At 58.3% G+C, this 57,671-nt stretch carries 34 protein-coding genes (1 of these 34 running past the window's edge); 22 read left to right on the top strand and 12 right to left on the bottom strand.

Features of this window, described 5'->3' with window-relative positions; all coding sequences use genetic code 11:
* Nucleotides 1-1,496, top strand: a 1,496-nt coding sequence (locus LAP85_19780; protein MBZ5498642.1) for a fused MFS/spermidine synthase, incomplete at its 5' end; no start/stop codon positions are given.
* A gap of 32 nt (nucleotides 1,497-1,528) precedes the next feature.
* Here LAP85_19780 and LAP85_19785 read toward each other — a convergent pair.
* Nucleotides 1,529-2,248 (bottom strand): hypothetical protein, encoded by a 720-nt coding sequence (locus LAP85_19785; protein ID MBZ5498643.1) that lies wholly within the window; start codon nucleotides 2,246-2,248, stop codon nucleotides 1,529-1,531.
* A 198-nt stretch (nucleotides 2,249-2,446) separates the two neighbouring features.
* Here LAP85_19785 and LAP85_19790 point away from each other — a divergent pair, with 198 nt between their 5' ends.
* Nucleotides 2,447-2,941 carry a hypothetical protein gene (locus tag LAP85_19790; protein ID MBZ5498644.1) on the top strand — a complete coding sequence of 165 codons (495 nt, stop codon included), beginning with the start codon at nucleotides 2,447-2,449 and terminating at the stop codon, nucleotides 2,939-2,941.
* A 184-nt stretch (nucleotides 2,942-3,125) separates the two neighbouring features.
* On the opposite strand, the gene LAP85_19795 is transcribed toward LAP85_19790, so the two are convergent.
* Complete coding sequence (locus LAP85_19795; protein ID MBZ5498645.1) at nucleotides 3,126-4,157, bottom strand: glycosyltransferase; 1,032 nt, start codon at nucleotides 4,155-4,157, stop codon at nucleotides 3,126-3,128.
* 295 nt (nucleotides 4,158-4,452) lie between these two features.
* Between LAP85_19795 and LAP85_19800 the strand changes: the two genes are divergently transcribed.
* Nucleotides 4,453-5,277: a class I SAM-dependent methyltransferase gene (locus tag LAP85_19800; protein MBZ5498646.1), complete on the top strand. Its 825-nt coding sequence runs from the start codon at nucleotides 4,453-4,455 to the stop codon at nucleotides 5,275-5,277.
* Between the two features lie 45 nt (nucleotides 5,278-5,322).
* Nucleotides 5,323-7,506, top strand: a complete 2,184-nt coding sequence (locus LAP85_19805) for a glycosyltransferase family 39 protein (GenBank protein MBZ5498647.1) — start codon at nucleotides 5,323-5,325, stop codon at nucleotides 7,504-7,506.
* Between the two features lie 4 nt (nucleotides 7,507-7,510).
* On the opposite strand, the gene LAP85_19810 is transcribed toward LAP85_19805, so the two are convergent.
* The gene (locus tag LAP85_19810; GenBank protein MBZ5498648.1) at nucleotides 7,511-8,674 is read right to left on the bottom strand and encodes a DegT/DnrJ/EryC1/StrS family aminotransferase; all 1,164 of its coding nucleotides are present in this window, start codon (nucleotides 8,672-8,674) and stop codon (nucleotides 7,511-7,513) included.
* Nucleotides 8,675-8,759: 85 nt separating this feature from the next.
* Nucleotides 8,760-9,998 carry a hypothetical protein gene (locus LAP85_19815; protein MBZ5498649.1) on the bottom strand — a complete coding sequence of 413 codons (1,239 nt, stop codon included), beginning with the start codon at nucleotides 9,996-9,998 and terminating at the stop codon, nucleotides 8,760-8,762.
* An 884-nt stretch (nucleotides 9,999-10,882) separates the two neighbouring features.
* On the opposite strand from LAP85_19815, the gene LAP85_19820 reads away from it, so the two are divergent.
* A complete protein-coding gene (locus tag LAP85_19820) occupies nucleotides 10,883-11,791 on the top strand; it encodes a radical SAM protein (GenBank protein ID MBZ5498650.1) in 909 nt (302 codons plus the stop codon).
* Between the two features lie 130 nt (nucleotides 11,792-11,921).
* On the opposite strand, the gene LAP85_19825 is transcribed toward LAP85_19820, so the two are convergent.
* The gene (locus LAP85_19825; protein MBZ5498651.1) at nucleotides 11,922-14,345 is read right to left on the bottom strand and encodes a hypothetical protein; all 2,424 of its coding nucleotides are present in this window, start codon (nucleotides 14,343-14,345) and stop codon (nucleotides 11,922-11,924) included.
* Between the two features lie 57 nt (nucleotides 14,346-14,402).
* The gene (locus LAP85_19830) at nucleotides 14,403-15,965 is read right to left on the bottom strand and encodes a hypothetical protein (GenBank protein ID MBZ5498652.1); all 1,563 of its coding nucleotides are present in this window, start codon (nucleotides 15,963-15,965) and stop codon (nucleotides 14,403-14,405) included.
* A 606-nt stretch (nucleotides 15,966-16,571) separates the two neighbouring features.
* Here LAP85_19830 and LAP85_19835 point away from each other — a divergent pair.
* Nucleotides 16,572-18,929, top strand: a complete 2,358-nt coding sequence (locus LAP85_19835) for a hypothetical protein (protein ID MBZ5498653.1) — start codon at nucleotides 16,572-16,574, stop codon at nucleotides 18,927-18,929.
* 646 nt (nucleotides 18,930-19,575) lie between these two features.
* Here the strand turns inward: LAP85_19835 and LAP85_19840 are convergent.
* Nucleotides 19,576-20,637: a sugar phosphate isomerase/epimerase gene (locus LAP85_19840; GenBank protein ID MBZ5498654.1), complete on the bottom strand. Its 1,062-nt coding sequence runs from the start codon at nucleotides 20,635-20,637 to the stop codon at nucleotides 19,576-19,578.
* Nucleotides 20,638-21,036: 399 nt separating this feature from the next.
* Here LAP85_19840 and LAP85_19845 point away from each other — a divergent pair, with 399 nt between their 5' ends.
* The 5 genes from LAP85_19845 to LAP85_19865 all read left to right on the top strand — a co-directional run bounded on the left by LAP85_19845 (nucleotide 21,037) and on the right by LAP85_19865 (nucleotide 29,732).
* Nucleotides 21,037-23,775 (top strand): hypothetical protein, encoded by a 2,739-nt coding sequence (locus LAP85_19845; GenBank protein ID MBZ5498655.1) that lies wholly within the window; start codon nucleotides 21,037-21,039, stop codon nucleotides 23,773-23,775.
* A gap of 101 nt (nucleotides 23,776-23,876) precedes the next feature.
* On the top strand, nucleotides 23,877-25,925 hold the full coding sequence (locus LAP85_19850) for a dynamin family protein (GenBank protein ID MBZ5498656.1): 2,049 nt from the start codon (nucleotides 23,877-23,879) through the stop codon (nucleotides 25,923-25,925).
* 52 nt (nucleotides 25,926-25,977) lie between these two features.
* Nucleotides 25,978-27,711 carry a hypothetical protein gene (locus tag LAP85_19855; protein MBZ5498657.1) on the top strand — a complete coding sequence of 578 codons (1,734 nt, stop codon included), beginning with the start codon at nucleotides 25,978-25,980 and terminating at the stop codon, nucleotides 27,709-27,711.
* A 330-nt stretch (nucleotides 27,712-28,041) separates the two neighbouring features.
* Nucleotides 28,042-28,776, top strand: coding sequence for a hypothetical protein (locus LAP85_19860; protein MBZ5498658.1), 735 nt, complete (start codon nucleotides 28,042-28,044; stop codon nucleotides 28,774-28,776).
* Nucleotides 28,776-29,732, top strand: coding sequence for an SAM-dependent methyltransferase (locus LAP85_19865; GenBank protein ID MBZ5498659.1), 957 nt, complete (start codon nucleotides 28,776-28,778; stop codon nucleotides 29,730-29,732). Before LAP85_19860 ends, LAP85_19865 begins: the two co-directional genes overlap by 1 nt.
* A 28-nt stretch (nucleotides 29,733-29,760) precedes the next feature.
* Here LAP85_19865 and LAP85_19870 read toward each other — a convergent pair whose 3' ends face one another.
* The 4 genes from LAP85_19870 to LAP85_19885 all read right to left on the bottom strand — a co-directional run bounded on the left by LAP85_19870 (nucleotide 29,761) and on the right by LAP85_19885 (nucleotide 37,100).
* Nucleotides 29,761-32,115, bottom strand: a complete 2,355-nt coding sequence (locus tag LAP85_19870; protein MBZ5498660.1) for a S9 family peptidase — start codon at nucleotides 32,113-32,115, stop codon at nucleotides 29,761-29,763.
* 172 nt (nucleotides 32,116-32,287) lie between these two features.
* Nucleotides 32,288-34,648, bottom strand: a complete 2,361-nt coding sequence (locus LAP85_19875; GenBank protein MBZ5498661.1) for a glycyl radical protein — start codon at nucleotides 34,646-34,648, stop codon at nucleotides 32,288-32,290.
* On the bottom strand, nucleotides 34,608-35,558 hold the full coding sequence (locus LAP85_19880; GenBank protein ID MBZ5498662.1) for a glycyl-radical enzyme activating protein: 951 nt from the start codon (nucleotides 35,556-35,558) through the stop codon (nucleotides 34,608-34,610). The genes LAP85_19875 and LAP85_19880 overlap by 41 nt, the downstream gene beginning before the upstream one ends.
* 447 nt (nucleotides 35,559-36,005) lie before the next feature.
* Nucleotides 36,006-37,100 (bottom strand): peptidylprolyl isomerase, encoded by a 1,095-nt coding sequence (locus LAP85_19885; protein ID MBZ5498663.1) that lies wholly within the window; start codon nucleotides 37,098-37,100, stop codon nucleotides 36,006-36,008.
* A gap of 115 nt (nucleotides 37,101-37,215) precedes the next feature.
* Between LAP85_19885 and LAP85_19890 the strand changes: the two genes are divergently transcribed.
* Together LAP85_19890 and LAP85_19895 are read left to right on the top strand one after the other, a co-directional pair.
* Nucleotides 37,216-37,533, top strand: a complete 318-nt coding sequence (locus tag LAP85_19890; protein ID MBZ5498664.1) for a hypothetical protein — start codon at nucleotides 37,216-37,218, stop codon at nucleotides 37,531-37,533.
* 117 nt (nucleotides 37,534-37,650) lie between these two features.
* A complete protein-coding gene (locus tag LAP85_19895) occupies nucleotides 37,651-40,035 on the top strand; it encodes a glycoside hydrolase family 127 protein (GenBank protein ID MBZ5498665.1) in 2,385 nt (794 codons plus the stop codon).
* 45 nt (nucleotides 40,036-40,080) lie between these two features.
* Here LAP85_19895 and LAP85_19900 read toward each other — a convergent pair whose 3' ends face one another.
* Nucleotides 40,081-40,332, bottom strand: a complete 252-nt coding sequence (locus tag LAP85_19900) for a hypothetical protein (protein MBZ5498666.1) — start codon at nucleotides 40,330-40,332, stop codon at nucleotides 40,081-40,083.
* A gap of 214 nt (nucleotides 40,333-40,546) precedes the next feature.
* On the opposite strand from LAP85_19900, the gene aroF reads away from it, so the two are divergent.
* The 9 genes from aroF to LAP85_19945 form a co-directional block, all read left to right on the top strand.
* On the top strand, nucleotides 40,547-41,476 hold the full coding sequence (aroF, locus tag LAP85_19905; protein MBZ5498667.1) for a 3-deoxy-7-phosphoheptulonate synthase: 930 nt from the start codon (nucleotides 40,547-40,549) through the stop codon (nucleotides 41,474-41,476).
* 571 nt (nucleotides 41,477-42,047) lie between these two features.
* Nucleotides 42,048-43,679: a CRTAC1 family protein gene (locus LAP85_19910; protein MBZ5498668.1), complete on the top strand. Its 1,632-nt coding sequence runs from the start codon at nucleotides 42,048-42,050 to the stop codon at nucleotides 43,677-43,679.
* A complete protein-coding gene (locus LAP85_19915) occupies nucleotides 43,676-45,181 on the top strand; it encodes a hypothetical protein (protein MBZ5498669.1) in 1,506 nt (501 codons plus the stop codon). Before LAP85_19910 ends, LAP85_19915 begins: the two co-directional genes overlap by 4 nt.
* A gap of 328 nt (nucleotides 45,182-45,509) precedes the next feature.
* Nucleotides 45,510-48,017, top strand: a complete 2,508-nt coding sequence (locus tag LAP85_19920) for a beta-propeller fold lactonase family protein (protein MBZ5498670.1) — start codon at nucleotides 45,510-45,512, stop codon at nucleotides 48,015-48,017.
* Nucleotides 48,018-48,237: 220 nt separating this feature from the next.
* Nucleotides 48,238-49,383 carry a regulator gene (locus tag LAP85_19925; GenBank protein ID MBZ5498671.1) on the top strand — a complete coding sequence of 382 codons (1,146 nt, stop codon included), beginning with the start codon at nucleotides 48,238-48,240 and terminating at the stop codon, nucleotides 49,381-49,383.
* Nucleotides 49,376-50,728 (top strand): ABC transporter substrate-binding protein, encoded by a 1,353-nt coding sequence (locus LAP85_19930; GenBank protein ID MBZ5498672.1) that lies wholly within the window; start codon nucleotides 49,376-49,378, stop codon nucleotides 50,726-50,728. The genes LAP85_19925 and LAP85_19930 overlap by 8 nt, the downstream gene beginning before the upstream one ends.
* Nucleotides 50,729-50,781: 53 nt before the next feature.
* Entirely contained in the window at nucleotides 50,782-51,933 is a 1,152-nt protein-coding gene (locus LAP85_19935) for an ABC transporter substrate-binding protein (protein MBZ5498673.1), read from the top strand.
* Nucleotides 51,934-52,159: 226 nt separating this feature from the next.
* Nucleotides 52,160-55,645 carry an FG-GAP-like repeat-containing protein gene (locus tag LAP85_19940; GenBank protein MBZ5498674.1) on the top strand — a complete coding sequence of 1,162 codons (3,486 nt, stop codon included), beginning with the start codon at nucleotides 52,160-52,162 and terminating at the stop codon, nucleotides 55,643-55,645.
* 249 nt (nucleotides 55,646-55,894) lie between these two features.
* A protein-coding gene (locus LAP85_19945; GenBank protein ID MBZ5498675.1) for a protein kinase crosses the window boundary here: on the top strand, nucleotides 55,895-57,671 show its 5' portion. 1,748 nt of this gene lie beyond the right edge of the window; 1,777 of the gene's 3,525 nt are visible here — the first part of the coding sequence; its start codon is at nucleotides 55,895-55,897; its stop codon lies off the right edge, out of view.

Genomic DNA, 57,671 nt, shown 5'->3' on the forward strand with positions numbered 1-57,671 from the left:
TTCAGCACGAGCGGCTCTATTGGCGGCCGTTGTTCATCGGCGGCCTGGCGGCATCCATCGCCTGGACATGCTTCGTCCTGTTCGGCGGCGTTTTCGTGGCCCTGCGCTGGCAGATCCTCAGCTATTCCCTCACACTCTTCGCCTCTTGCATGGTATGTCATGGGGAGCTGGTGCGGCTCCGGCCGCGAGCGCGCCATCTCACCTCGTTCTACCTGATGGTCGCGGGTGGCGGCACTCTGGGAGGGCTCCTGGTCACCGTGGCAGCGCCCCACCTGTTCAAGGGATTCTGGGAGTATCACTTCGGGCTGCTCGCTACGGTCCTGCTGGCGCTGATCGTCCTCTTCCGCGATCGCAAGAGCCCCCTGTATCAGGGGCGCCCGCTTATCATATGGGCCATATGGGCCGTGATCTGCGTCTCATGGGCGGTTCTGGGATTCATGCTCGACCACCAGATCTGGCGGTCGTGGAGATTCCAACTCGGGCTGCTCGCCGTTGCGCTGGCGACCCTGGGCGTTCTCCTGCACGAACGCAACGGGCGGCACTACCAGGGCCGTCCGGCGCGGGTGTGGGCGGTGTGGGCCGCGCTGTGCGTCTCATGGCTCGCCCTTGGGCTTGTGCTCCGCATCCACATCCGGCAGTCGCTGGAGAGCAGCGTGGAGACGAGGCGCAACTTTTTCGGCGTTCTGCGTGTGCTGGAGCTGAACAAGGTCGATCCCGCAGAACACCGCCTCACCTTGATGCATGGCCGGATCGAGCACGGCTTCCAGTATCAAGAGGTGGGAAAGCGTTACTGGCCCACTTCCTATTACGGCGCCGACAGCGGCATCGGTCTGGCGCTACGCCTCCATCCGCGCCGGCTTGAGCGGCAAGATCTGCGCATCGGCGTAGTAGGTCTCGGCACGGGCACACTGGCTGCCTACGGTCAGCCGGGGGACTATATCCGCTTTTATGAGATCAACCCGGAGGTGCTGCAGCTTTCGGACAAGTACTTCACCTACCGCAGAGACAGCCTGGCCCGCATCGAAGTGGTGCTCGGGGACGCGCGCGTCACGATGGAAAGGGAGCGCCAGCGGGGAGAACCTCAGCGGTTCGACGTGCTGGCAGTCGATGCCTTCAGCAGCGATGCCATTCCGGTGCACCTGCTAACGCGCGAATGCTTCCAGACCTACCGGTACCATCTGAAAGAGGATGGCATCCTGGCCATACATATAAGCAACCGATATTTCGATCTCAGCCCGGTGGTGCGCAACCTGATCAGGCCTGGGCCGCAACAAGACATGCAGGCCCTCTATATCGACGGCCTGGGCAACGCAAGCCGGGGGACGGACGCCACCGACTGGGTCCTGCTGACCGCCAACCAGCAATTCCTTGCGAATCCCGACTTCCAGAAGGAAGTCTCGCCCTGGAAAGATCCGGCCCCCCCCCAGCAATTATGGACCGACGATTACAGCAACCTTTTCAGTCTCCTGCGCGAAAGAAAAAGCAGCAGCCAATAGCGCGGCAGGAATTTCGTGCCGCATCGCACTCCTCAAGCGATTGCCACCGAGTGATTTTCGCTGTCCACCCATCCCTCCGAGACAGCGGCCCCGGTCAGGTTGCGCAGTGCAGTCGCCAGTTCTGCCCGAGCCTCCAGAATCCGCGTCTCGTTGGCGCCGCGGAAGCCGTCGATCGGGAAGAAGAGGTTTGTGCTGTCGGCGGTCGCTTTAGAGTATTCACCCTGGCGCCAGATCCATCTCCTGGTCCGCACTTCAGTCCCATCGGCATAGACCACCTCACCGGGGTCTACGGGCTCCGAAACCGTGGTGCCAAACGGAGTGAAGATGTCTCCCAGTCTGGCCAGCCTCACGTCGATGGAGCCAGTGCAGCGATCAAGGTCATGCACCCCAAGGGGCACAGCATGCCGAAGCCCAACCGCGTTGGCAAGATCAACAACCGGATTGATCGAAGGCACCGTGCCCCCCTTCGCGATACGACCCGCCATCGCCTCGATCGAGCTCGGAAACCGGTTGGGGTTGATCCCCAGACGCTGGAACGCCTCACGATAGGGCAGCAGGTCAGGGTGCGACTTCACGCCGGCTGCACCAAATCTGGCTCGGGCCAGTCCAATCGCGTCGGCCAGGCGTTTGACAATGGCTTCCGCCTCGGGAGAATCCGGCGCCGGCTGCTTCACACCCCTGGCGACGACCACCCCGAAGCAAGCGGCCGGCAGCCTGGTGAAAATCTCACCATCAACTCTGAAAAACGTCATGCTCTCTCCTCTGACTGCACCTCAGACACTGCGGGCTAAAGGAACTCGGAACGACACGGTGCGGCATATCCGCATCGAAAAAATCCGGACGCAGAGCAGGCTGAGATCACGGCTCCTCTGATCCACTTTATACGATAATCGCCTTGGCGGCCGATAAGAACAGATGTTAATTCGGCCGTTCGTACCGACGGTGACTGCATGAAATATATAAAGGATCTGCTGCTGACCGATACCTTCCTCATCAAGGGGCACCTTAACACGGGGGGCCAAAGGCTGTCGACTTACCTGAACAGCACTCCGAGAAGTTTCCTGGAAGTGGAGAAGGCAATCCTCGTCAACCATGTTCAGCGCGAGGATGCTGAGACTGCCCGGATTCTGGTGCGCGTCGACGAAATCATGCTCGCTCATGAAATGGAAACCACCGGCGACGAGAGCTTGAGACTCCTGGCGGAGCCCGAAAAGGACTTGCTGGCGATAGCCGCCCATACCGGGGGCATGACCCCGTTAAAGCTCTCGGGAAAGGTGAGCAGGCGGGCCATCGAACGCGACACCCCCACGTGCCACGACTTTGTCATAGTGATCGAACCCAAGCTCCGAGGGCTGACCGACAAGGCGGCTCAAATTTGTGCCGTTTTCGATGGTCTGCCCTTTGTGATCGCAAACCGGAACCGCCTGGCGATCATCTTCAGGTGACCTTCGCTCGAGCCCAGTCATCGATCTGCTCCTTGCCGATCCCCGATGATCTTGCTGGGGCTGCAACCGTCCGCCGCCCAACGGAGCGAGCCGCGTGCGGGCCAAGGCGATCAAACACGAATTGAAGATCGCCGCCTGCGATGGGCGAAGCGCGGCCCGAAGCGTCAGCATGGGGGGTGCAGGGTTAATCTCGGGACGTCAACTCGCGGAGATCAATCTGAAAATGGCGGAGCAAATCAATGACCTCTTTAGTGGAAAGCCGTCTCGTGCGTTGAACATGGGCACGTCGGCGCAGCACCTCCGGCAGCAGTTTCGCGGCGCTGAGATAGGACCAGCCTAGATTGAGCGGCAGGCTGCTCCAGCCATTCTTGCTCACGAATCGAGCTGCCGCCCCATGTCGGTGCAACGCTGCATAGGCGTGCCAGCCAAAACGACGTAGAGTCCAGTAAGGATTCACGAGAAGGAGGCGCAAAGGAAAGTTCTTGATCGCCAATAACAGTCGATTGCGCTCGACCAACATCACCTTCAGGCGGGAATACGCGCCCGCGGTTGCCGAATGGCGGTGATAGACCAGCGCTGTCGGCACATACCACGCTTTCCAGCCCAACAGACGTGCTCTCATTCCCAGGTCCGCGTCGTCGCCAAAAGCGAAAAAAGTGTCATCAAAGCCGCCCGTTTCTTCGAAGACTCGTCGGTGATAGAGAGCGGCACAGGCATCAGGCCAGAGTATTTCCTCGTCGCGGTCGTATTGGCCGACATCGGGTTCCATGGTGCCGCGGCCGCGGTTCTGTCCATCCCAGTAGATCAGGTGGCCTACCTTGTCGATCACCCCTTGAGGTTCTGCGAACAGTATCTTGCTGCCCAGCATGCCAATTCGGCGAGACACGTCGCCGTGGCGTATCAATTCTTCGAGCCATGTGGGTACTGCCACGGCATCGTTGTTGAAGGGTGCAATCCATTCGCCCCGGGCCTTGGCAAAAGCCAGGTTATTGGCCCGGCAGAACCCCGTGTTTTCCGGCAGATACATGGCCTGGGCATTCGGAAGCCGTCCTGCCCAGGCGCGAATTCGCTCAGTGGAACCATCCTTGGAGGCGTTGTCTACAAGGATAAATTCGCGGTTCTCCCAGGTCTGTTTCTCCAGCGAGGCGAGGCAGTCATCGAGAAACTTCAAACCGTTCCAATTCACAACAATGATGCTGGCTAACGGCCCATCCATGTTATTGGTTCCACCCCCGGACTACCAGGCGGGCATCCATATTGCGGTTTTCCATAGAGCCCCATACGAAACCGTCATAATATGCTTCAGGAACGCGCCCTGCAATCTTTTGACGCGAAGGCTGAGACTCGCGAATTCGGGTGACGCAATGAGAGCGCACCAATACTGCAACGGCTGGCCGGGCTTTGCTCCGCTTCAGCGATTCATTGGATTGGCCGAGAGCACACGGTAGAGGTAGACAAATCTCCTCAAGCGCGGGCAGGCTTGAGATCCAGCAGGCCCTGGACGTGGTTCGATGATCGGAAGTCATAGAATTGAGGACCAGAAACGCCGTCAAGTCGAATATCACGAAAAAGAACACTATTGTGCCTGCCAGCCCCGGCTGGTCGACAACAGAAACCCATACATCGAATGGCTGAACAATTACCGGCTCCGCAAAGCAATCCAGATGATGCGGGTGCCATTGTCCGGGAAGACCGTGCTCTCGGTTTGCGGCGGAGACGGGCAGGAGGCCGATTTCTTCCAGCAATATGGGGCGAGAGTCACTTTGGTTGATCTGTCGACGGTCGCCTTAACGGCGGCACGAATACGCAACCACGATCTGCAGTGTGCCTGCATGGATACGGAATCGTTGACATTTGCGGACCGCTCTTTCGATTGGGCCATTGTACGAGACGGGTTACATCACCTTGCCCGGCCGATCAAAGGACTGTACGAGTTAGAGCGCGTGGCGCGCGAGGGCTTTGTGATCCTTGAAGGCCAGGACTCGCTGCCTGTCCGATTGCTTTGCGCATTTGGGATTGCGGACAACTGGGATCCCGCAGGCGGATACGTGTATCGCTTCAGCCGCCGCGAACTTCTGAAGGTTTTTTCCAGCATGCAAACCCTCTCCGAGTGGCGCATTCACACGGCCTGGCTGCCATTTGGCAGCGATATTGTAAGATGCTTCCCGGCATTCAATCGATTTGCCTATCCGCTGATGAATCAACCGTCCGTCAGTCGAATCATGAATGTCAAGTCCGTGCGATATGCATGCAAGACCCTCTTTCACACGATCAATTCCATGGCAGGCCATTGGGGAAACTCTCTCATTGTCGTCGCCTGGAAGAAAATTCACTGACAAAGTGAGAGGCTTAGCGTCTTGATCCTTGGAAAAGAGACATCCATGGAACGGATTCCCGTGCGTCAGGTTTCGGCCCTATGGCCGCTTCTTGGGATCTTAACGCTCACCTTCGCCGTAAATGTGCCTTTTCTCAATCAAGCCTTCCACATGGACGACGGAATCTACCTGCTGCTCTCACAGAACGTCCGTCAATCACCCTGGTTTCCGGAAGATGAGCCCGCCTATTTTGAGGGGCTTTGCACCAAGGACCTTGCATCTACCGAACACCCGTGGCCGTTCACCATCTATCTGTTGGCATTGAGCTCATTCATCAGCGGAGACGTTTCGGAAATGAGGCTGCATTTTCCATTCCTCGTGTTTCCGCTGGCTATCTCATGTTCCATGTATTTTCTTGGACGCCGCTTCACGGGACATCCGATCTTTGCAACACTGCTGGTGGTCACCATGCCAGTCTTGTATGTGATGTCACACACCTTGATGACCGATGTGCCCTTGCTGGCTCTTTGGCTGTCCGCGACCGCAGTCTTCTGCAGCGGCGTCGATAGGAACCGCATGACCCTGGACGTGGCTGGTACGGTCCTCGTTACTATCGCATGCTTTTTATCCTATTCCGGGTTCTGTCTTATTCCGCTGTTGGGTTTGTATGGCATCCTGAAGAAAGACCGCGGAGGTGTCGTAACGATCCTGATCTGTCCGATCCTGGCATTCTCGATCCGGCTTGCCGCCGGATATATACATTACCGCCGTTTCATTCCCGGCATGCTGTTGAACTCCTATTTCCTTTTTGAGCGTGTACTTTCTCCTGCGTCGGTATTTCAGAAGAGCATCTTCACGATCCTGGTTCTAGGCATGGTGGCTGCGGTTCCTTGCCTGGTTCTCGCGATCCATCGGAAAAGACTCCTCCTGATTTGCTGTCTCCTCGCCGTTCCTATCGCGTTGATCCTCAAGGTACCCGGTTATGATCCCTTCCAGAAGGTCCTGTTCGCAATGCTCTTCTGTCCTGGCATCGCAGCCCTGTGCCTCGGGATACAGGACCTCTGGAAAGCGCTCCGTTTTCTGCGCACGAAAAACACATCGCACGCCGACGACTTCTTTCTTGGTGCCTGGTTTCTTGGGTTCTTCGTGTTCTGCAGCGCTGCATATATGAACGGCTCGGCCCGTTATGTGCTTCCGGCGGTCCCGGCGGTGGTCCTGATCCTGCTCCGACACATGGAGCGTGTTCTGACAAAGAAGGCTGTTTTGTGGTCATGCTGGGGCGGTGTGATCCTTTCCTCAACTTTGGCGATCGCAATGGCAGTCGCGGATTTTCAATTTGCCGCGATATACCGCAATTTCACGGCTGAGTTCAAGAAAGTGATGGGTGGTCGAAAAAGCCAAGTATGGTTTACCGGTGAATGGGGACTGCGCGCATATCTCGAGCGGCTCGGAGGTCAGGAACTTGGGAGATGCGATGCAAGGCCGCTGCCTGGCGACCTGCTGGTTGTCCCTACTTTGGCCACCCCATATGAGACGCTGTACAGTGACAAGCTGAGATTGCAGTCCACCATCCTTATTGCGCCGTCACGTGTTGCGTTTGATATTCCGGTGGTTCATGCCGAAAGCGAGCTCATCTTTACCGCGGGCATGCCATTTCACGAGACGAGTGATGGCCTGGAGTATAGTGTCCGATTCGTTTCGCGGCATTTGGACCGGGTTCTCGTCCGGGAGGTTCTGATGCCTGCGCAGGGGCGGCAATGGAAGATGCAGAGACTGTCCCTGCGTGATGTGGCAGGTGAGAATGGGAGCATCATTTTTTCCGCCGATGTAGGCAGCTCCGGAAATGCCGATGCCGACTGGCTTGCGATTGCGCAAGCGCGCATTTCCAACCGGGGGGAGAACAATGAAATCGTCTTGTATGATTTTGCAGGCCACTTGGCCGACGCACGCATCGAGCGTGTTCCGGGATTCCAATATCAGACCGACCAAAACAACCCGGTTTTTCCTATGACGGTACGGCTTGCGCAGGTTCCTGCGGTGAAGCGGCTGGCCCACTATAATTACAGCCCCGATTTTCCCCTCCGCTTGTTGGGTGCGGGACCGGCGGCCGGATTTTGGTCTTCCGGCTGGGGTCTGCTCCCATTTTCATTCGCGCCACCAGGGTCGGTGCTGGAGTCCATTTCAGTGTATGAGGCCACCCGCGCCGCGGATGGCTTTGGCCAGACAAACCTTTCATGGTACCTTCAGTAATTCTTTACCTCTTCCAAGTCCGGAGAAACGCTTGTATGACTTCGATGTTGCGCCTGATCTCGGTTTCCGGATAGCGCGGATAGGTGGGCAAAAGAATCAGTTCGCGCGCTACGGCACGAGCATTCGGACAATCACGGTGGAACTCCCTGAATTCCGGCAAGTCGGCACAGTTACGCAAATGTTGGGCGGCAAAGTCGCGCCGGCGCTGCTGTGCGTAACGTAGCAGCGCATCCCGATGGGAACACTGGATCGGATAGTAGCTGTAAATATGCGACCGTCCGGTGTGTTTCCTTGGCGTGATCAACCCTTCCATTCCTGCAAGAGCATCATGATACAGAACCGCATGCGCGACCCGCATCGCCATATCATCATCCAGGCTGCCGATGTTGTGTAACGCGATCTCCGCCTGCGCATCGGACATGCGATGGAGGTAGCGCGCGGGCATTCGAAGAATCCTTCGTGCCCGGTCTTCCGGATCCAATCGTCGGTTGACTTGCTTAATATTATGCAGACAACAATAGCGAACTACAGGATGCAGGAACATGGCAAAGACCGGCGGGGAGGTGGCAATGTCGGTCATCAGGCCACGCAGGCTCAACATCAATAACTGCAGGCTGGACAGGGTCCGCCAGGGGCTGATGCGCTCGCGGATCCTGGCAATAATGGCCGGATTCTGCGAAACCAGCATGCCGCCCTGCCAGGTGCTCAGGTTTTTATAGAAGCCGAAGCTATAGATTCCTACATCTCCGATGGCGCCCAAGCGGCGCTCGTTCTCCTCTCCACCGAAAGCCTGTGCAGCATCCTCAATAAGCGGTACGCCACGGCGACGGCTTATTTCCCGAAATATGTAAGCGCCGGCGGTTTCGCCGTGCAAATGGGTGATAAGGATTGCTCCGGTTCGGTTATCGATCAGCGATTCGGCTTCATCCGGATCTATTGCGCATGAGGATTTCAGAACATCGGCAAACACCGGGATGCCGCCTGCCAGCAGGACCATGTTAACCACGTCGATTATGGTCAGGGGCGACATCACCACTCTTTGTCCCGGCTGGATTAGCTCCTTCAGGGCGAGATATAGCCCCGTCCTGGCCATGGGCACACATACGGCCGCGGCCACATCGAAGCGCCGGCAGATGTCAGATTCCAGCTGAGAAATGCAATTGCCCATGCCAGGCTTAAAGCCAAGTCGACGTAGCGGCACGCCATAACTGGCCGAACTCGCGTAAAGATGATATCGAGGATAGGGAGACCAGCTATAACCCATGAAGCAAGTCAATCTCCGAAGCAACGCGGTGCGCATTGGCCATAACCGTAAAAGCAGTCGTGCCGGACGGTACAGCAGGCAGGACGCTGGCGTCGATCAGATGCACGCCGGGGAGAGAGGCCAATCTTCCCAGTCGGTCGGTTTGCAGCATTTCAGGCTGTGACTGCATGGGAAAGCTGCCACCGCTATGGTATCCGCCGCCCGGCAAATCCAGATTCACTTGGAAGGGGATCGGGATGGCTCGAAAATACTTTCGATATTGTAAGATCTTGTGGGCTATAGCCTGGCAGGTTTTCCCCGCCTTCGGATTAGGGAGGCCTTCTACAAAGAGCTTTTGATAACCATTGCCCCGCAGCGTCAGCCTGAGACTTGACGACACGCTGGAATGCAGATATCCGAAGACTAGAAAAAGGCGGGATGCCAACCCTTTCAGTGCCGGATTCAGTAGGGTGGCTAGCGGCCCCAATTTTTGTCTGAGCAGGGAAAGATACAGGTCATTGTAACCGTAGAATTGGAGATGCACAGGATGTTCGGAAACATCGGCAGCTTCAACCTCTACCACCAGCTGACATAAGGTGTGTAGTCTTTCGCTGAATACCGACTTGGCAGATCGGTATCGCACAACAGGCAAGGTAAAGATGTCGCTGTGACTTACATATAACGGCGTGTCGTAAAGGCCGAGCGAGGCAAGAATGATGCGCGTGGTTTCGAGCAGTCCGGCGCCCACCAGCACGCGACGAGCCGATAAAACCACGGGTGGGCCGCCTGCCAGCGAACGGACTTCCAGCTTAACCAACCCATTTTCGTGGGATAGTTTCTCTGCCACCATCCCGCGTACATAGCGAACTTTCTCCTCATCGATGAGGCGATTAAGAGTGATGGTTGCGGAGTACCTGCAATCATACGGGCAGCCATAGAGACACAGCCCGCAGTATCGGCAGCCTTTATCCCCGTTCCGATCGGCAGAACGGATCGCGAGTGAAGCATATTGGAACCGGATTCCCTGACGCGCCAACACTTCGCGGCCCGCGGCAAGATCTGAATAAAGCGACTGTGCCTGTGAACTTGGGTTGATTCCCTGGCCGTCCGGTTCCCCATCAGGAGGAGATTGTGAGGAGCCGGTAGATGGGAGATCAAATACGATCCGGCGCACGGCGGCATAGTGCGGAGCGAATTCGCTCCAAGTTATGGGCCAGCCGGTGATTTCACTTTCCGGCAGCGGTTGCACGACCGCGCCCCAGACGTTACTAAAACCTCCGGCCGCAAACGACCGATACATGGAGGCCTGCTGCAAATCCAGAGGGACGGCATTCCGGATTTGGTGAAATGAGAAATCGGAGCCGAAGTAAAGTTTCCTGGGAATTCCGTTAGCGGAGGTCGGGCCCGTAAATTGTAATCGTGAGATCTGTTCTCGTTTCCAGTCTTCAGGCTCAACGGTGCATAGATATCTCTTCAAAGTCGAGGCCCATGCCTCAGGTCGTAATCCCACGTCGAGGATGGTAGGCTGGACGCCCCGGTCGGCCAGTGCAGCGGCAGCTGCTATGGAGCTCAAGCCTGATCCGATAATGTAAACCGTCCCGTCTCTACAGATGCCCATGTGGTGTCAGACGTGCCAGTTTGTTCCTTATTAGCCAATGTCGCTTGAATCGTTCGGTACTTGAGAAGCACGCGCTCCAGGCCGGCACTGGTTCAACTCTTTCGAGCGTGGAGGAATTATCGCAGGTACTTCGCTGTTCGCAAATCAAAAAACCAATAGTGAAGTGGATATGCTTTGGCAATAAAATTCAGCGGTGGGTGGCCTTCAGCACTCGCCACATATAACGCGCCGGCAATACAGAGGTTTGCGGCCCTCCATCCGATGCCTCACCCGAAATCGTCACCCGTAAGCAGGGGCTCGTAAGCACGTACTGGTTGCAATCGACAATCCATTTGGCGACAATACGGACTCAATGTTGTGGGGAGCAGATCAGATCGGACGCTGAGATGCATTCCATGTCTTCCGACTCGCCATTCGCGTACAGAATCAAATCATTGAGTTGTTACCTGCGACGAACTCCCACCTGTCCCGGACCGCCCCTCACGGCTATCATTGCCACCACGCATCGATGCAACATGTCTTGCCGCATGTGCATCCGAGCCCAGAAGGCCTTTGATGGGCCTGACATGGAAATGGACCTTTTTAAGAAAATCATTGATGAAGGTGCTGTGCATTTGCGCTATCTCTCATTCGATGGCCCAGGGGAAACGATCTTGAACCCGGAAGCCTTCGCGATGTTCGGCTACGCCAAGTCAAAGGGGATCCGGGTGATGTTTTCCACCAACGCCCTTGCCTTGGATAAAGCGATGGCTTCAGCCATCCTCGATGCCGGCGTCGACATGATTATCTTTTCAGTCGATGGGGCAAACGGGGAGGTCTATCGGGCAGTTCACGGCACTCCGGCTTATGCAAAAGCAATTGCCAACATCCATCAGTTTTTGGAGCACAAGCGCAAAAGAACAGCTTCAATCCTCGTGATTATGCAGATGATTCGCCTGCCGGAAACTCAGGGGCAGGTGAGTGCCTTCTATCAACAATGGCGGGGTGTTCGCGGAATAGATATGGTTCGAGTTAAGCAAGATGTCGTCGGCAGCGATATATCTTCCCGGATCATTGCAGCGCCGACATCGCGTCGGCGACGCCCCTGCCCCCGCCTCTGGTACGGCCCAATTTTTATTGAAACGAATGGTGAGGTGTATGCCTCACCAGGTGTAATGTACAAGGCCGAGCCGATAGGAAATGTAGCGAAGGCCAGCCTCAGTCAGATATGGAACGGACCGGCTATGCAGGCAATGCGCAGGGCCCACGCCAGAGGCGAAGCCGCGGTGTTTCCCGAATGCAGGGATTGCCGGTATCCGCAACCTCGGCTCCCTCTGGTTGTTGCCGGTTTTTTCCTCGACCCATTTGCGGCGGGGAAGCTCGTCCCGCTTGTTGAAAGATTAGCATTCTGGCATCGGCTTCCATTGTTTGAAAGATATGGGTGAGGGGGACTCCTGTTTGAGGTCCAGCCCGCACAAGTTCTCTGCGATTGAATTTATCGGGAGATCCTGAAATGAACCATGCCTGCAAGCGACATATTCGAATCGATTATGACCCGGTTCCTGTTCTCCGGATCTACCGGGCTACCAACGGCTGCGGCGCGCCCTGCTGGGAAAGAAAGCTCAGGAGTGCCTCTGTGGATCCGGAGCCCAGATTGACTACAACGAATTGTGAGCTGAATCCACCACTATCTGCAAAATGGGGGAAATAGAGCACGCGCGCCACCAGATGCTGCGTCAGGTCATCCACCGGAAGCGTGGCGAGCAGAAAACGACTGCCTGAATTCGTGGATCGCATCGCCAGCGTCGCTACGGGCACATCTGAGGTGACATCCAATGTGCCGTGGAATCCTGCCGGCAGATCAGGTATCACTTCCGAGACAAATTGCGACATGCGATTTCCGGCATCGAGAGAGAGTGTCGCCGTTGCACATGCCGCGCCGCTCGCGCCGGCGGCCCTGAGCTGCAGCGCCGCCTTCACCTTTCCCGGATTGACGATGGCTACCCCGGCATCATGCCCACTGGAGCGATCCACAACAAGGCGGATATGGGTGGAGGCGGCAGCCGGTGCGACACCGGTTGCAGCCACCAGCAGGTTCGTCTGCTCCAGGGTAAATACCGCACCGGTGATCGGAGCCGGCTGCCCGAGCTGTGCGTTCAGGATCGCGTAACCGGTCAGGGCATCGCCATATTCGCGCCTGGTAGCGAGAACCTGGGCTCCGTGAGGTGCCAGTCGGTACTGGAAGGTGCTGCCCGACACTCCATTTACGTTCACCGTCATCGGCGTGCCCCCCGGCAGCAGGAAGTCAACAGTGCCGCCGAGTTCCGAGGCTCCCGGATTTACCAGCAGGATCTCGGTGGCATATCCGCCCCGTGTCGCTATCTGGGGGAGGTAGAGCGGCGCGGGCGTCGGAACCGCATCCAGATCCGCAAGCGGCATGGAAGTGAGGAGAAACTCACCGGCCTGATTCTGGATCGTGCGCAGCGTCACCACAGAGACCGGGACCGACGACGTCAACGTCAGGCTACCCTGGAAATTCGCAGGAATGCCAAATGAGGGGAAAAATTCGGTCAGGAATCGCGCCACTTGGCCACCGGCGGGAATCGACAAGGGTTCCGAAGTCTTCACCGCCCCCGCACTGTCGCGGAGTTCCAATGACAGGACAGCCGCGCCGGCCGGAGCGGCGATCGCAAGGCCTGTGTTGACCACATCGCTCTTTTCCGCAAAACACCGCGCGCGCTTCACCGTGCCTGTTCCCGGCACCGCTGCCTCACCTACAACTTGATTGCCGGAGCGGGACGAAAGTATGGCCACACCGGAAACCGGTTCCTGGCCGGGATCGAGCCTGGCATAGCCCGAGGTTGGACTCGAAGCAGTGCCCTGGCTCGCAAAAAGCCGGCTGGCACCCGGCGCCAGGAGCGCGGACACCTTGGGAAAGCCGAATGTGGCCGCGGTGGACACAGAACCGCGGCCCTCGGTAGCCTCGCCATAGAACGCCTCCCATCCTTTGCGAACGGATGCCAGCCTTCGGATTTCGTCCGCGGATGCTTCCTTTCCGCGCGGCACGATGAGCGCAAATGCGTGGCGGAAGTTGGTCTGAGCTTCGCCGAACGCCGGGGAGCGTTCGCCCTCCGCCTCGATGATCTGATCGAGTGTCAAATCGAAGCGAGTGCCGTCGAAAGTGAGATTTTCCCCGGTGAACTGCCCGGTGCTCTCATCGAAGTATCGCGAGGCAGGCATGGAATCCCTCGCCTTCCGGACCGAATAGGTGGAGGATAGCTTTGCACCAAATGTAGACTGGAGGTTATATGCGGTAGTAAGCACTCCGGGAGCGGGACCGGTTTCGGTTTGGCTGCTGTGGCGGATGAATGCCCCGTAGTAGCTCCATGATCCAGAGTAGGGGTCGTCGTAGTCCCCGACATGAAGATTAAAGCCGAATAACCGGTCAATGGCGCCAAAATCCCGTCTGGAATCGCGGATCGCGTTGTTGATCAGCCCATACGCGGAAAGAAAGGATTCGATGGTACCGGACGCGATTGGTTGGGGATCGGTGACGATCATCAAGGGTCCGACATCCTCGGGTGGCCGTAAGCCCATGAGGTACTGATCCAGCCGTGAGTAGCGGCGCGTGTCGTCGGTCACGGTAAAGTGGCCGCCGCCGTCATCCCGCCACTCATTTCCTGCCTCGACCGACGCCTCTGAGTTGAAAAAATAGTTCCAATGGGCGCTGTCGCGGCCAAGGAGAAGGCTGCTCAACGAGCCGGACTTGCGAAACCAGGTAAAGGCGAGAAATCGATGCCCCCATTCCTCGCCGATGAGGGTAAGGAGGTTGTGGTTGTAAGTGGCGATATGGGCAGTCGGATCCTCAGGATATTGTGACAGCGTATTGAGATCGATGAAACTCTGAAGGCGGCCGGCGCTGCCGAAGTCCGCGGAGTAGTCAAGAACCGTCGATCCTATCCCTTTGGCATCGTTGCGGACCGGCTGGTTGTATGCCACGGCCCCGGCAGCAAGATCATCTGCAAACTCGCCTGCGCCGACAGCTATAAGGGCATCTTAGTCATCCTGATGCGACCGATAAAACCGTTGCCCGATGAGTTCAGGATTCATCCCGGATGAGGAAAACATCTGGACGATCGGGGCAGGTGACAGATCGGTCCAGGGAGCGCCGCTGAAAGCAACAAAATACCCTTGGTCACACCCCCCGTTGGAGATTCCCGTGATGCCTTCCGTGGCCGACATCTCTTGGTAGTCGAACTGGATGATGCCGTTCGGAGTTAGGACGATCTGGAAAGTGGAACTACCCCCTTGATAGTAGATCGGGACAGCAAGCCAGGTAATGACCGCCATATCCGGCTTGAGATTGACGTAGACGGCGCCGCCGGTCGACTCAGGATCAAAATCCGCCCAGAGAGGAGCGATCTTGGGCATGGCCGCAATGAATGCGGCCGACGAAGGATCAGGGCTTCGGTCCCCTTCGCCAAAACTTATGCTGCCGTTGGAGTTGACGAAGAACTTCGTCCATTGCTTGCCGTAAAAAGGAAAAGAGAAAGGGAGCGATAGATAACGCGCATCGTCATCATAAAGGGCCAGGTACTCGCCTAATTCCGTGCGCAGGTTCGCGGCGCCAGGATACACGTCGTAGCCACCCCCCGCCGAAGGCCGGAACTCGAGCAATCTGTTGCCCAGATCAAAAGAACTGTTGATCAAAGTTCCGTCGTCATGCAGAACTGCGATGCCTTCTTGATCGAAATCGGGCGGCACCGACAGTTGCGGCGGCAGCAGAACCGCCGGCTTCTCCGCTACCACTGTCGCCCGATCCTCGAGAGAGTCAACAACCGTTACCGTCTTCAACTTTGCTCTGAGCAGAACCCGTCCGCCCGAGTCCACCACCATTTCATCATAGTGCGGGCCTGCGCCCGGCTGCTTCAACCGAACCCAGTTCAGCCCGTTGTCCGAAGAGCGGAAAAGAGTCGTTTTCTGTAGATCCGAATGTACAGGAATCGTGAGCAGCGTGTAGACATGTCGGGCATCGCCGGGATCCACCGCCAGGAGCGGCAGCTCCGTGCGATGAAATAGAGGCACCGGCAATCCGCACGAGGCGGAAATCCAGGTCTCCCCAGAGTCCTCGGAACGGAAAACGCTTCCAACTTCTGTGGCGCAGTAGATTTTACGCGGCTCCGACGGGCTCGCTGCCACGGCTGCGATCCGCGCAATCGGTGCCGCGCCAATCGAACGAGGCAGTCCTCGGCTCGCAGGTTGCCAGGAGGACCCATGGTCCATGCTCCGGAACAGGCCGCGCTCGAGAGTCCCCACGAAAAGGGGCGTGTGCGGGCCGAGGGCCCAGACTCTCTCCAGAGTGGCATTGCCGTCGGGCAAATGGCGTGGCTGCCAAGTTACACCTGCATTTCGAGATTGGAATAAACCGAGGTTGGTTACACTCCAGAGCGTATCTTCTTGCCCGGGATCTGCAACTGAAGAAAAAACACGCCCGATGTCGCGGCGCGGGAGATCACGCATGCCCCACGCCCAGACAAGAATCACAACGATCGAGGCGGCCAGAACGGTTGCTGCCCGCCAGCGGTATCTTGCTTCAGTGGAAAACCCGGCATTCTTCATAACAATTCTGCTCCTCATCCATCTTCCCGTTATCCAGTTTTTCATCGATCACACCCTGCTCGTAGACGCAGCGCGTGGATCACGTCAATTTGAGCTGATGTAGTGGATTGCTACATACAAGAACGTTAAAAAACGACAATCTTCTACCAGAAATTTTATGGCAAGCATGGAAGATCTCTTTGCTAAGATTTCCACCATTCATGCGTCTGCCTTCCCGGGGGGAATTTTCTCTATTGTTTGAATCGAAGGCCGTTATTTCAGAACGCGTGACTTCTGTCCTGATCGCTGATAAGATACTGTTGCTCTTCGTTCGATCAGCGAGGTGCCTGAGTGGAAGGCAGAATTTCGAGCTGTAGAAGGGCTACCGCAAGCTCTTCCCAATCCCCCAGACGCCAGAAGTATATGCCAAGGCGCTCTCGTCATGTTTCGGGAATCAATTCATCCCATGCCGAGACCAGATCGACTGAAGTCATGAATGTCGTCGGCCAGTGACGGACTCTCTCTACCCCGTGAGGAATAACCGTCATCCCGATTTTATGGATTGAATTAAACGCGACCATTTCGGATTAAGAGCATCACGAATCCGGTCGGCAGGAGTACAAACCAATGATTTCCAATAAGCTACACAGCATCGTAATCAGCGCAGCTTTTCTCTGCCTTGGTGCCGCCCCGCTGTTCGGGCAGGCAGTGTTCTCGGTTGGATCTACGGCAGCGGCGGTTGCAGACATCGGCGTTACCGAATTGACGGGGCAAATCGTTCTGACGGTGAGCTCGGGGACCACCGTTCCGGCGCCACTCACCATTACCTATTCCGCGCAAATCACCAACAACGCCGCCAGCGAGATCACGATCACGGGCACGGGTGGTCTTGGCGGTGTCGCAGGCGCTCCGATTCTGCTCGCGGCAAGCAATGCCATCATCATCAACGTTCCCACCGGCGGCATGGCCGGGGATTATATAAGGATTCAGGGCGTGAGAGTCTCGGTGGCGGGCCAGAATTTTACCGGGGTAACCGCTACCGTTCAAGCCCTCTCAAGTTCAGGCAATGGAATCGTGGTAGGACAAAATACTGTAGTAGTAGCAGGACAGGTCCTCAAACCCCTCCTAATGGATCTCAGCCAAGCGCCTCCCCTTTCCTTTACCTTCGGCGCCACGGTTGACGTGTCTTCGTTTATCATCAAGGAGGGTTTTTCCAGTGCTTTTTCGAGTTCGATAGGGCAGTTCGGCCAGACTGTGCCGACCCGCATCCGGATTACGCCTTTCCCATCCATTCCAGCCGGCATCCAGGTGACTTTCCCCGCCAGCGTATCTTCGACACAGACGGGCGCGATTTTAGCCACGACTTCCGGCCAAAGCGAAACTGTTCCACGCGCCGATGGATCGACCGAGGTCATTTATGAGTTCTCGGAGGCACCCTCCAGCTCCTTGGAGGTGGAGTCCTTCACAGTGCCCGTTTCGATGACTATCGACGCGGCGGCAGCAATGGGCATAATTAACTTCCAAGCGACGCTCATTCCCATCGGGCTCGCCACTCCGAACACCGCTTTCCCATCGACGGATATCCCGCGCTATGTGGAGCGCAAGGTTCCCGATGAAACTGAGTTGAGCATAGGCACCATAGAACTTGCATTCCCATTCAGGGCTCAAGCAGCCGCGACCTATACCGGCATCGCGCTCACGAATCCGACCGGATTTCGTGTGAATGCCACCTTCACGGCCTACGGAGCGGATGGTTCCGTAATCACGGGAGCGGGGATCAACAACCCGGTGGTACTGACACTTCCTCGAAACGGGCAGGTCGCAAAGCTGACCAAGGATATCTTCGGAGCGGGCTTCAGCGCTTCGACTGCGGGCACCATCCGAGTGCAAGGAAAGAGCCCTCAAGTCGCAGGCTTTTATCTGCTCGGTGACCTGCAGGGGCCGAGGCTCGATGGAGCTATCGGAGATTTGAACTCCGTGCAGGGATGGGTGTGGCCCGTGGTCTTTCGCCGGATTCCTGCCCCGTTCACCACTTTTGAGATATTCAATCCAGGGACTGTTCAGGCCAACGCGGTATTGACATTGTTCGATGCGGGCGGCCGCATTGTCAAGACTGCCTCGCAAAGCATCGCCGTGTCCGGCACAGTGAATCGGGAATTCGGAGAGCTGTTCCCGGGTGTCGATCTGAATTCGTTTTCCGGCGGTTACATCAAGGGTCAATCCGATGTTGGCGTTGTCGTGCGCGAGACCTTCGGCAACTCGCGCGATTCGAATGTAGTGCCGGGCCAGATCCCGATTCAGCGCACTGCCTTCTATCTCCCGCATTTTGCATCAGGCGGCGGCTATACCTCCGAACTGAACCTCGTGAACACGGATCCTTCAATGAAGGCAGACATTGCAGTGACCCTGCTTGATAACAACGGATTGCCATTGGGGAGTTCTGTGAACCTCTCCATTCTTCCCGGCACACAGTTCATTCAGACGGTCGCGAGTCTTTTTCCTGCTTTGGGGGGCGGGTTGACCACCGGTTCCATACGGTTGGACGTCAAGCCCTCCACATTCGGATGGTTCGTCATAACTCCATATATTGCCGGAACCTTGCGATTCAGCGCCGCCGATGGCTCAGGCTCCTCGACCCTCCCGCTCATGATCCCGCCCGCGTCCGACTTCGTCTATTCCCATGTGGCAGAAAATGCGGGTTTCTATACCGGCGTGGCGATCCTGAATACCGATCCTCTGGCAGCTGCCTCGGTTCACCTCGAGGTTTTCAGCGAAAACGGCCTCTCGATCGGGTCATTTACGACAACCTTGCAGCCCGGCCAGCGGCTCGCCAAACTTCTGGACCAGATGGTCCCGTCCTCGGCAGGCCAGTTGGGCGGTTACATTCGCATCCAGTCGAGCACGCCCGTCACCAGCTTCTCTTTATTTGGGAGCATCGACGGCTTGTCGGTGAGCGCGATACCGGCGCAAAGGATCGGCAACTGATTGTCGGGTCGTGAAAATGGCCAGTGGGACGGCCGGCGGAAAGCCAGGGCCGTCCCATGAGTCGACTGGATTCCGATATGCCCCATTCTGCCGGATTCTGACTACTCGATAATCATCGGGCCGGCTGGCAACGGGTCTTACAGCAGGCTCCATGTCCCGGCAGTGGTGGGCAGATTGATCCGGGAAAACCCGATCTGCCCAAGCCACTACCGTGTTTCCCACCGTACTGCCTCCCCCAAAGCAGAGTGGTGAGAATGCCATGGCGGGGAAATCCCCGACCCTACACCAGGAATTTCACTTACAAGAACGCAACAAAATGGAAATCGCCTACTCGATTTTTTCAGGGATTGCCCGGGCAGACACCGGCGTGGGACAGAAACCAATGATTTCGCCGCGATACATACCAAACACACGAGGAGGATCCCGTGTCTTTCGTACTACTTACCTACAGATCCTTGCCATTTAGGCGAGAAAAGCAAAAGACCAACGCAGAGGTCGCAGAGGTCGTGGAGAAAAGTCATGCAGAAGGGATAATCCTCTGCTGCCTCTTCGTTGAGGCTTTAGGTTGCGGATATTCGGCACCGTGTGTTTCTTGGCTGATGTTTTGGTTATGGTTCGATCCCCTGGTCCTGCCCGCCAAAAACGGTCAGAGAGCGGCCATGACCTCTTTAAGCAGGTATCTGGAGCCCTCCACTCCGTCCCATGGCCCCGCCTCATACTCCAAGGCATAAATGCCCTTGAATTTGGCCTTCTCCAGGATTCGGACGCAGCGTTGCACATCGTTGGTGCTCCAGCGGTCCCAGTATTTCGCATGAACGGTCGTGTGCGTGTAAGGGGCCAGGGCTTCGAGCGCATGGAACAGCATGTACTCGTGTTCCCAGTTGCAGAAATCAGGGGAGGCTTCGCAGAAAGGATGATTCACTTCATCTAGAATGATCCGCACATTCATGGGATCCGCGCTCAGCCCCCAGTGGTTCTCGATGGTGACTTTGACGCCGACCTTGCCGCCGTAGTCCGCCATTTCCTTGTACGATTCGATGGCGTTTTTCAGGAGTTTGACGATCTCGTCGTTCCTCGGGTAGCCTTGGGTGGCGGAGGCCGAAGGCACGATTCTCGGACCGCCTGTGTTTACACGCATCGTCCTGGCTCCGATCCGGGCGCACCCGTCCAGCCACACCTTTGCCACGGCGATACCCTGTTTGCGCAGATCGGCATCCAGATCGCAAATGTTGCGAGGTGCGTTGTTGGAGATGTGGTGGCACCTGACGCCCGTGCTCGCGATCCTGGCGGCAAGCTGGTCCAGCCATTTTTTCCCGGAAGCGGACGACGGATCAAATTCCGCCTTGAGGTACATGGTGTCGTCGCCGACGTCGCCAAACAGCGAGGACCAGAGATCCATGCAGCGAACGCCCGGGAAAGTGTCTTTTGTGAACTGTGGGAAGTCCAGCATGGTGATCTCGCCGTATTTCTTCTTGAAGGCCTGGACTTCGGGATTAGCAGGGCGGCCTGTGCTGCGGGTCTTGAACAGGGAGCGCAGCGGATAGGTGTTGGAGGCGATGCGAGCGAGCTTTTCCTTCTCGCTCAGAGGAAGAGTGGCGGCCATGCGCGCGGAAGCCAGAATCGCGCCTGCGGCCGTCAAACTGCTCCCGGCGACTTTGAGAAAAGCGCGCCGGTCCGGATTTGCATGATTCCGGTCGATTTCGTTCATAGCTTCTCCTTCTCACGGCATAAGACTACGATAGGCATCGAGCAGCATGCCCGCGTTGGAAGTCACAGGTCTCACAAGGGAGGACACATTCGCGGGCCCGGCATCTGTGCCTGCCGAATGTATCAGCCCGAAACGACAATCGCAATGCTTTCGGGCCAATGAGAATTCCGCCAAAGAGACTGAGATAGTGTCGACCTGTGATTTTTGCGGAGATTCAAGTCCGAGGTGATTAAGAATTCTGCGCGGGCAGGCCAGGTAAGACCGGGAATTTGACCGGCTTCGGAGAACCTCGTGGCTTGCGCTTTTGAGTGTTGTGTCACAGGATTCTCCGCGGTAGGATGACCACTATTCCGCGTGACCGTGCTTCAGGCCGGGTGACGCGTTTCCTTAGGAGTGATCGTGATGCGAAAATTGGCGCTGTCATTTGCCGTCTTGTTCCTCGTAAGCCAGGCCGTGGTGCTCTTGGGCTCGAACGCAGTGCCGACGCCTGAATCGGTATTCGGATTCAAGCCGGGCGCCGACAACAAGCTGGCGACCTATGACCAATCGATCGCCTACTTCAGGAAGCTTGCGGCGGCGAGCAAATACATCAAGCTCATGGAAGCCGGCAAGACCACGCAGGGCCGCACGGTCTATTTCGCGCTGCTCTCGGATCCGAGGAACCTGGCCAGAATCGATCGCTATCGTGAGATTGCGCAGCGCCTGGCGCACCCCATCGGCCTGACCGACGACGAAGCCCGCAAGCTCGCGCGCGAAGGCAAGGCCTTCGTCCATCTCGACGGCGGCTGTCACGCGAGCGAAGTAGCCGGAGCGCAGCAAATGCCGCTGCTTGCTTACGACCTGATCAGCCGCGCGGACGATCCGCAAATGAAGGAGATCCTCGACAATGACATCGTCATGCTGTGGCCCACCATGAACCCGGATGGCCAGCAGATGGTGGCCGAGTGGCAGGCGAAGAACTTCGGCACGCCCTACGAGGGATCGGGCATGCCGCGCCTCTACCAGGAGTACGTCGGCCACGATAACAATCGTGACGCCTACATGATGAATATGATCGAGTCGCGTCTGATGGAGCATTTCTGGCGTCAGTGGGAGCCGCACATCATTTACGTTTTTCACCAGTCGTCGCCGCCCCCAACGCGCATCTGGCTGCCGCCGTTCTCCGAGCCCGTCGGGATCAGTGCGCCCTACCTCATGTCACGCGAGGTGAACATGATCGGCATGGCGATCGCCAAAGGTCTCGAAGAGCGGGGGCAGGTCGGGGCAACGCACATGGGCACATCCTTCGATGCCTGGTATCCCGGCTACGTCGACTATGCCCCCATCTTCAAGAACATCCCCGCCTTCTGGACAGAAACGGCGGGAAGCGGGGCGACGCCTCGCGAATCCCCGCTCACCGAGGGTGAGCTCCGGCCGCAAAGCCTTTACTCCAGCCCATGGCCGGGGGGGTGGTGGCGCCTGGCCGACGCAGTCGCTTACGACGAAACCGCCTCGCTGTCGACGCTCGAGTGGGCCGCCAAGTACAAGGATTCGCTGCTTTACAATCGCTATCAGGCCGGCCGCGATCAAATCGCCAAAGGCAAGAAGAGCGCACCCTATGCCTATGTCGTTCCGACGGACCAGCGCGATCCGGTTGCGGCCGTTGAGATGCTTCGCCGCCTCGCTTTCAGCGGCGTGCGCGTGTCGCAGCTCACGGCGCCGATCGCATTGGACAACGTGACGTATCCGGCCGGAACATGGGTGATTCCCACCGACCAGGAATTCGCGGCGATGGCGCGTGAAGTGCTCGATGTCCAGAAATATCCGGATCTGCGCCAGTATCCGGGCGGCCCGCCCGTGAATCCTTATGACGCCGCCGGGTGGACGCTGCCGCTGCAGATGGGGGTCAGGATCGCGTACATATCAACGCCGCTCACCGATGATATGCGCACCAAGATGAAGTTGCTGGGCCCGATGCCCGATCCGGGGGTCAAACCGACGCCGTATAACATGAACGAATCCAGCGATGCGGCGCCATTCGACAGCGTACCCGGAATTGGATTCGACTCGAATCCGTCCGCGGCGGCCATCGTCCCGCCGCCGGGAAGAATCACCGGCAGCGGTCCGGCACTCGCCGTCGATCCCGGGCAGAACAATTCGTTCCGTGCTCTCAACCGTGCATGGAAGCAGGGTGCGAGCGTTGAATTCGTGGCGGGCACGCAGGGCGCCGGTGCACGATATGTGATCCGTGGTCTTGCGGAATCCGCACAGGCTGAGTTGGCAGCTTCGCTGGCGCTCGTCGCCGAGCGCACCGCTGCCGGCGGCACGCCGCTGAAGAAGCCGCGCATCGGCTTGTTCCAACCGTGGACCGCGAGTATGGATGCAGGGTGGACGCGCTGGCTGCTCGAGCAGTACGGTTTCGAGTTCGTGAACCTGCATCCTGAAGACTTCCACTTGCCCCTTCGCGACAAAGTCGATGTCGTCATCCTCGCCGACGATGCGAGGATACCGGTAGAGGGCGGCGGCGGCCGCGGCGGCGGTGCGGGACAAGGCACTCGAGGGGCTGGTGTGGCTCAAGCGGGCGCGGGAGGCCGGGCTGGAGCCGCAGCGCCGGCAGCAGCCGGGGGTCGTGGCGGTGGTGGCAGAGGGACTCCCCGCCCGGAATACGCTTATGTTCTGACACAAGACGACCTGGCGGCATTCGAGGCGTTCGTTCGCGGCGGCGGCACAGTCGTCTGTTTCAATAGCGCCTACCGATTTGCCATTCAGCAGTTCAAGCTGCCGGTCAAGAATGCCGCCGACGGACTGCGATCCCAGGACTTTTTCCTGCGTGGGTCGATCGTCCAGGTGACAGTCGATCCGACGCACCCCGTGATGGCCGGGATGCAGGAGCAGGCAGCTGTGTTCGTCGATAACAGCCCGGTCTTCGAAACACTCGAAGGCTTCCAAGGCAAGGTACTGGCGAAGTATCAGCAGACCGGCTCGCCGCTGCTGTCGGGATATCTGATCGGCGAGAAGTACCTCCAGGGAAAGGCCGCCGCGCTCGACGTCGAGCTCGGTCAGGGACACGTCGTGCTCATCGGCTTCCGCCCCGAGTGGCGCGATCAGCCGTTCGGGACGTTCAGGGTCATATTCAATTCAGCGATTTACGGGAAATGAGGGGTAACTTTACCTCTAAGACTCCAAGACTCAAAGACTCTAAGAAATGAAATCTCTTATGGTCGTCCTGGAGTTTTAGAGTCTTCGGGTCTTGGCGGTAAATGACTGGACTGAACGACAATCACAAGCGCAGAATCCTGACCTCGCTCCAGTATGCGGATAAGCTGCTGGAGGAGAGCCTGCGTGCGCTGGCACCGGGCGCGAATCCCTTGTTTTCAGGGTATGTCCGGGATCTGTCGCCGGCACAGTCTCGCTGGGTTGAGAGTTATGCCGGGAAAATCCGCGAGCAGATGTCCAGACTTCTGGAAAAATGCGCCATTGAGGCCCCTTCCCCGGCGACCTTTTCCAGTGGGAAACTTCGGACATGCCTTACTTCTCTGGACCTCACCTTGGAAGACATCCATCCCGAGAAGATGCGTGGCTATGGCAAAATGGACTCCGTTGCCGCGCGCGACTTGTCCTGGACCCTCCAGGAGATCCACGAACTGGTGGGCCGGCTCCTCACTTTCCTGTCCGAATCACGCGGAGTACAGGCGCGTGGGCTTCCTCAGCTTGAAATCAGGCCGGCACTTGTGGGCCTGATAGAGGGAATGGCTCAGATCATCGCGACCCACGGATTGGTTGAGTTTCTGCCGGCCCTGAATGCAATCATTCGGAAAGCCCAATCTCACCGATACGTGATCGCCGTTTTCGGCAAACGCCACGCAGGCAAATCCTCACTTATCAACCGGCTCCTGGAGTTTCAGCTGCTGCCCGTGGGGCTGACACCGATAACGGCCGCGCCGATCCACATAATTGCCGGCTCCGAGCCGCAACTGCGGGTCTCCTTTCTGGACCGGGTCGAAGAACTTCCCGTGGGGCAGCTGGCACAATATGGAACCGAGGAGAAGAACCACGCGAACTCGAAGCGCGTCATCGCTCTTGAAGCGTCGGTTCCATCCAGGCGGTTGCAGGAAGGAGTCGCCTTCGTCGACGCGACGGGCATCGGCTGCTTCCCGAACAGCGGGACCGAGTTTGCCCCTGCCTCCCTGCCGAATTCGGACCTCGGGCTGGTACTGATCGATGGTCGAGGTTTGCCGGGCCGCGAGGATCTGGACCTGCTTCGGGCCCTGAAGGCTGCAGGCACTCCGTCGGCGGTGATGATCAGCAAGTGCGATCTCCTGGCTCCGGAGGACATCGAACGCGTGCTGACGCGCGCCCGCACCACAATCGTGGAACATCTCGGGTCCGCACCGGAAGTAATCCCCATCAGCTCGATGGTGGCCTGGGCACCCGCGTTGAGTACCTGGTTCGAGCGCACGATCCCTCCGCTGGTCCAGGCATCCCGCGCCGCCATGATCGATGCCGTCGAAAGAAGAGCACAATCGCTGCGCGCATCGCTGCTGGCAACGCTGGAAATGCAGGCGAGCCGCACTGCCGCGGCAGAGGGCCTCTCTCACGGAACTGAACGCATCCTGCGGCGCATGGATGAAAGCGTGGCGACATTTCAGCAACACTGGGAGCATGGGCTCGACAGGGTTTCTGCCTGGTCGGAGGAGATCCTGGAGCAGGTAGCTTCAATCCTGGCGCATGCATCAGCCGCTGGCGATCCATCGGGCCGTCTGTCGGCAGATCTCGTCGCCGGAACCGTGATCCTGGCTGTCGCCTCACGCTGCCATCCTCTTCTGCAGGAGTACCTGGAGCTCACGCACCGGCTCAGCGCCGGGATCGACGAATTGAAAAAGAGCGACCATGCCGTCGGACTCATCACTCAGGAATTCCCCGGGCTTCCGGCTCTTCCCCCGCCGGAGGTTTCTATGTTGGACGGCGTGACGGTCTCTGCGCCGGAGCCTCGCGCGCGCACCAGCCAGGCGGCTCAAGCACGGCACTTTCGAAGGGAACTCGAGGAAATGCTCGGAGCTCGCCTGCTGCAGATATTGGAGGAGCTGCAGCCGAGGCTCACACATTGGTTCCTGATGTCCCTGAATGCCCTCAAGGAAAGCTTGCATCTCCAGACGGACCCGCTCCGCTATCGGAGCCCCTCAAAAGCATCCGCACCAACCGATGAAAAGCTGATGGAGGACATATCTTTTTTGCGGAGCCAAAACGTCGCGGAGGGACTCCCGGGCGGCGCGCACACTCGAACGGACGTCGATCCACGTGGCGGGTAGCAAAGCAAAAGCAGACACGGCCTCCCTCTGCCCCGACGGCAGATGAACGCAAATGAGCACAGCAAGAGACACATGTTCCTGGCTACTCTGGATCGCGCTGATCCTGCAGGGATTGGTGTTTATCAGCACTACCCCAGTCTGGGAGGGCTTCGACGAACCGTTTCACTACGCCTACATTCAGCACCTGGCCGAAAATGGTGCATTGCCGGTTTACGGCAAGTCGATGCTTTCCAGGGAGGTTACCCGGTCGTTCGAGATCGGGCCCATTTCCAATGCGCTCAACTCCATCCTGGGCGGCCACTATACGACCTTCGCGGCCCTCTCGCAACTTTCTGATGTCGAGCGGCGTGAGAGAGCCCAGGATCTGCGCGATATCAGGGAAAAGGAGCGCATGCTTCCCGATACTCAGCACCCTATCTCCAACTACGAAGCGCACCACGCTCCCCTCTATTACCTGATTGCCGTTCCGGTTTACAGAATGTGTTCCTCTCTGGATCTGCCGTCGCGGGTATTCTGCCTGCGACTCTTCTCACTGTTGATCGGGTCTTTGACGCTCGTGGCAGCCCACGCGGCGGCGCGCCGCGCGCTCCCGGGGCGTGTGGAATCCCGCACGCTCGCATTTGTCATCGCGCTCATGCCCATGTTCATCGCAACAATCGCACGCATCTCCAATGATGCGCTCGCCGTGCCGTTGGGCAGCCTTGTGGTTTTTCTGGTCATCGACTACTTCGCACACATCCCGAGCGGCGGACGAGCACTGCAGATAGGGATTGCCCTGGGTCTTGGTTTGTTGACCAAAGCCTACTTTCTGGCGGTCATGGCCGGGGCTGTTGCCGTTTTTGCAGTTGCCGTCTGCACCTCCGCCGACAGAAAACGCCTCCTGCGCCACATCGCGATAATACTGATTCTGGCTGCCGGGATCAGTTCCTGGTGGTACGTACGCAACTACCTGCTTTACGGCAATCTCTCGGGCATGCAGGAACTCACTCTGACGGCAAATCTGTCGCTCGCAGATCGTTTCGCGATGGCAAGCAAAGTGCCCTGGCTGGCTGCCTGGCACGGCATGATCAAGCAGCACATCTGGCTGGGGAACATGAGCCTGATGGAATTCTCGCGAGCCATCTATAATTTTGGATATCTCCTCGTATTCCTCGCAGTTCTTGGATTATTAGGTCGTGGCGTTTCGGCCATAAGGCGCTTTTGCAGAAGACACGCGCGCGCCTCTTCCATCGCCCTGATCAATGGAGAAGAATTGCGCAGGCAGGACAGGAGCCTCGCGATCGCCTTCTTGTTTTATTCGTTCTTCCTCATGGCCGCAGCCTATCACATGTGGCAAAACTTCATCCTCGTCAGGGTGCCGGGTGGAACCGGCGGGTACTACCTATATGCGGCCATCGTCCCCGAACTGCTTTTGTTGGTGTATGGGCTTAAAGCGCTCCCCTGGAAGACCGGAAAGATTGCACAGGCAGCCACGATCGGTTACGTCGTGGTGATCAATTTTGTCGCCTATTTCTGCAAAACAATCCCGTATTATGGCGGTTTTTCCATCGCCCGCTTTCATCTGGGCAATCTCTTCGAGCTTTACTCCCCCGCAACCTTCACGCTCATTTTGAGCCGGCTCGCGCGGCAGCAGGCATCGTGGATCGGATCCAAAACAATCCTTGCACTGCTTCTCTGCCACCTCGTGTGCATGACTATTGTGACCTGGATCGTTGTTGCCAATCTCGGAGAGAGCAGGACTTCGCCTCAAAACGGCATCCCTGAACCCGGCAGCATTCCTGCCTGAGCCCGGTGAGGGGCGCGATAACCCCACTCCGAGCCGCCTTGGGGGGAGTCCATTCTGCGGATTCCGAAAAAAATACTGAACCTATCAGACTGGTCAGGTATCTAACCGAGTATATTTGTTTGCTCCGCCAAAAGAGAAGCTGGGAGTACCAATGCCTCTCAGATTCTGTTACGCTCGCATCCGACAACGAGGGGCGGGCAAACCCTGCACGGGTGGGAAAGAGACCACAGACGGAGTCTTGAGTGATTCGCCGTTGGTGTGGTCCGAAAAAACTCCTCAAGAGAGGTCGGCCAGAGATTTGAATTCTAGTCCGAGGCAAGGGAGGTCATCATGCTTCGCAGAAGCGCGGCAGTATTTGCAGTGATCCTCGTAATGGCAGCTATCATCATGGCCCAGGGGATTTGGGAGAAAAAACCCTATCCCGACTGGTCGAAGGATGAAGTAACCACCGTCCTGGAAAAATCACCTTGGGCATGTGCGTTCAACAAATCCCTCGAGAAAATCGGGCACCTGCGCTCCACCGGCGAGACGATTTCAGGCACGGAAATGGCTTACGACAAGCTCAGCTTCCGTTTCAGTCTAGTCACTGCCAAGCCGGTCCGCATGGCTTTGGCTCGCCGAGCGATTCTCGCCGACCCGGCCAATGCGGGTAAGACCGACTGGGGAAAATATATCGATCAAGAAGACGACAAGAACATCATTCTGATAATGACTTTCAGCGCCAGTCCTGCAGGTTCCAACACGGATCTGATCATATCGGATCTCCTCGGCAGCCTCAAAACCGCGGATCTTGCGAGCAAAACATATCTGGGCACCGACGGCGGCAAGAAAGTCGGATTGGCGCAATACGATCCGCTCGGTGAGAGTGGTTACGGGTTCAGATTCATTTTCCCGCGCAACCTCCCGGACGGCAGCCCGCTGGTCGCCCCAAACAACAAGGAAATCCGGTTCGAAACCACCCTCTCCTTGCCGCAGAATAAGGGCATCGAACTCCCGAAGACCCTTCTGATCACCGGGAAATGGGATTTGAAGAAGATGGTCTATCAAGGCAAGCTGATCTTCTGATGGTCAGACCGGCTCCTAAGGACGAGTTGAATTGGCTGAGCGGCGATCCCCGTCTGCACGAGTTGATGGAGCGTTATCCCATCCTGTGGGAGGATGCCGGCCGTGAGCTTGTTGCCGCCCTCGAAGATGGCTGCGCGCAGACACTGAGCGACCTGGCCTCGGCGGCCAGGTCGACCGCGGAATTCTGGAAGGGCAGGATCCGCAGAAGCCGCAATAATCTAAGGGTGATCGAATCCGCGTTGCCGTACCTGGTCAGAAGCAGGATGACACTCCTCGCTCTGGATAAGTGCTTCCTCGCCGCCGCTACGGGGAAAGCTTCCGGCAAGGTCCGCTTCAACCTGATCAATGGCTACATAATCCAGAAACTGCTATTCAGCGATCACCTCACGCGCAAGCCTGCTTCGCTGGGCTGGTTCAGATTCTGGTGGCGCATTGTGGGCCAGAAGCGACTGTTGATGCCCCTGGTACAGCCCAAAGGGATCTATTGTTTCTATTCGCGGAAACTGATCGAGGAGCTGGCGCGGTTGCTCGGCACCCGGATGTGCCTCGAGATCGGAGCCGGCGACGGAACGCTCTCGCGCTTCCTCGCCGCCAAAGGAGTGCGCATTGCTGCAACCGACGATCACAGCTGGAAACATGCCGTCGAATACTCCGAGGCGGTCGAGCGGCTGGATGCCAGGCAGGCACTTGACAAATACGAGCCGCAGACGGTGATTTGCTCGTGGCCGCCGCCGGCTAACAGTTTCGAGCGCCATGTGTTCGCAACGAAGAGCGTCGAGCTGTACGTGGTCATCGGCAGCCGCTACCGGTTCGCCAGCGGAAATTGGGAGGCCTACTCAAACCAATCCAGGTTCGAGTGGAATCACGACCCGACGCTGGCCGGCTATGTGCTTCCACCGGAACTGGAAAGCGCAATCCTCATCTTCCGCAGGAAGCCGGCACAGGAGGCGCCCTAACGATCCATCCTCATCACTCAGTACTCGATCAGCGCCCGTCACCCGCGGTTATCTGATTCCAGTCCGGCGGTTCGACTCCCAGGAGATGCTTCACGAAGAAGTCGTTGCGTTTGCGTTCCCCGTATTCACCCCCTGCCCCATGCCCGCCGCCCGGTACATAGAGCAGATCAAAGTATTTCCTGGCTTTGATCAGGGCATTGCACACCTGAAACGTGGACGCAGGGTCGACGTTGGTGTCCATCTCGCCGACCACGAGCATCAGTTTCCCTCGCAGCTTGTTCGCGTTGTCCACGTTCGATGCCGCGGAGTACTCCGGGCCGATCGGATATCCCATCCATTGTTCGTTCCACCAGATCTTGTCCATCCGGTTGTCGTGGCAGCCGGAATTGGAAACCGCCACTTTGTAAAACTCCGGGTGAAACAGAAGTGCGCCCATGGAGCTCTGTCCGCCGGCAGAGGTGCCGTAGATTCCCACCCGCGAAATATCGTAGTAGGGATATTTGGCAGCCACGGCCTCATGCCACAGGATCCTGTCCGGGAAGCCTGCGTCTCCGAGGTTCTTCCAGCAGACGTCGTGGAATGCCTTGGACCGGTTGCTGGTCCCCATGCCGTCGATCTGCACCACGATGAAACCCAGCTCGGCGAGCGATTGCATGGCATTGTACGGATTGAATGCTTTGGGCACGAAGGAATCCTGCGGGCCGGCGTAAATGTTTTCAATCACCGGATACTTTTTGGATGGATCCAGGTTTCGAGGCCGGCAAATGATTCCCCAGATGTCCGTTTTGCCGTCTCTCCCCTTGGCAACGAACACTTCAGGTCCAACCCAGCCGGACTTCAGCAGGTCCTGCATGTCGGCGCGCTCGACTTCCATGAGCACCTTCTGGTCGGACGTTCGGTGCAGTTCCATCACCGGAGGCAGATCCACCCGCGAATAAGTATCGACGTAATAGGCCAGGTCTGCAGAGAAGCTGCCGGACCCTCCGGAAGCTCCGCCGGGTCCTCCTCGACCGCCGCCGCCCCGGCCCGTCGAGGGGAAATTGATGGAGTGCGTCCCATCGCCCTGCGTGAGCACTACTAATCCGCTGCCGTCAAAATTGATCCGATAGTAATAAACAAAATAGGGATCCTTGCCGGGATACATGCCGCTGGCCCGGAACCAGATCTGGCGGGCGCCTTCATCGACCTTGTCCACGCCGCGCACCACCCACTGCCCTTTGGTGATTTGATTCTTCACCGCCCCCGTTGTGCCGTCATAAAGGTAAAGGTGATTCCAGCCGTCCCGTTCCGACATCCAGATGATTTCCTTGCCATCGTTGATGTCGGCGCGGAATTTCTTGCCCGAGTAGCAGAAGAAAGTCGGCATTTCCTCGTTAATGAGCGCCCGGGGCGTGCCGGTGACGGCATCCACTTCTATGATCCTGTACACCTGGTGTCCCCGCTGGTTATATTCAAAGGTAAAGGCCCGGCTGTCCCGCCACCATCTGATCTGTTCGTTGGCATACGGAGTCGCAAAGAGGTGATTGTCGATATTGATCTGCTTCCGGGTGTCCACCTGGAAGAGCACCGGCATGTTGACATCGATCACGTCGCCTGGTTTGTTGTATATGATGGATGAGTACTTCGGCTGGAGCTGGTCCTCAGGAGAAGACTGTATATAGCGGACCTCTCTCTTGTAGCCCGGCTTGGTGCGAAAGGCCGCCAGTTTCGCCGAATCGGGAGACCATTGCATATTCCAGGAATAGTAGTCTCCTTCTGATCCGTCCCAGCTCAACTGAAGTTCTTTCCCGGTATCCCGATTGCGCACCCAAACATTGAAATTCCGGATAAACGCCTCCGACTTTTGATCCGGCGATACCCTGGGCTGCGGTTCGGTCTGCTGTGCTCCACGCCCGCCAGCGGGCGGTTGTCCGCCCCGGCCGGCGGGCCCCTGAGGCGTATCCGCTCCACCGACCCTGGTGCAGGCATAGGTGGAGAGATCGCATCGCCACCCTGTATTGGTTCGAGGTCCCGGGGGAAACAGCAGATCGGATTCGACACCTTGCGGCAACGGCACCGACCCGATCTGAAATTCGATCGCGCCACCGTTATCCACGAAACTGACGGTGTTGAACGGCAGCGTCACGCCGGTATACTTCCGTCCCGCCGCCGCTGAGAGCGAAGCCGCGATTCTGTCGTGATCAAATGCGGGCTGCTTATGGAGCGGATCGGCATCCACCAACATGAACACGTTTCCGCCCTTGACCGATTTGCGATACCAGAAACGATGACTCTTTTCGATCCAGGCAGGCCGCTCAGGGCTGTCGTATACCAGGCCCTGCGTCTGCGCACGCAGGTTTCTGGCGCGCTCGTAATCCGCCGGCGTCCCTTGAGAGAGAACCATGATCGGAACACCCAGCAGGAACAGGATGACTCCGAGTTTCCCCGCCTTGTTTCTGATTTGCATTTCCCTGCCCCATTCGTGCCTATCGGCAATTCTACCCTCTATGCGTGTTCTTCGAATCATTCGTGCCGGCTTTGCGCTCTCTGCGTTGAGACGAGGTTCGTAGGGATCGCTAGATGGTTTCCTGCGTGGTGCGGGCGATGATCTCTTCCTGGTGGTAGATGTCCAGATCCACGAAGTAATCACTGTAGCCTGCCACGCGCACCAGCAGATCGCGGTAGTTGTCCGGGTGCTTCTGCGCATCGCGCAGCGTTTCGGCATCGACGACATTAAATTGGATGTGGTGGCCGTCGAGCCGGAAGTAGGTGCGGATGAGCGCGGCCATCTTGACCAGGCCCTCCTCACCGGCAAGCACGCTGGGAAGGAACTTCTGGTTCAGCAGGGTCCCGCCTGACTTAAACTGATCCATCTTGCTCAGGGACCGGACCACAGCGGTGGGCCCGCGTCGGTCCGCTCCATGCGAAGGCGACGTGCCGTCCGATTCGGGCAAACCCGCAAACCGACCGTTCGCCGATGCGCCCAGCTTCTTCCCGAAATAGATGTGGCAGGTGGTTGAGAGCATGTCCAGATGGTATGTGGTCCTTTTGGTATTGGGTTTTCCGTCGATGGCATCGAACAGGGAGGCGTAGACCCGCTGCATTATGGAATCGGCAAAATCGTCGTCGTTGCCGAATGCAGGCGTCCTGTTCACCAGGGTCAGGCGCAGTAGTTCAGCGTCCTTGAAGTTGTCGTGCAGCGCAGTCAGGAGCCGGTCCATCGTGATCTTCTTGTCCTCAAACACGTGCTTCTTGATGGCGGACAGGCTGTCGGTGATCGTGCCGATCCCTACGCATTGGATGTAATTCGTGTTGTAGCGCGGCCCGCCATGGTAATAGTCCTTGCCCTTCCGGATGCAGTCGTTGATGACCACAGACAGGAAGGTGGCCGGAGCCCAGGCGGCGAACATGCGCTCGATGTAGTTGTTGACCTGGATCTTCAGGTCCACAACGTGGTGGAGCTGTCTGGCAAAGGTGTCGTAGAGTTCGTTGAAATTTTGAAATTCTCTCGGGTCGCCGGTTTTTGGCCCAATCTGCCTGCCGGAGAGTGGATCCACGCCGTTGTTCAGCGCCAGCTCGAGTATCTTCGGAGTATTGAGATACCCGGTGAGCACGTAGGCTTCTTTGCCGAAGCACCCGGTCTCGATGCAGCCGCTGCAGCCGCCTTCCCGGGCGTCCTCCACGGACTTGCCCATGCGCACCTGCTCCGTGACCACCTCATCGGCATTGAAAACCGATGGATATCCGTAACCCTTCCGAATCACCCGGCAGGCCGCTTTCAGGAAATGATCCGGGGTCTTGCGGCTCAGCTGGATGTTGGCTTGCGGCTGCAACAGGTGCAGCTCGTCGATTACCTCGAGAATAACGTAAGAGACCTCATTCACCCCGTCGCTTCCGTCCCGCTTCAGGCCGCCGAGGTTGATGTTGGTGAAGTCGTTGTATGTGCCGCTTTCCGCGGCAGTGACGCCGACTTTGGGAGGGGCGGGGTGGTTGTTGAACTTGATCCACAGGCAGGAGATCAGTTCCTTCGCCTGGTCCCGGGTCAAGGTTCCCTCCTTCAATCCCATCTCGTAGAAAGGCAGCAGATGCTGATCCAGATGTCCGGGATTCATGGCATCCCAGCCATTCAATTCCGTGATCGTGCCCAGGTGCACGAACCAATACATCTGCAGGGCTTCCCACAGGTCCCGCGGCGCATGGGCAGGCACCCAGCGGCAGACATCGGCGATCTTGAGCAACTCCCGTCTTCTGGCCCCGTCCGTTTCCTCCCGGGCCATCTTCTCGGCAAGGTCGGCGTGCCTTTCGGCGAAGATGATGGCGGCATCGCAGGAATAGTCCATTCCTTTCAACTCTTCGGCTTTGTCCGTAGCCTCGGGATCGTTGAGGTAGTCAAGTTGCGCCAGGCTTTCGGCGATTTCCCGTTTGAAATCGAGCATCCCCTTTTGATAGATCGTTCCGTCGAGAGTCGTGTGCCCGGGCGCGCGCTGTTCCATGAATTCGGTGAACATGCCCGCTTCGTAATAATCCTTCCACTCCTGCGGAATATTGGCGAACACCTTGGCGCGCATGCTGCGGGTGTGCCAGTATGGAATCACTTTATTTCGATAGACCTCGATCGTCTCACGGGAAACCCCAAATGACGTCATTTTCCTGGAGTTGAGAATCTCGAGATCTTCTACGGAATGGCAGTTCAGTTCCGGATAAGTCGATACCGACTTCGGGAACGGGCCCCGCTCGCCCACAATCAATTCGCCGGCACCGATGTATATGGTCTTCTTCTCGCACTGGTGCTTGAAGTGCAGGCCTCGCATCACGGGAATCGAGTATCTGCCCTCATTCTCGGCATAAAAGTCCGTCAGCAGTTCGGCGCGCTCGTGCGAGATGCACGGCCTGGTTTCATGGCTGCATTGCCTGAGCTTGCGGATACGTTCGTTCATATTCGTTGCCTCCGATGGTCACGCACAAACCGTAACTGCTGAGCGTCGCAGCGATGTCCTGGAGATGGGCGGCGTCAGAAGGGGGAAGTCCGCGCAACTTGTAATTATAGCCGAACCGCTTATATTTGCTGCTTGCGACATCGTGATACGGCAGGATATCGATGTAGCACACTCGGTGCAGCTTCTGGAGAAAACATGCGGTCCGTTCCACATTGAGCGGGTCATCGTTGACTCCCGGGATGAGAGGAAACCGGATCCGGATTGCGACAGGCCGGCATGACAGAGCTTTGAGGTTCTCGAGAATCAGCTCGTTGCTCACGCCTGTGAACTTCCTGTGGATCACGGGATCCATGTGCTTCAGGTCATACAGGAACAGGTCGGTCCTTTCAGCAACTTCCAGCAGGGTGTCCCTGCCGGCATGCCCTGAGGTATCGACCGCTCGATGGATGTCCAGCCGCCCGCAGGCATCCAGGAGTTCCAGCAGGAAGGCCGGCTGCATCAGCGGCTCTCCACCCGAAAATGTGACTCCGCCGCCGGATTCATCGTAAAAAGGCACGTCCTTCTTAATCTCCGTCATCACCTCGGCGACGGTCATGGACCGGCCCACAACTTCGCGCGCATCCGAAGGGCACACCTTGGCGCACTCGAAACAGAGCTGGCAGGATGCCGGGTCGGTGGTAACCTCATCATCCGTAATGGAAAGGGCGTGGTTCGGGCACTGATCGACGCAGGTGCCGCAGCGAATGCAGCGATTCAGCCGCAAAGAGATTTCCGGATGCGGAGAAATGCTCTCCGGATTGTGGCACCACCAGCAGCTCAGCGGGCATCCCTTTAAAAACACGGTGGTTCGGATACCCGGACCGTCATGGATCGCATAGCGGCTGATGTTGAAAACAGTCCCGAAAATCAAGTGATTCCTTTCGTGGATGAGTAAGCGGCCAACCCACCCGCCCATATGTTTAGCATATCGAGGGTCCGCAATAAATCCCCTTCAGCCCAAAGCAGGCATAACAACCTGCATCACAAACCGCCGCGCACCTTGGCGGCAACCTCCAAATCCGGAAACCATGAGCCGTTAATCCGAGTTCCGCATGGCTCAATGGCAAAAATGGATCTCTGGACGCCGAACAACGCGGAGGGACGCCGACAGTCTTGATTTTGTCGGCGTGCAGGAGCATTTGCCACCCCCCAGGGGTCAGCGCTTGGCGCTGATCGTGATTGCCAGAAACGGGCAAGCACGGCGGCAAAAGCTCATGCCCGCGTCCATCGGCGGCCAATGCCCTGGTTTTTTTCTGCTTGCCATCCAACTTCTTCATGAATAGTTCAGGCTGAGGACCAGCCGCAGATTTTGCGGACCTTATCGACTTGGAATTTCATGGATTTCGACTTCGTAGACCAGCGTCATGTTGGGGGAAATGTGGAAGCGTTTCTGGCCCGGCTTTTCCCTGTCGTAATAGCCGCCGGTACCGTATGCCTGGCCGGGCGGAACGATCACGATGCGCTTTTCCCCCCTCTTCATCTGTGCGATCGCGGCATCCAATCCGCGATTGACCACTGCTTTGCCGACCTCGAACTCGAACGGCTCGGGCTGGTCGCCGAAATACGGCTTGCCGCCGTCGGCCGTGCTGACAAAACTCAATCCTTTCAGATACCTCCCTGAATAGGAGACTTGCACCCGGGTCCCGGCGGCCGGTATTTCCCCCCGGCCCTCGCGGACCACGACAAACTTCACGCCATTCGCCATTACAGTCGCTTTCGGCCAGCTGCGGCGGATCATCCTTTCTTCCTCGGCCTTCTTCTTCGCATCCGCCTGTTGGACGCGTGCCCTGGCCGCCGCGACCATTTTCTGAAAGGAATCGGTCGTCGGCCGAAACCGCTCGGCTGCCGCACCGACACGAACGATTTTGACCGACTGCACCTCGTCGCCTTGAACGACGGCAAATACCACGTCGAGGCCCTGGACGACATGGCCGAATACCGTGTAGTCACCGTTAAGATAGGACCGGTCACCCAGCATGATGCACCATTGGCTGCCGTTGGTGTGCGGGCCGGAGTTCGCCATATTCAGCATGCCGGCGCGATTGTGATTGAGGTCGGGAAGGCGGATTTCGTTCGGGAATTGATACCCTGGACCCTGCGTCTTCCCATTGGCCGGGATGCCGGTTTGAATGACGTGCCCCGGCACCACCCGGTGAAACCTGGTGCCGTTAAAATAGGGTGTGCCCTCGGGGAGTGCAGTGTTCTTGATCGTGCCTTCCGCCAGGCCGACAAAATTGGCCGCCGTCATCGGCGTTTTCTGGAATTCAAGCTGCAGGACGATCAGCCCCTTGTTGGTGGTCACCTCGGCATACAGGCCGTTCGGGTATTTGCTGCCCCCACCCTGTGCGAGCAGAAGCAGCGGGAACGCAAGAAACAGGGCCACAGAATAGGCATGAATCTTCAGAAGGATCATTAGATGCTCCTTGATAGAATCTCAACGCGGAGGGCGCAAAGAACACGGAGAAATCCTGGAGTGCATTTCTGCGCGCCCTCTGCAATGTTTCACCTCTTCTTAGCGCGGATCATTCATGAATATGCGATCAAAAGAAAATTTTGGACGCGGAAAAACGCTGACAGACGCTGACCGTTCGCTCTTGGTCGGAGTGCAGGAGCTCTTGCCGGGCAAGCAGGACGGCAAGAGCTCCTGCACGTTTATCCGCGTCCAGTTTTGTCGCCTTTCACCGGCGTTTGGTTCTGCTTCACAAATAATTCGGATTAAGGAAGACCATGGCCGGGAGTCATCGGAACCCAGTAGTTTCGGCGATCGCCGCAAGGATAGGATAAGGGACAGCAATTTGGAAGGACTTCTCCTCTTCGAACCCTCATTTACTCAAAAAGTGGGGTAAGAACCTTTTTCGTTTATCAGCGGTCTCTTAAGTGCTATAAGCATGCGTAGAAAGCAATTAATAAAGGGTGTTAAATAAATCTCGCGCCCAGTGCCCCCAGCAGGAAGGAGCAGTAACGTGAGGAAGACGGCCGTTTTTCCAGCGATTCTTGCGTTCGTTGTGCCGCTCGCTTTTGCCGCCGGCTCGTTTATACCGGGATCGAAGGTGAAAGTACCGGACAAGGTGGCACTCAAGTCCTATCCGTTCGACCTTCAGGATGTGCGCCTCCTGGACGGCCCTTTCCGCGATGCCATGGTGCGGGACCAGAAGTACTTGCTCGAACTCGACTCGGATCGCCTGCTCCACAATTTCCGGGTCACCGCCGGGCTGCCTTCCTCGGCTCAGCCGCTGGGGGGGTGGGAAGACCCAAAGGGCGAGCTGCGCGGCCACAGCGTGGGGCACTACCTCTCGGCCTGCGCCATGATGTATGCGAGCACGGGAGACGCGCGCTTCAAAGACAAGGCCGCTTACATCGTCGCCGAACTCGCGAAAGTGCAGCAGGCATTGCCTTCGAAGGGCTTCAACCAGGGCTTTCTGTCGGCTTACCCGGAAGAGTTCTTCGACCGCGTCGACAAGCGCGTCCAGGTCTGGGCTCCTTATTACACGCTGCACAAGATCATGGCCGGCCTGCTCGACATGTACCTCTACTGTGACAACCAGCAGGCTCTCGACGTCGTGACCAGGATGGCCGATTGGGTCAAGTTCCGAGTCGACCGCCTCACTGATGAGCAGCAGCAGGCGGCGCTCATGACCGAGCATGGCGGCATGAACGAGGTGCTCGCCAATCTCTACTCCGTAACCGGCAATCCTGATTACCTGAGCACTGCCCGCAAATTCGACCACAAGGTGTACTTCGATCTGTGGGCCGCCGGGACAGACAATCTGGACTCGCCCCGCCGCCTGCACGGCAATACCCAGTTTCCCAAGGTCATCGGCGCCGCGCGCGAATACGAGCTGACCGGCGAACAACGCTACTACGACATCGCCAGGTTCTTCTGGGAGCGCGTGGCCCTGCACCGTTCCTTCGTGATCGGCGGCAATACCGACGGGGAGAGCTTTTTCCCCATCAGCCAGTTCTCGAAATTCATCGGCCCTTCCAGCACCGAAACCTGCAACACCTACAACATGCTCAAACTGACGCGCCACATGTTCGCGCTGGACCCGTCCGTCGAGAAGATGGATTTTTACGAACGCGGCCTGTTCAACCACATCCTGGCGGCGCAGGACCCCGAAACCGGGATGATGTGCTACTACGTGCCAATGCGGCCGGGCGCCTTCAAGACCTACTCCACTCCCAACAATTCGTTCTGGTGCTGCGTCGGCACAGGCATGGAAAATCCGGCAAAATACGGCGACACCATCTATTTCCGTGACGACCAGTCGCTCTACCTCAATCTCTTCATCGCATCGCAGCTTACATGGAAAGACAAAGGGCTCGTCGTGCGCCAGGAAACACGGTTCCCCGAGCAGGACACGACCAGGCTGACGTTCGAGTGCCGGAAACCCGTCCGTCTGACCCTGAAGGTCCGTTACCCGGCGTGGGCGCAATCGGGAATGATGCTCACGATCAACGGCAAAAACGAGCCTGTCACCGCCAAGCCCGGTTCCTATGTCGCAGTCGACCGTGAATGGAAGACCGGCGACGCGGTTCAGGTGCGCTTGCCCTTGAGCCTGCGCACGGAAGCAATGCCGGACGATCCGAGCGTCATCGCATTATTGTACGGACCGATTGTGCTGGCTGGGGATCTCGGCAAGGAAGGCCTGGATCAGAACACTCGCTATGGCCCCAGTGCCCCGCCGCTCAATCGAGTGCCTTCCGTGGTGGTCCCGGCGTTCGTCGGCAGTGTGAAGGATGTGCTGGCAAAGGTGAAGCCGGTGGCGGGAAAACCGCTGGACTTCCTAACGAGCGGCGTGGGCCAGCCCAAGGATGTGGCTTTGGTCCCGTTCTACAAGGCTTCCGACATACGCTACACAGTCTATTGGAAAGTCTATTCGAACGAGGAGTGGGCCAAAAGGAAGGCCGATGCGGTCGCCAGGGAATCCCGGCGCGCCGAAATCGAGCGCCGCACCGTGGACGCAGTGATCATCGGCAACGACCAGAACGAACGCGACCATAATCTGCAGCAGCAAAACTCGAATACGGATTTCTTCGACGGCAAGCGCGTCCGCGATGCCGGCCGAAGCGGGTGGTTCAGCTACGATCTGAAGGTAATCCCGGACAAACCGATGCTCCTGGTCTGCAGCTTCGTCGGCAGCGAAGGGCGCCCGCGCAGCTTTGACATTCTGGTGGACGGGGAAAAGATCGCGGCTCAGTCGCTGGAAATCCATCCCACCGAGCTGTTCGATTTTGAATACAAATTGCCGGAGCCCCTGACGCGCGGCAAACAGAAGATCACGGTGAAATTCCAGGCACCACCCACTGCATCCGTGGGGCAGGTGCTGGATGTGCGCATCGCCCAGTAGTCAGGAAACGGGGCCGGCGGCAGCCCAAGCAGACTGCGACTGAAGTCACTCAGAGGGCCAGAAAGGGAGGTCGAGCAGATACTTCTGGTCGCGCAGCATCGCTTCGCGGCACAGCCCGTCGAGCAGGCGCACGTCCTCGAGGGAGAAAGGCGACACCTCGAGCACGACCTTGTCGGGAACTTTCACCCTCGGCCCCGGGATGAAGGAACCTGCGGAAAACGCGAGTTGCACCATCACAAAGCGGTAGAAATCAGCACCACTTTGAAGCGAAAGGACGAGACCCTCGAGATCTGCCATCGGCTCGCAAGGGAAAGGGGAGCCGGCATGTCTTACCACTGGCGCGAGTCTGCGAGTGATCACTCGTAAATTCGCGCTGACCTGTTGGCGTTGACGGCATCCCACTGCGGTGCTATAAGGGGTGCCGGGATGGTAGCGGCGGCCGGAATGCCCATGCGCGAAGGCCCGGCCGGAAAGAGCCACTCGGGCATGCCGCAGGGCATGGCGAATTAAGATGACGCGAGAAATCTCAGACACCAGGCTCGTCGGTCGTGAGGGCAAGGCGGAGAACACCATCGTCGATGTCGGCGGCGTCCTGGTCGGCGGGATGGACATCGTCGTGATGGCTGGCCCGTGTTCCGTGGAGAGCGAGGAACAGCTCCTCGCGACAGCCATCGCGGTGAAGCGGGCAGGAGCAAAAATCCTGCGGGGCGGGGCTTTCAAGCCGCGCACTTCTCCCTACAGCTTCCATGGCCTGCATGAGGAAGGGCTGAAGCTTCTGGCCGAAGTGCGCCGCGCCACCGGCCTACCGGTGGTCACGGAGGCGATGGATACGCGACACCTGGACGCCGTGTGCGCCCATGCGGACATGATCCAGATCGGATCCCGCAACATGCAGAACTACACGCTGCTGGAGGAGGTTGGGAAGCTTCGCCTGCCGGTGCTTTTGAAGCGCGGGTTCAGCGCCACGATCGAGGAGTTCCTGCTGGCCGCAGAGTACATTGCCAGCGGAGGCAACGGTCGGATTGTCCTGTGCGAGCGGGGCATCCGCACCTTCGAAACGTCGACGCGAAACACACTGGACCTGAGTGCGGTGCCCCTGCTGAAGCGTTGGACCCATTTGCCCGTAATCGTGGACCCGAGCCACGGAACAGGACTGTGGTGGCTGGTACCGCACATGGCCCGCGCTGCCGTGGCGGCCGGCGCCGACGGCCTGTTGGTTGAAGTACATGTAAATCCTCAAGAGGCGCTGAGCGACGGAGAGCAATCGCTCCGTCCTGAGACGTTCGAGCGCATGATGAATGATATACGGCCTGTGGCGCACGCCATCGGCCGGTGTTGGCAGCTGGGGACCGGGGTCGCCTCCAAAGATGACTTGCCTGGTAAGCCGCAGCCTATGGCGGCGCGACTCGCAAATGCTCGTGAGAAGGATGAACTTGTTTGAGAGTCTCGGCACGTTTCCGGTATTCAGGCCCAAAGGGCCGCCAGTACGTAGGCCCGGCTATGAGGCCGGGATGAGGATTGCGATGAGAGGAGCACCGAAGCAGCGAATCCCGGCCTTACGGCCGGGCCTATGCACTTCCGGCCCTTCGGGCCTGGAGGGCATGCCCATTGCGAATCGCACTGCACAATGGAAGCCGAGTTCTCCCAAGGGTTCCTTAGAAACCCTTCCTCATACCACCCTCTTTATCCACCCTCTTTGCGTATGCCAGCTGATTTGCTCCTCCATGCACAGCCCCGGACTTCGAACCGGGCAACCCCAGACGTTTTCTGACCGGCAAAATGAACTCCTCGGGCAGAAACACTGTCTTTAGCACAACTTACTGACCGCTCAGAATGGTCGCCGATGGTCGAAAAACGCGGCCGGGTTGGCGCGAGGCACGGTCTAAAGCTTCGTGGTTTGCCTTCAGGGTGAATAACCCTCCATCCTGGCGGTTTTTGTTGACCCTCGCCCCGCCTCGGGGCTAAGCTCTCCCAAGAGTCAAGCCCACAGTCCTCTGTGCAAGGAGTACGTGTTGAGTTCCGTCAAATTGGAGCTTCTGTCGCTTCTGCTCTTGGCTTTCGCCGCCTCTCAGAACAAGCCCGCTCCACCGGTGTTCACCGACGTCACGAAGCAAGCCGGAATCTCATTCAAACATTGCCTGGGAGACGACGAGATCAGCTCGATCGTCGAGGCTACGGGCTCGGGCTGCGCATTTCTGGACTTCGACGGTGATGGTTTGATGGACATCTATGCCGTGAACGGCCGCTATCTCGAGGGCATCAGCGACCCGGATTCCCGTTTCAAAAGCGCTCGAACCCCCAGCCGCCTGTACCGGAACAAAGGCGATGGGACCTTCGAAGATGTTACCGAGAAGGCGGGGGTGGGCGCTTCCGGGTACGGCATGGGAGTTGCGGTCGGCGACTTCGACAACGACGGCCATCCGGACATTTATGTGACGAATTTCGGCAAGAACATCCTCTATCACAACAACGGCAACAGCACATTCACCGATGTTACGGAGAAAGCAGGCGTCGCATGCGGTCAGTGGAGCGTGGGCGCCATCTGGATCGATTATGACAAGGATGGATACCTTGACCTGTTCGTCGGCAACTATCTCGAGTTCGACAGCAAGTACCGGCTTTTCTACGAGGCGGAAGTGTATCCCGGCCCTCTGTCTTACCCCGGACAGTTGTCAGTCCTCTACCACAACAATCACGACGGGACCTTCACTGACGTCAGCGCAAAGGCGGGCATAAATAAGAAGGGTCGAGCCATGGGAGTCCTGTCGGCGGACTATGACGAGGACGGCTGGCCTGACATCTTCGTCGCCAACGATGCCATGCAGAACTACATGTACCACAACAACGGCAACGGCACATTCACAGAGGTCGGAATCGAGTGTGGCGCAGCATTCGGCCAGCACGGCAATGCGGTCTCATCCATGGGAGGCGATTTCGCCGACTTCGATGGGGACGGCAAGCTCGACCTCGTGGTGCCGGCCATGAATTACATCGGGATTTTCCGAAACCTGGGCCGCGGGCTGTTCGAGGAAATTTCCGTCTCGACGGGCGTGGCAAGGGTCAGCGCCCAGTTCTGGTCCTGGGGCGGTGATTTCATGGACTTTGACAACGATGGCTGGCCGGACCTCCTCATCGCAAACGGAGATGGTCATCGCCTTTCTGAGAAGCAGGAACAGCTTCTCATGAGAAATGTCGCAGGACCGAACGGACAGCGTGTGTTCGTCGATGTTTCCAGATCTGTCGGCCCCTACTTCGATACCAGGAGTGTGGCCAGGGGCCTGGCTACCGGCGATTGCGACAACGACGGAGACCTGGATTTCTTCGTTCTGAACATCGACCAGCCGTCCGTCCTCCTCAGAAATGACGGAGGCAATAGAAACAACTGGCTTACGCTGCAACTAATCGGCACCAAGAGCAATAGAGATGGCGTGGGCGCCCGGGTGATCGTGCGTTCAGGCGATTTCACTCAGGTGGCAGAGAAAATGTCGGCAAGCAGCTACCTTTCCCAGAACGATCCCAGGCTCCACTTCGGGCTCGGCCAGCGCACCATGGTAGATGAGGTAACCATCCAGTGGCCCAGCGGAAAAACGCAAAAGCTGAAGGAGGTGAAGGCAAACCAGTTCCTCAAGGTGATTGAACCATGAAGAAGTGGTTTGCCGCCCTTGCCTTCCTCCTGGTGGCGTTTCAACCTGGAATGCCGGTGACATCCGGCCAGTTGAACTGCCCCATCGTTTTTACCCAGGTGCCCTTCAAAGCAAAATTGCACGGCGGCCAGGCCGGACGGTTTCTCCTGAATGGAGCTGCCGACAAAGGAAGCCGCATCGTTCTTCTGGCACGCCATGGTTCTCCTGCCGTTCTCACCCCCGAATTTGCGGCGGCGGCCGATCCTTCCGTCTCCTTCGATGGAAAACGGATCCTGTTCTCCGGAAAGCGTACGGCACAGGATAAGTGGGACGTCTGGGAGATGGATCCCGACGGCAAGAACAAACGACAGATCACCAGTGGGTTTGGAAATTGTCGTGAGCCCGAATACCTCGCACGAAGTTCTATCACGCCCCCGGATTTCAACGACAAGGTGCGTTGGATTACATTCATATCGGACGCAGCCAGCACTTACCAGGAAGGGAGACCGGAGCTTGCCACATCACTCTATGCCATGAATCTGGAGCCCGTCGGAGGACGTGGCTTTGTGACCCGGCGGAGTACCTTCAACCTTTCGAGCGACTTTTCACCAGCCGTTCTTCAGGACGGCAGGGTGCTCTTCACAAGCCGGCAGAAATACGCAAACAGCCCGGAGAAATTTCCGCTGCTGGCTGCCAACTGGGATGGCACCGGCCTGAACCTCTTTTGCGGGACCGATCAAGGTGCGTATTTCAAGACGATGGCTTGTGAGATGCCGGACCGGACGCTGGTGTTCGTGGAATCTGCCAATCCGACGGACTCCGGTGGGCGGCTTGCCAGGGTCTCTTTTCGACGCCCCCTCCACAGCTATGAACCGCTGAGCCGGGGAACAGGACTGTATCTGTATCCGCATCCTTCCCCCGACGGCACACTCGTCGTTTCTTTTTCTTCGGGAAAGGAAAGCTACGGCATCTATTTGTTTGATTTTGCGAAGGGAATGCCGGGAGAGCAGATCTTCGACGACCCTAAGTGGGAGGACTTGGATGCACAGGCGGTCGTGCCGAGACCGGAGCCGCAGGGATTGATCAGCGCCGTCGTTGATTCCCTCACCTGGGGTCATCTGCACTGTCTGAGCGTTTACGAATCAGACATGCCCGAGGTCAATGCGATCCGAAAGGGCGATGTGAAGCGCGCCAGATTTGTCGAGGGGGTGCCTGCCTGCGCCACGCAAAGGAGGTCACCATCACAGTCCATTCCCGACGCTGGAACGCGCCTCCTCGGGGAAGCGCCCGTCGAGCCGGATGGCTCGTTTTTTGTCGAGGTGCCGGCCGACACTCCCTTTCTGATCCAGCTTCTGGACGAAAAAGGGAAGGTCTTGGAGACAATGCCCCGATGGGTCTGGGTCCGGCGTGGAACCAGCCGCGGATGCATCGGATGTCACGAGAACAAAGAGTTGGCGCCCGAGAACCGCGTCTCGGACGCGGTACAAAAAGCCGTGCCGAGGGTTCTCCGGCAAAGGAAGTAGAGGCGTTGAAACGCAGAGACCTGATAAATGAACACGAATGATTGTGCCGCGCCTTCGTCGTTCGATTATGGGCGAATCCCCAACCCCGGCCTCACGGCCGGGGCTATTGATTGCGGCGCCTTCGGCGCCGGATTCACCAGGTATCCACCGGACTCCCTTTAGCCCTCGTGTCGAGGCCCGAAGGACCGGCAATGAATAAGCCCGGCCGTGAGGCCGGGAATACGAGGGAACCAAAGATCGAGCGCCGAAGGCGCGGCACTTCTGGCGGATCTTCGGGCCCTTCGGAATCAAGGCTTAGAGGTTCACTTAGAGTGCCTGGTTAATAATCATGCATCGTGCTCGTATCCTTTCATTGGGGCTTGCAACGCTGATTGCGCTGGCGTCTTCGGCTCTCCTTCCTGGCGATGCGTTCCAGGCGTCCCGCGATGGAAGCACGAGGGCGCGGTACGCCGTTCCGGAAGACGACCTCTACAAGTCGCCGATTCAAATGGCTCTTTCGGGAGACGGCCGCCGGCTTTTCGTTGCTTGCGAGAATAGCGGCGAAGTGCTGGTCATCGACACCGCGGTCCGCAGAGTTGTAAGCAGCATGAGGACGGGGAGAAATCCGTTCGGCGTTGCGCTCAGCCCCGACGAGAGCCGTCTCTACGTCAGCAACCGCTGGGACGACAATGTAACGGTTTTCAATGTAGGAACGATGGAGGTCATCGGGCTGATCCCTGTGGGGGATGACCCTCACGGCCTGGTCACGGATGAGACCGGAAGATACTTGTTCGTCGCAAACCTGGGCACCGACGACGTGTCGGTGATCAATACTGCAGATTTCAAAGAGATCAAAAGGCTCGAGGCGGGCCGTTCACCCTTCGGAATAGCCTTTTCTCCGGACCACCGGTTCTTGTACGTGTCCAGCCAGCTGTCAGTCCCCGTCCCATTTCGCACGCCCCCGATTCTCGAACTCACGGTCATCGACGCAAAGCGCCAGGTTGTAGCCGGGAGGCGTCAATTGTTCTCCACCCTCATCGGACAGGATCTTGCCGTTTCCCCGGATAACCGTTTCGTTGTTGTGGCGCTGGAACTGCCCAAAAACCTTCTTCCGGAAACACAGGTGTACCAGGGCTGGATGGTCACTCACGGGTTTGCCGTTGCCGAAGCCGGACCGCAGGGGCGGGTGGCCTATTTCCTTCTGGATGAACCGAACCTCTATTATGCCGATCCCTTCGGCGTCGCGTTTTCACCGGATGGCCAGAGGCTCTACATCTCATCGAGCGGTGTGAATGCCGTCACCGTGATCGATATGAGGAGAGTGGCCGGACTTTTGCAGGCTCGTGACGGAAAGATCGGGCTGTCCGACGAAGCCATCGGCCTCAACGCCCGCAACCTGGGCCTCAGCTCTGAATATGTTCTGGCCCGCGTCCCTACCCAGTGTAATCCCAAGGATATGGTCGCTTCACCCGACGGCCGCTGGATCTATGTCGCCAATAGGCTCTCCGATTCCATCCAGGTCATCGATGCCGGGAACAACCAGGTTGCCGGTGCGATTGACCTGGGAGGGCCCAGCATCGAAACGGTGTTGCGCAGGGGTGCCAGGCTCTTCAACTACAGCAGCATCAGCTTTCAAAAACAGTTGAGCTGCAACACCTGCCACCCCGAGAATCACCTCGACGGCCTGGTCTACGACATTGTCGCGCCGGGAGACGGAATCGGGCGGAATCTGGTCGAAAACAGGACGATGAGAGACATAGCGGACACGGCCCCCTACAAGTGGTCAGGAACCAACCCGACGCTGCAACGCCAGGACGGACCAAGGGCTGCCCAATTGTTCTTCCGCTCCCACGGTTTTGAGAAGGATGACCTCGAAGCGACGGTCCATTTTATCGAATCACTTTCGTTAATGAACAGCCGGTACGCACCAGCAGACGGGCGGCTGAACGAGTTCCAAAGGCGGGGCAGAGCAGCATTCGAGCGGGCTTACACGAAAGACGGGCGCTACATCCCTGTGGCCAATCGATGCATAACCTGCCATCCGGCTCCTTATTACACCGACTGCATGACTCATGACGTCGGGACTCAAGCGAACACGGACGACAGCGGGGAGTTCGACACGCCTCAACTCGGTGACATCTACGACACTTCGCCGTTTCTGCACGATGGCCGCTGCTATTCGCTGGAGGAAATCTGGACGGTCTTCAATCCGGGCGACACTCACGGCGTCACCAACGACATGGCGAAGGAAAACTTGAACGAGCTGATCGAGTACATCAAAACTTTGTGGGTCGGCGAGCCGGTGCGTGACAAGGAGCTCTTCGCTTCTCTGTTCGTAAAGTCCACCACGGGGAACTACCGGCTAAGAGTAGAGGACCTGGATTCCCTCACCCGACCCGGCGCGAAATACATAGGCAATGAAGTCTGCGGAACCTGCCATGCGCGAGAGTACAAAAAGTGGCTGGGCACCAGACATTCACGAAGCTGGGTGATGCTGGGCATGACTGAGAAAGCCGACCGGGTCAAGTCGCATTTCAACGTGAAGTCATTGAGTCCCCAGAATAGCGCGATCTGCCTCAAGTGCCATGGGACGGCCGCAGGTGCTCCCCCGGAATTTCGGCTGTCCACGTTCCACGTCGAGGAAGGAGTTCAGTGCGAATCCTGTCATGGACCGGGGGAACAATACGCGACCGAAGAGGTGATGAAGAACAAACAGCAGGCGATAGCCCTGGGATTGCGAATGCCTACAAAAGAAGTTTGTCTGAACTGTCACATGGCCAAACCATCGCACGAATTCATGAACAAGAAGCCGTTCGATTTCGAGGAGTCGTACAAGAAGATTGCCCATATGCATTAGGCAATCCGAGGGATGATGTAGGTCAGGCGCCGAAGGCGCCTTTGGAGTGCGGCGGCTGGCCGCCGCTTTGTCAGGTGTCCTGCGACAAAGGCACGGTTTGCCGGTCCGTACTAGGATTTTGAAAGCGGCGCCATGGCGCCGCACTCCAAAGCGCCCTGCGGGCGCAGCAATTCCGAGACGCTGATTGAAAAAAGCGTCGTCAAGGGTTGGGGGACACGCGATGAAGAAAAACCTCTTGTTAGGTATCCTCCTTTTCGCAGCACTTGCTGCAATGGCCGCCGAGGAGCCCCTTCCCAGGGTGTACAGGTACTGGGAGTCGTTCCACAAAGCGGACGGTCTGCCGGCAGACAAGGCCTTCTCAATCCTCGTCGACGGAGACCGCATCTGGGCCGGCACTGAAAGCGGACTGGCCTGTTACGAGGATGGCAAATGGCGCTACTACGGGGTAAAGGAAGGCCTGGCTTATCCCGCCGTTCTGAGCCTTGCCCTCGATACTGCCAGTGGGGACATCTGGGCTGGGACGATGAAGGGATTGTCGCGCTTCTCGGCCGGCCGTTTTGAAAACTTCACGCAATTCAATAGCGGGCTGCCGAACGACGTCGTATTCGGCGTCTGCGTCGAAAACCAGAACGTCTGGACTGCAACCACAGCTGGGACGGCGCGCTTCCGGGTGCGCGAGAAGAAGTGGGATGTCTATACTCCTGCGAACTCTCCTCAGCACGAGCCCTGGGGATACTTTGTAACCTATGGAGACGGCCGTGTCTACGCGGCTCTGTGGGGCGGCGGTGTCCTGGAGTTCGACGTCGCCACGCAGGCATGGAGATCATGGCTCGACCCCGACGGAGAAATGGAATACGACGTCTTTCGCGATGACGGGCTCATCCACAACATCACAACCAGCGTAAGCTATGTCGAGAAAATTCTCTGGATTGGCACCTATTTCGGCATGAGCCGGTATGACGGCAGGGAATGGCGCGGATACATGGATCACGACTCCGGGCTAGCCAGCAACTTCATTAACTTTGTCAAAGCGAGAGGCCGTGTCGCCTGGGCGTGCACGGACAAAGGGCTTAGCGCCGTCAACGGAGACACGAACCGCTGGGTCACTTATACTCCTGCTGACCCTGCCTGGAGCAGGAACCAGGTCCCGCCGGCCGAGCCGATCGAAGGCACGAAGGGCTGGGTTGCAAAAGTCTATAACGATAACAAGCTCCTGGAAACGATAAAGCTGGAACATGGCCTCGCCAACAACCACATCTATGGCGTCGATTTTCAAGGGGACGATGTGTGGGTTGCCACCTCCAAAGGGGTAAGTCACGGGGCGCTAGTACAGAAAAAGGCAAAGGAGGGAAAGTCCCATGAGTAAACTGGGGAAGCTTCGGTTTCTGGTAGTACTGGGACTGCTCACCTGCGGCCTGCTGTTTGCGCTTGGCCAACAGACACCCCCCGGGAAGCCGCTGGATCAGAAGTCTTCTGACGAAAAGAAGAAGGGGGAGATAATCTACGGAAACACACCCGAGGATCTCAAGCCCTTCGCGAAGTATGTCAGTGAGCCTTATAAGAACTACTGGGTCCCGAGCGATTCTCCCGTCATGTTCTGGGGGCCGGGGCGCGACAAGCCTGAGCCTGAAGTCGACACGGTCAAGATCGGCGTAATTGCCCCGGTCGCTCGAAGCTACGAAACCTACATCGGCCAGTCTGTGCTCCGCGGAATGGAGATGGCGCTCGATGATGCCAACGCCAATGGAGGCTATAGAGGCAAACGGTTCGAGGCCGTCTTGAGAAACGATACCGGGCTCTGGGGTGCATCTGCCAACGAGGTCGTCTCCCTGTCCTATGACGACAAAGTCTGGGCCATCATCGGCACCGTCGACGGTGCGAACACTCACATCGCGATTCGAGTTGCGCTGAGAACGGAAATCCCAATCATGAATGTGGCTGATACGGATGCGACCCTGGTGGAAACCAAAATACCCTGGGTCGTCCGCGTGATTCCGGACGACAGGCAGATGACCTATACGATCGCATATTACGTCTACAAGCAGCTGGGGCTGAACAGCGTTGCGATTCTCCGGGCCAGCAATCGCTACGGGCGCATCGGCGTGACGCAATTCAAAAAGGCTTCCATAAAACTCGGGAAACCTGCACCCATCGAGACCAATTACGAGCCCAACTACGAAAACGTAAACCCAGACTTCGAAATCCAGTTGGAGCGTCTCGCAAAAGTGCAGCCGGACGCGGTCGTTCTTTGGGCCGATGCCGAACCGGCCGGCGCGCTCGTGAAACAGATCCGGGACCGAGGGATGAAATTTCCTATTTTCGCATGCGAGCGCATCGTGCATCCCGATTTCCTCAACGCGGCGGGAAAGGCGGCCGAGGGAGTCGTGGCCGTGTATCCCTTCGATCCGGAGGCCAAGAACCCGAAGTACGCTGAGTTCAGGAAGCGCTACGAGGAACGGTATCACGAGGCGCCGGATTGCTACGCGGTCCACTCGTATGACGGGACCATGATGACCGTCGAGGCGATCCGGAAAGCGGGTCTGAACCGGTACCGCATACGCGATGCCCTTGCGGCGATGAGCCATTGGGATGGTGTCTCCGGCCCCATCGACCTGGACCTGGCTTTGAGCAATCGCAGGCCGGTGATTGCTGCTTCTGTCAAAGACGGGAAATTTGTTTTCGGCATTCCCAAAATGAATCGCACGTTTTAAGAAAATTCGAAATTCGAGATTGTTTTGAATCTCGAATCGTTGAGGACATATCAATGTGGGTGTGGCTATTTCTGACGGTCTTGCCGCTGATAGTACAGGGGCCGCAGCAACCGCATTTTGACTTCAGCAAAGCCGGATCTGGATTCTATGGTCCCGGACGCGAGTTGCCGGACCCGGTGGGCTTGACATCGGTTCGGATCGGCGTCCTGGGACCGGGGAACGATGCCGAAGGCCTGCAGATGCGCACCGGCGTCCGGATGGCTTTGGATGAAATGAACCGGAGGGGAGGGTACAAGGGCATCCCTTACGAAATGGTGTTCCGGCCTGATGATGGACCGTGGGGCACGGCTGCAAAGCAGGTTGTGGATCTCGCCTACGAAGATAAGGTCTGGACGATCATCGGCGGTCTGGACGGCCAGCGCACTCACATCGCCGAACTGGTCGTCTCCAAAGCCTGGGTTCCGGTGGTCACGCCGTCCGCCGCGGACATGTCGATCGACTACGCAAACGTGCCGTGGGTTTTCCGTTGCGCACCAGCCGACAGCCGCGAGGCGGAACTGCTGCTCGACTTCGCCGGGAGACAAGGATACCAGCACGTAGTTGCTTTGACCGAGGCGCAGCGAGATGGACACACAGGTTTCTTGCGACTCCAGGAAGCGGCGGGCCGCAAGAATATCCATCTCGATGCTCATTGGCAGTTTCCTACGGGCAATCCGGAAGCAGTGGTCCCGCGCCTTCTCGGCATCGATTCCGACGCGCTGATCATCTGGGGCAGTCCCGGACCGTCCCTCACTTTGCTCCGCGCCATTCGGGCTGCGGGCATAAAGACTCCCGTACTCGGCCCTGCCTCGCTTGCAAGTGCGGAAATCACCGCTGATTCCTCGTGGATTGGAGAACTGGTGGTCGCAGCGCCTTACGATCTGAGTCGGCACGATCCGGACTTGCTCGCGTTCAGCGTGCGGTTCAAAGATCTCACGGGCATGCCCCCCACCCCAATCGCCCTCCTTTCCTACGACGCAGCACTTCTTGTCACCAAAGCCGTTGCGACCGCAGGTTTGAACAGAATGCGCATTCGCGATGAACTGGCCCGGATGTCCTATGACGGCATTGTCGGAAAAACCCAATTCAATTCGCTGCGCGGGAGTATCAGAGAACCTGTCATTCTCAGCTTCAGGAACGGTCGCTGGGAACGCCTGAACAACTGAATCAGGCACCGAAGACGTTTGGAGTGCGGAGGCTTGCCGCCGCTTTGTCGCTCGGCCAGATGAAAGCGGCGCCGAGGCGCCGCACTCCAAAGCGCCCTTCGGGCGCTGATTGTGTACACCCCGGCCTACCGCTTGCCCGCTCAAAGTAAAATGTTCTATAAGTAACAAGCTGCGCTGGATTCGGACGTACGGATTATCAATGTTGAGGAAGCCAAGGAGATCGCCGATGCATGACCTAATTCGGAGGAGCGGCAGGGCAAAACTCGGTATCTTTTTCGCAGCCTTGGTGCTGGGCCTCGCAGCAGCAACGCTCCCCCTTCAGCCGCAGGTGAAGATCACCCAAACGGCACGAGAAAAGTCCGCGGAAGCCATCCGGCTGAACAACCTCGGAGTTGCCTACATGAACCAGCGGCGCTCCGAGGCGGCACTGAAGAATTTCCAGCAGGCCTACGCCCTCGATCCCAACCTGCTCGCAGCCCGCCTGAACGAGGGCATCGCGCTGCTCGACCTCCAGCGGGCCGAGCCAGCCGAGCAGGTGCTCGTTAAGGCGACCGAGCAGGAGCCGAATGACCCGCGGGCCTGGTTCAACCTTGGCTTGCTGCGCAGGAAACTTGACGAAACCGAGCAGGCTCTGGCTGCGTTTGGCCGAGTGGCCCAACTCGATCCCAACGATGCCGACACCCACTATTTCCTGGGGGCGCTCTACCAGAGTGCCAGGAAGCTGGACCTCGCCCTCGCGAGCTACCGGCGGGCACTTGAACTCAACCCGTTCCACGTCTCGGCGCAATTCGGCCTGGCGAATGCCTACCAGCGCATGGGCGACAGTGAGGAAGCACGCAAGCAACTGGACCGCTTCCAAAAGCTCTCGCAGGATAGGCTTGGAACGCCAATCGGAACCACCTACGGCGATCAGGGCAAGTATTCGCTCGCCGAGGACGCGCGACTTCCTGTCGGCGCTGCGGCCAGGCCGATTGCGGTTAAATTCGTTCCTGTGCCGAGCGCCGAATCCGGCCTGCCCTCTGTCGCCGGAAAACCGGGGCAGGGATCGCCCCGTTCGGGGGCCTGCTTTTTCGACTATGATAATGATGGACGGGCCGACTTGATGTTGCTGAATGGCGGCGCGGATCGCAAAGTCCGCCTCTATCGGAACGTCGGCGGCCGCTTTGCAGATGCGACCGCCGGAACTCATCTTGACATCCCCGGCCGTGCTTTCAGCTGTGTCGCCGGCGACTATGACAACGACGGCTGGACGGACGTCGTGGTTGCGCTGGAGTCGGGCCTCCGACTGTTCCACAACGAGGGCAACGGCGCGTTCCGCGATGTAACCGAGACTTCCGGGCTCGGCGCGGGAATTGCTCGACCGTTTGCTGTGACCTTTGTCGACTATGATCACGACGGCGACCTCGACCTGTATGCCACCGCATTCGCCGGGGGGCCTAGGCTCTGGAGAAACAACGGCAACGGCACGTTCACCGACGTTTCCTCTGCCACGATACCTGTGGATGTTGCGGACGCCCAGGTGAGCACTGTGACGGACTTCGATAACGACCGGGCGGTGGACTTGATTTTGACTCGCGCCCAGGGACCGCCGTCGTTGTTGCGGAATCCTCGCGAGGGAAGATTCCAGGCCACCCCGCTGTTTGGCGGCGCGTCTCAAACAGCCACCCGAGGCGTCGTGGCCTTCGACTTCGATAAAGACGGCTGGACAGATGTAGCCTTCACGCATGCCGGGTCTCCGGGATTGAGTCTGTGGCGGAACATCGAGGGCAAACGGCTGGAATCCGTGCCGCTCCCGAAGTTCAATTGGACCGACGGCTGGGGCCTGACGGCGGTTGACTACGACAACGATGGCTGGGTCGACCTGGCTGCAGTCGGGTCCGCGGGACCAAAAGCGCGAATCATCCTGCTGCGCAACGAAGGGAGCGCCGGATTCCGAGAGGTCACCCATGCACTCGGCCTTGATAGAGTGAACCTCGACAATCCGGGCTCGCTGATCACCGCAGATTACGACGGCGATGGCGACGCCGACTTGCTCATCACGCAGGATGGCGGTCCGCCGGTGCTGCTGCGCAACGACGGCGGGAACAAGAATAATTGGCTGAGGCTCTCACTCAAGGCGCTGGCCGACAACAAGAGCGCCATCGGCACCAAAGTGGAGGTCTTCGCCGGCGCGCTCTACCAGAAATTTGAAGTGCAGTCCTCCTCCGGCTACCTGGGGCAGAACGCGCCGGAGATTCTGGTGGGCCTCGGTGACGTTAAGGAAGCGGACATCGTGCGGATGCTTTGGCCGACCGGCGTTCTACAGGATGAAGTGCAGCTGGCCGCGGATCGGCCACACCAGGTCGCAGAAAATGACCGGCGCGGCAGCTCGTGTCCCATTCTGTTTGCGTGGAACGGTGCGCGCTACGAGTTCATCTCCGACTTGATCGGCCCGGGGATTGTCGGCCACTGGGTGGCCCCCGGCGAGCGCAACATTCCCGACCCGACCGAATACGTCAAAGTAGCGGGGCACACTCTCCGTGCGCGGCAGGGGCGGCTGAGCCTGCGGCTGCAAGAGCCGATGGAGGAGGTTGTCTACCTGGATCACGTGCGGCTGATTGCCGTGGACCATCCCTCCGATGTCGAGATCTATCCCAATGAGCGTTTTGCCAGTGCACCGCCGTTTCCGGACTTTAAGGTCATTGCCAGCCGGGGGGCGCGCCTGCCTGTGGGCGCCTGGGACGACTGGGGGCGCGACCTCCGGAGCGAATTGCGCGCACGCGACCGCTCGTACGTCACGGGGTTCCATTCGCTCCCCTTCGCGGGATTTGCCGAACTGCACGGGATCGAACTCGAGCTCGGAGCATGGAATCCGGCGCAACCTCTGCGGCTCCTCATGCACGGTCTGACGGATTACTTCACCGCCACCTCGGTTTATGCTGCGCACCAGGCCGGAATCGTAGCCATTCCGCCCTATCTCGAGGCGCAGGACGCCGCCGGGCGCTGGAAGCGCGTCGTCGACGACCTGGGCTTCCCGGCCGGCCTGGCACGTACCATGGTGGCGGACTTGACCGGGCGGCTACCCGCCGGCACAAAGCGTGTGCGGATCATGACTAACCTGAAAATCTACTGGGACCAAATCCTGCTGGATACCACACCCGAAGAGAATCTCACTCGACTGAACGAGGTGCCGCTCGCTAAGGCTGCGCTCGGATTCCACGGTTATCCGCGCGAGGTGCGCGGCGCTCTGTCGAGCGATATCAGCTACGTGTACGAAGACGTCAGCCGCACCGGACCGTACGCGCGGCACGCCGGGAATTACACACGTTACGGCGACGCACGCGAGTTGCTGGGAGCGGCGGATGACCGTTTCGTAATCCTCGCTTCCGGTGACGAGATACAGACGGAGTTTGACTCCTCAGGCCTGGCCCCCGTGCCGGTGGGCTGGACTCGCGACTACCTGTTTTATGCGGACGGGTTCGAGAAGGACATGGATTTTTACGCGGCGCACGGATACACGGTCGAACCGCTCCCCTTCCATGCCATGCCCGGCTATCCTTATATAGGTGCGGAAACCTATCCGCGGGAAGGACCCTACCTGCAGTACCAGCTCGATGTGAATACAAGGCAGGTCTCAGACCGCAGTACGTCGAGTTTTCGCTTCGACTACCGGCGGGAGCCCGCCGCCCTCGAGGCGAAGAGACCGGAGCCGTCCAAAGTGATCCGAAAGTAGGGGAACCGGAGGAATCAGGCCGGACCTATCCACTCCTTCTCGTCAATGTACGAGTAATCCGTCCGCGTGACTGGTCTTTAGTCAACTACCCACTTGGCCGTTTCTTGCCAACTGAGCTATTTGCCAGCTCTCGATATCGCGACAAATGCTGCGGATTCAGCTATCCAGGGCTGCATCGGCCGACTATAATGTCGGCAAATTCAGATGCACTTTACTTTAGTGAGCGTATTGCCAGCGGAGGATTTCTCCATGATCGGCAAGACAATCTCGCACTACCGGGTCCTCGACAAACTCGGCGAGGGGGGAATGGGAGAAGTCTACCGGGCGCAAGATTCCCGCCTGGACCGCCCTGTGGCGCTGAAATTTCTCTCTGCAAAGCAGGTCGATGACGCGGCTGCGAAGCGGTTCTTTCGCGAAGCTCGAGCCGCCTCTGCCTTGAACCACCCCAACATCATCACCATCTACGACATCGGCGAGGCTGAGGCCGGCCGCTTTATCGCCATGGAGTTGGTAGAGGGATGCACGCTGCGCGTGGTGGCCGACCTATCGCTCGAGGAGTTGTACCGTATCGCGGCCCAAGTCGCAAAAGCGCTGCGCGCTGCTCATGCGACGGGAATCGTTCACCGCGATATCAAGCCGGAAAACATCATGGTGCGCGAAGACGGCTACGTGAAGGTGCTCGATTTCGGGTTGGCCCGGATGGCTCCGGTCGGAATTGATGAGAGCGAAACGGCCACAACCCGAGTTACTGCCGCGGGAACAATTCTTGGCACGCTGCGCTACATGTCGCCAGAACAAGCGCGCGGAGAATCCGTGTCCGCGCCCTCCGACATATTCTCCCTGGGCATCGTTCTCTACGAACTGGCCACCGGCCGCCATCCGTTCGCGGCGGCCTCACCGATTGGAGTGCTGCAAGCCATTATGGCCGAGGTGCCCATCCCACCGTCGCGCCTGCGGCCGGAAATCCCGGCAACCCTGGAACGTCTCATTCTCCAGATGCTGGAGAAGGACGCTCGTCTTCGGCCCACGGCGGCCGCGGTCCAAACAGCGCTCACCGAACCCCACGCCATAGCACTGCCCGCCACGGCTGCTGCCCCGCCGCGGCACACTGTGGGGCGGGAAAAGGAAATCCAGCAACTGCATTCCGCGTATGACTCAGCACTCGCCGGCCGTGGGCTGATGGCCTGCGTGGCTGGTGAGGCGGGCATCGGCAAGACTACGCTGGTGGAGGACTTCCTGGCAGACCTGACCGCCCGGGGCAAAGCGTGTGCAATCGGGCGTGGGCGCTGCTCGGAGCGTCTTGCCGGCAGCGAAGCCTATCTGCCGATCCTGGAGGCCCTCGAAAGCCTGCTGCACGGCGAGGGCGGTGAAACGGCCTCGCGAATCATGAAACTGGTGGCGCCCACCTGGTACGTACAGGTTGCCCCCCTGGCCCCGGATGACTCTTCCTTCGCGCGCGCCATGGCCGAGGCCAAAACCGCCTCGCAGGAACGCATGAAGCGGGAGCTGGTGGCTTTGCTGCAAGAAATGTTCCGGGCGCGGCCGCTCGTCCTCTTCCTGGATGATCTGCACTGGGCCGACGTGTCTACCGTCGACATGCTGGCTTACCTAGGAACCAAGCTTGAATCGATGCGTTTGCTGATGATCGGCGCCTACCGGCCCTCCGACCTGCTCTTGGGCAAGCATCCGTTTGTGCCGGTCAAGCTCGAACTGCAGGGGCGAAACCTGGCGCGGGAAATCGCGGTCGAGTTCCTCACCCGCGAGGACCTTGCCGCATATTTGGCGCTGGAGTTTCCCGAGCACGGTTTCCCGCCTGACTTGCCCGATCTGCTCCACAGGCGCACGGAAGGCAATGCCCTTTTCATGGCGGACCTGGTGCGGTACCTGAAGGACCACTGCGTCATCACGCTGCAGGAAGGGCGGTGGATGCTGGCGCAGTCGCTGGAGGAGATCGAGCGGGAGCTGCCCGAGTCGGTACGCAGCATGATCGAGAAAAAGATCAACCGGCTCAGCGACGGTGATCGGC

Source organism: Terriglobia bacterium (assembly GCA_020072565.1).
Lineage (GTDB): Bacteria > Acidobacteriota > UBA6911 > UBA6911 > UBA6911 > JAFNAG01.

Bases quoted from the DNA above. Each gene is read 5' to 3' on its own strand.
- LAP85_19785 (MBZ5498643.1), bottom strand. From the start codon at position 2,248: ATGACGTTTTTCAGAGTTGATGGTGAGATTTTCACCAGGCTGCCGGCC.
- LAP85_19790 (MBZ5498644.1), top strand. From the start codon at position 2,447: ATGAAATATATAAAGGATCTGCTGCTGACCGATACCTTCCTCATCAAG.
- LAP85_19795 (MBZ5498645.1), bottom strand. From the start codon at position 4,157: ATGGATGGGCCGTTAGCCAGCATCATTGTTGTGAATTGGAACGGTTTG.
- LAP85_19800 (MBZ5498646.1), top strand. From the start codon at position 4,453: ATGATCGGAAGTCATAGAATTGAGGACCAGAAACGCCGTCAAGTCGAA.
- LAP85_19805 (MBZ5498647.1), top strand. From the start codon at position 5,323: ATGGAACGGATTCCCGTGCGTCAGGTTTCGGCCCTATGGCCGCTTCTT.
- LAP85_19810 (MBZ5498648.1), bottom strand. From the start codon at position 8,674: ATGGGCAATTGCATTTCTCAGCTGGAATCTGACATCTGCCGGCGCTTC.
- LAP85_19820 (MBZ5498650.1), top strand. From the start codon at position 10,883: ATGTCTTGCCGCATGTGCATCCGAGCCCAGAAGGCCTTTGATGGGCCT.
- LAP85_19830 (MBZ5498652.1), bottom strand. From the start codon at position 15,965: ATGAAGAATGCCGGGTTTTCCACTGAAGCAAGATACCGCTGGCGGGCA.
- LAP85_19835 (MBZ5498653.1), top strand. From the start codon at position 16,572: ATGATTTCCAATAAGCTACACAGCATCGTAATCAGCGCAGCTTTTCTC.
- LAP85_19840 (MBZ5498654.1), bottom strand. From the start codon at position 20,637: ATGAACGAAATCGACCGGAATCATGCAAATCCGGACCGGCGCGCTTTT.
- LAP85_19850 (MBZ5498656.1), top strand. From the start codon at position 23,877: ATGACTGGACTGAACGACAATCACAAGCGCAGAATCCTGACCTCGCTC.
- LAP85_19855 (MBZ5498657.1), top strand. From the start codon at position 25,978: ATGAGCACAGCAAGAGACACATGTTCCTGGCTACTCTGGATCGCGCTG.
- LAP85_19860 (MBZ5498658.1), top strand. From the start codon at position 28,042: ATGCTTCGCAGAAGCGCGGCAGTATTTGCAGTGATCCTCGTAATGGCA.
- LAP85_19865 (MBZ5498659.1), top strand. From the start codon at position 28,776: ATGGTCAGACCGGCTCCTAAGGACGAGTTGAATTGGCTGAGCGGCGAT.
- LAP85_19870 (MBZ5498660.1), bottom strand. From the start codon at position 32,115: ATGGTTCTCTCTCAAGGGACGCCGGCGGATTACGAGCGCGCCAGAAAC.
- LAP85_19875 (MBZ5498661.1), bottom strand. From the start codon at position 34,648: ATGAACGAACGTATCCGCAAGCTCAGGCAATGCAGCCATGAAACCAGG.
- LAP85_19885 (MBZ5498663.1), bottom strand. From the start codon at position 37,100: ATGATCCTTCTGAAGATTCATGCCTATTCTGTGGCCCTGTTTCTTGCG.
- LAP85_19890 (MBZ5498664.1), top strand. From the start codon at position 37,216: ATGAATATGCGATCAAAAGAAAATTTTGGACGCGGAAAAACGCTGACA.
- LAP85_19900 (MBZ5498666.1), bottom strand. From the start codon at position 40,332: ATGGCAGATCTCGAGGGTCTCGTCCTTTCGCTTCAAAGTGGTGCTGAT.
- aroF (MBZ5498667.1), top strand. From the start codon at position 40,547: ATGACGCGAGAAATCTCAGACACCAGGCTCGTCGGTCGTGAGGGCAAG.
- LAP85_19915 (MBZ5498669.1), top strand. From the start codon at position 43,676: ATGAAGAAGTGGTTTGCCGCCCTTGCCTTCCTCCTGGTGGCGTTTCAA.
- LAP85_19920 (MBZ5498670.1), top strand. From the start codon at position 45,510: ATGCATCGTGCTCGTATCCTTTCATTGGGGCTTGCAACGCTGATTGCG.
- LAP85_19925 (MBZ5498671.1), top strand. From the start codon at position 48,238: ATGAAGAAAAACCTCTTGTTAGGTATCCTCCTTTTCGCAGCACTTGCT.
- LAP85_19930 (MBZ5498672.1), top strand. From the start codon at position 49,376: ATGAGTAAACTGGGGAAGCTTCGGTTTCTGGTAGTACTGGGACTGCTC.
- LAP85_19935 (MBZ5498673.1), top strand. From the start codon at position 50,782: ATGTGGGTGTGGCTATTTCTGACGGTCTTGCCGCTGATAGTACAGGGG.
- LAP85_19940 (MBZ5498674.1), top strand. From the start codon at position 52,160: ATGCATGACCTAATTCGGAGGAGCGGCAGGGCAAAACTCGGTATCTTT.